The organism is Acidovorax sp. BoFeN1, from assembly GCF_003345135.1.
Lineage (GTDB): Bacteria > Pseudomonadota > Gammaproteobacteria > Burkholderiales > Burkholderiaceae_C > Acidovorax > Acidovorax defluvii.
Genome location: NZ_QOZT01000010.1, coordinates 1 through 57671, shown reverse-complemented (window position 1 = coordinate 57671; position 57671 = coordinate 1). Strand labels below are relative to the sequence as shown.

The 57671-nt window shown below is 64.7% G+C and carries 42 protein-coding genes, 1 tRNA gene, 6 pseudogenes and 2 riboswitches (1 of these 51 running past the window's edge); of the genes and pseudogenes, 30 read left to right on the top strand and 19 right to left on the bottom strand.

What is annotated here, in order from left to right:
- From gcvT to DTW89_RS04210, 4 genes are all read right to left on the bottom strand, one after another.
- On the bottom strand, positions 1 to 323 hold the 5' portion of the coding sequence (gene gcvT / locus DTW89_RS04225) for a glycine cleavage system aminomethyltransferase GcvT (protein ID WP_114655013.1). 814 nt of this gene lie to the left of the window's left edge; 323 of the gene's 1137 nt are visible here — the first part of the coding sequence; it begins with the start codon at positions 321 to 323; its stop codon lies off the left edge, out of view.
- A 44-nt stretch (positions 324 to 367) separates the two neighbouring features.
- Positions 368 to 490, bottom strand: a riboswitch (glycine riboswitch).
- Between the two features lie 13 nt (positions 491 to 503).
- Positions 504 to 603, bottom strand: a riboswitch (glycine riboswitch).
- A gap of 6 nt (positions 604 to 609) precedes the next feature.
- Positions 610 to 1887, bottom strand: coding sequence for a TRAP transporter large permease (locus tag DTW89_RS04220; RefSeq protein WP_114655012.1), 1278 nt, complete (start codon positions 1885 to 1887; stop codon positions 610 to 612).
- Positions 1884 to 2378, bottom strand: coding sequence for a TRAP transporter small permease (locus DTW89_RS04215; RefSeq protein WP_114655011.1), 495 nt, complete (start codon positions 2376 to 2378; stop codon positions 1884 to 1886). Before DTW89_RS04215 ends, DTW89_RS04220 begins: the two co-directional genes overlap by 4 nt.
- Before the next feature lie 99 nt (positions 2379 to 2477).
- Positions 2478 to 3449, bottom strand: a complete 972-nt coding sequence (locus DTW89_RS04210) for a TRAP transporter substrate-binding protein (protein ID WP_114655010.1) — start codon at positions 3447 to 3449, stop codon at positions 2478 to 2480.
- Positions 3450 to 3852: 403 nt separating this feature from the next.
- Here DTW89_RS04210 and DTW89_RS04205 point away from each other — a divergent pair, with 403 nt between their 5' ends.
- The gene (locus tag DTW89_RS04205; protein ID WP_094099137.1) at positions 3853 to 4311 is read left to right on the top strand and encodes an Lrp/AsnC family transcriptional regulator; all 459 of its coding nucleotides are present in this window, start codon (positions 3853 to 3855) and stop codon (positions 4309 to 4311) included.
- A gap of 201 nt (positions 4312 to 4512) precedes the next feature.
- Here the strand turns inward: DTW89_RS04205 and DTW89_RS04200 are convergent, their stop codons facing one another.
- The 4 genes from DTW89_RS04200 to DTW89_RS04185 all read right to left on the bottom strand — a co-directional run bounded on the left by DTW89_RS04200 (position 4513) and on the right by DTW89_RS04185 (position 9214).
- Positions 4513 to 5307 (bottom strand): ABC transporter ATP-binding protein, encoded by a 795-nt coding sequence (locus tag DTW89_RS04200; protein WP_114655009.1) that lies wholly within the window; start codon positions 5305 to 5307, stop codon positions 4513 to 4515.
- Positions 5308 to 5329: 22 nt separating this feature from the next.
- The gene (locus DTW89_RS04195; protein WP_114655008.1) at positions 5330 to 6220 is read right to left on the bottom strand and encodes an ABC transporter permease; all 891 of its coding nucleotides are present in this window, start codon (positions 6218 to 6220) and stop codon (positions 5330 to 5332) included.
- Positions 6221 to 6326: 106 nt separating this feature from the next.
- Positions 6327 to 7298 carry an ABC transporter substrate-binding protein gene (locus tag DTW89_RS04190; RefSeq protein ID WP_442858092.1) on the bottom strand — a complete coding sequence of 324 codons (972 nt, stop codon included), beginning with the start codon at positions 7296 to 7298 and terminating at the stop codon, positions 6327 to 6329.
- Between the two features lie 209 nt (positions 7299 to 7507).
- Entirely contained in the window at positions 7508 to 9214 is a 1707-nt protein-coding gene (locus DTW89_RS04185; RefSeq protein ID WP_114655007.1) for an electron transfer flavoprotein-ubiquinone oxidoreductase, read from the bottom strand.
- A gap of 142 nt (positions 9215 to 9356) precedes the next feature.
- Between DTW89_RS04185 and DTW89_RS04180 the strand changes: the two genes are divergently transcribed.
- From DTW89_RS04180 to DTW89_RS04170, 3 genes are read left to right on the top strand one after another with little or no spacing between them, the layout of a single operon-like run.
- Positions 9357 to 10139 carry an SDR family oxidoreductase gene (locus DTW89_RS04180; protein WP_114655006.1) on the top strand — a complete coding sequence of 261 codons (783 nt, stop codon included), beginning with the start codon at positions 9357 to 9359 and terminating at the stop codon, positions 10137 to 10139.
- Complete coding sequence (locus DTW89_RS04175; RefSeq protein ID WP_114655005.1) at positions 10129 to 11055, top strand: DMT family transporter; 927 nt, start codon at positions 10129 to 10131, stop codon at positions 11053 to 11055. Before DTW89_RS04180 ends, DTW89_RS04175 begins: the two co-directional genes overlap by 11 nt.
- Positions 11052 to 11474 (top strand): acyl-CoA thioesterase, encoded by a 423-nt coding sequence (locus DTW89_RS04170; RefSeq protein WP_114655004.1) that lies wholly within the window; start codon positions 11052 to 11054, stop codon positions 11472 to 11474. The genes DTW89_RS04175 and DTW89_RS04170 overlap by 4 nt, the downstream gene beginning before the upstream one ends.
- 63 nt (positions 11475 to 11537) lie before the next feature.
- Here the strand turns inward: DTW89_RS04170 and DTW89_RS04165 are convergent, their stop codons facing one another.
- The gene (locus tag DTW89_RS04165; RefSeq protein WP_114655003.1) at positions 11538 to 12122 is read right to left on the bottom strand and encodes a peroxidase-related enzyme; all 585 of its coding nucleotides are present in this window, start codon (positions 12120 to 12122) and stop codon (positions 11538 to 11540) included.
- Between DTW89_RS04165 and DTW89_RS19255 the strand changes: the two genes are divergently transcribed.
- The 3 genes from DTW89_RS19255 (at position 12121) to DTW89_RS04155 (ending at position 15040) form a co-directional block, all read left to right on the top strand.
- Positions 12121 to 12372, top strand: coding sequence for a hypothetical protein (locus DTW89_RS19255; protein WP_147277625.1), 252 nt, complete (start codon positions 12121 to 12123; stop codon positions 12370 to 12372). The two genes, DTW89_RS04165 and DTW89_RS19255, sit on opposite strands and share 2 nt — an antisense overlap.
- Positions 12369 to 14528 carry a catalase/peroxidase HPI gene (katG, locus tag DTW89_RS04160; RefSeq protein ID WP_114655002.1) on the top strand — a complete coding sequence of 720 codons (2160 nt, stop codon included), beginning with the start codon at positions 12369 to 12371 and terminating at the stop codon, positions 14526 to 14528. Before DTW89_RS19255 ends, katG begins: the two co-directional genes overlap by 4 nt.
- A 119-nt stretch (positions 14529 to 14647) precedes the next feature.
- Positions 14648 to 15040 (top strand): carboxymuconolactone decarboxylase family protein, encoded by a 393-nt coding sequence (locus DTW89_RS04155; RefSeq protein WP_114655001.1) that lies wholly within the window; start codon positions 14648 to 14650, stop codon positions 15038 to 15040.
- Between the two features lie 141 nt (positions 15041 to 15181).
- Here the strand turns inward: DTW89_RS04155 and DTW89_RS04150 are convergent, their stop codons facing one another.
- On the bottom strand, positions 15182 to 15727 hold the full coding sequence (locus DTW89_RS04150) for a PAS and helix-turn-helix domain-containing protein (protein WP_114655000.1): 546 nt from the start codon (positions 15725 to 15727) through the stop codon (positions 15182 to 15184).
- Between the two features lie 76 nt (positions 15728 to 15803).
- On the opposite strand from DTW89_RS04150, the gene DTW89_RS04145 reads away from it, so the two are divergent.
- The 6 genes and pseudogenes from DTW89_RS04145 to DTW89_RS04120 all read left to right on the top strand — a co-directional run bounded on the left by DTW89_RS04145 (position 15804) and on the right by DTW89_RS04120 (position 24534).
- Positions 15804 to 16511: a CoA transferase subunit A gene (locus DTW89_RS04145; protein ID WP_114655034.1), complete on the top strand. Its 708-nt coding sequence runs from the start codon at positions 15804 to 15806 to the stop codon at positions 16509 to 16511.
- Between the two features lie 2 nt (positions 16512 to 16513).
- Positions 16514 to 17152, top strand: a complete 639-nt coding sequence (locus DTW89_RS04140) for a 3-oxoacid CoA-transferase subunit B (protein ID WP_024814972.1) — start codon at positions 16514 to 16516, stop codon at positions 17150 to 17152.
- A gap of 109 nt (positions 17153 to 17261) precedes the next feature.
- Positions 17262 to 18561, top strand: a pseudogene (locus DTW89_RS19955) (HD-GYP domain-containing protein).
- A gap of 320 nt (positions 18562 to 18881) precedes the next feature.
- On the top strand, positions 18882 to 19739 hold the full coding sequence (gene imuA, locus DTW89_RS04130; RefSeq protein ID WP_114654999.1) for a translesion DNA synthesis-associated protein ImuA: 858 nt from the start codon (positions 18882 to 18884) through the stop codon (positions 19737 to 19739).
- Positions 19702 to 21212 (top strand): annotated as a pseudogene (locus DTW89_RS04125) (Y-family DNA polymerase). The gene imuA and the pseudogene DTW89_RS04125 overlap by 38 nt, the downstream one beginning before the upstream one ends.
- A gap of 31 nt (positions 21213 to 21243) precedes the next feature.
- Entirely contained in the window at positions 21244 to 24534 is a 3291-nt protein-coding gene (locus DTW89_RS04120; RefSeq protein WP_236637024.1) for an error-prone DNA polymerase, read from the top strand.
- Positions 24535 to 24889: 355 nt separating this feature from the next.
- Here the strand turns inward: DTW89_RS04120 and DTW89_RS04115 are convergent, their stop codons facing one another.
- Positions 24890 to 27073 (bottom strand): AsmA family protein, encoded by a 2184-nt coding sequence (locus tag DTW89_RS04115; RefSeq protein WP_114654997.1) that lies wholly within the window; start codon positions 27071 to 27073, stop codon positions 24890 to 24892.
- A gap of 136 nt (positions 27074 to 27209) precedes the next feature.
- On the opposite strand from DTW89_RS04115, the gene DTW89_RS04110 reads away from it, so the two are divergent.
- From DTW89_RS04110 to DTW89_RS04095, 4 genes are all read left to right on the top strand, one after another.
- A complete protein-coding gene (locus tag DTW89_RS04110; RefSeq protein WP_201740941.1) occupies positions 27210 to 28121 on the top strand; it encodes a pseudouridine synthase in 912 nt (303 codons plus the stop codon).
- Between the two features lie 147 nt (positions 28122 to 28268).
- Complete coding sequence (locus tag DTW89_RS04105; RefSeq protein ID WP_114654995.1) at positions 28269 to 30338, top strand: Cache 3/Cache 2 fusion domain-containing protein; 2070 nt, start codon at positions 28269 to 28271, stop codon at positions 30336 to 30338.
- Positions 30339 to 30467: 129 nt separating this feature from the next.
- Positions 30468 to 30541 (top strand) — tRNA-Gly (locus DTW89_RS04100).
- A gap of 238 nt (positions 30542 to 30779) precedes the next feature.
- Positions 30780 to 32636 (top strand): tyrosine-type recombinase/integrase, encoded by a 1857-nt coding sequence (locus tag DTW89_RS04095; protein ID WP_114654994.1) that lies wholly within the window; start codon positions 30780 to 30782, stop codon positions 32634 to 32636.
- A gap of 32 nt (positions 32637 to 32668) precedes the next feature.
- On the opposite strand, the gene DTW89_RS04090 is transcribed toward DTW89_RS04095, so the two are convergent.
- Positions 32669 to 33295, bottom strand: a complete 627-nt coding sequence (locus DTW89_RS04090; RefSeq protein ID WP_114655033.1) for a LysR substrate-binding domain-containing protein — start codon at positions 33293 to 33295, stop codon at positions 32669 to 32671.
- Between the two features lie 179 nt (positions 33296 to 33474).
- The gene (locus DTW89_RS04085) at positions 33475 to 34383 is read right to left on the bottom strand and encodes a LysR family transcriptional regulator (RefSeq protein WP_114654993.1); all 909 of its coding nucleotides are present in this window, start codon (positions 34381 to 34383) and stop codon (positions 33475 to 33477) included.
- A 139-nt stretch (positions 34384 to 34522) separates the two neighbouring features.
- On the opposite strand from DTW89_RS04085, the pseudogene DTW89_RS04080 reads away from it, so the two are divergent.
- Positions 34523 to 34952: pseudogene (locus DTW89_RS04080) on the top strand (IS66 family transposase); the annotation flags it as partial.
- 121 nt (positions 34953 to 35073) lie between these two features.
- Here the strand turns inward: DTW89_RS04080 and DTW89_RS04075 are convergent.
- A pseudogene (locus tag DTW89_RS04075) lies at positions 35074 to 35367 on the bottom strand (IS110 family transposase); the annotation flags it as partial.
- Between the two features lie 274 nt (positions 35368 to 35641).
- On the opposite strand from DTW89_RS04075, the gene DTW89_RS04070 reads away from it, so the two are divergent.
- The 11 genes and pseudogenes from DTW89_RS04070 (at position 35642) to DTW89_RS04020 (ending at position 48732) form a co-directional block, all read left to right on the top strand.
- The gene (locus tag DTW89_RS04070; RefSeq protein ID WP_072756228.1) at positions 35642 to 35923 is read left to right on the top strand and encodes a helix-turn-helix domain-containing protein; all 282 of its coding nucleotides are present in this window, start codon (positions 35642 to 35644) and stop codon (positions 35921 to 35923) included.
- Between the two features lie 32 nt (positions 35924 to 35955).
- Entirely contained in the window at positions 35956 to 36525 is a 570-nt protein-coding gene (locus DTW89_RS04065; RefSeq protein WP_114654992.1) for an Hsp20/alpha crystallin family protein, read from the top strand.
- Positions 36526 to 36618: 93 nt separating this feature from the next.
- Positions 36619 to 39467 (top strand): annotated as a pseudogene (gene clpK / locus DTW89_RS04060) (heat shock survival AAA family ATPase ClpK).
- Between the two features lie 17 nt (positions 39468 to 39484).
- Positions 39485 to 40915, top strand: coding sequence for a cardiolipin synthase (gene cls / locus DTW89_RS04055; protein ID WP_114654991.1), 1431 nt, complete (start codon positions 39485 to 39487; stop codon positions 40913 to 40915).
- Between the two features lie 27 nt (positions 40916 to 40942).
- Positions 40943 to 42823 carry an ATP-dependent zinc metalloprotease FtsH gene (gene ftsH / locus DTW89_RS04050; RefSeq protein ID WP_114654990.1) on the top strand — a complete coding sequence of 627 codons (1881 nt, stop codon included), beginning with the start codon at positions 40943 to 40945 and terminating at the stop codon, positions 42821 to 42823.
- A complete protein-coding gene (gene trx-GI, locus DTW89_RS04045; protein WP_114654989.1) occupies positions 42820 to 43260 on the top strand; it encodes a heat resistance system thioredoxin Trx-GI in 441 nt (146 codons plus the stop codon). Before ftsH ends, trx-GI begins: the two co-directional genes overlap by 4 nt.
- A gap of 3 nt (positions 43261 to 43263) precedes the next feature.
- A complete protein-coding gene (kefB-GI, locus tag DTW89_RS04040) occupies positions 43264 to 44979 on the top strand; it encodes a heat resistance system K+/H+ antiporter KefB-GI (protein WP_114654988.1) in 1716 nt (571 codons plus the stop codon).
- Positions 44976 to 45473, top strand: a complete 498-nt coding sequence (gene psiE-GI, locus DTW89_RS04035; RefSeq protein ID WP_114654987.1) for a heat resistance protein PsiE-GI — start codon at positions 44976 to 44978, stop codon at positions 45471 to 45473. Before kefB-GI ends, psiE-GI begins: the two co-directional genes overlap by 4 nt.
- Positions 45451 to 46415: pseudogene (locus DTW89_RS04030) on the top strand (zinc metalloprotease HtpX). The gene psiE-GI and the pseudogene DTW89_RS04030 overlap by 23 nt, the downstream one beginning before the upstream one ends.
- Positions 46416 to 46439: 24 nt before the next feature.
- Entirely contained in the window at positions 46440 to 47591 is a 1152-nt protein-coding gene (locus DTW89_RS04025; protein ID WP_114654985.1) for a S1C family serine protease, read from the top strand.
- Positions 47592 to 47823: 232 nt separating this feature from the next.
- Positions 47824 to 48732: a LysR family transcriptional regulator gene (locus DTW89_RS04020; RefSeq protein ID WP_114655032.1), complete on the top strand. Its 909-nt coding sequence runs from the start codon at positions 47824 to 47826 to the stop codon at positions 48730 to 48732.
- 459 nt (positions 48733 to 49191) lie between these two features.
- On the opposite strand, the gene DTW89_RS04015 is transcribed toward DTW89_RS04020, so the two are convergent.
- Positions 49192 to 50682, bottom strand: coding sequence for an NAD-dependent succinate-semialdehyde dehydrogenase (locus DTW89_RS04015; protein WP_114655031.1), 1491 nt, complete (start codon positions 50680 to 50682; stop codon positions 49192 to 49194).
- Between the two features lie 209 nt (positions 50683 to 50891).
- Between DTW89_RS04015 and alaS the strand changes: the two genes are divergently transcribed.
- Positions 50892 to 53516 (top strand): alanine--tRNA ligase, encoded by a 2625-nt coding sequence (gene alaS / locus DTW89_RS04010; RefSeq protein ID WP_114654984.1) that lies wholly within the window; start codon positions 50892 to 50894, stop codon positions 53514 to 53516.
- A gap of 173 nt (positions 53517 to 53689) precedes the next feature.
- On the opposite strand, the gene DTW89_RS04005 is transcribed toward alaS, so the two are convergent.
- From DTW89_RS04005 to DTW89_RS03990, 4 genes are all read right to left on the bottom strand, one after another.
- Entirely contained in the window at positions 53690 to 54742 is a 1053-nt protein-coding gene (locus DTW89_RS04005) for a GGDEF domain-containing protein (RefSeq protein WP_114654983.1), read from the bottom strand.
- Positions 54743 to 54799: 57 nt separating this feature from the next.
- On the bottom strand, positions 54800 to 55606 hold the full coding sequence (trmB, locus tag DTW89_RS04000) for a tRNA (guanosine(46)-N7)-methyltransferase TrmB (protein ID WP_114654982.1): 807 nt from the start codon (positions 55604 to 55606) through the stop codon (positions 54800 to 54802).
- Positions 55564 to 56571, bottom strand: coding sequence for a tRNA glutamyl-Q(34) synthetase GluQRS (gene gluQRS / locus DTW89_RS03995; protein ID WP_114654981.1), 1008 nt, complete (start codon positions 56569 to 56571; stop codon positions 55564 to 55566). The genes trmB and gluQRS overlap by 43 nt, the downstream gene beginning before the upstream one ends.
- Positions 56568 to 57671, bottom strand: a 1104-nt coding sequence (locus tag DTW89_RS03990) for an NAD(P)/FAD-dependent oxidoreductase (RefSeq protein WP_114654980.1), incomplete at its 5' end; no start/stop codon positions are given. The genes gluQRS and DTW89_RS03990, both read right to left, overlap by 4 nt.

The window sequence follows — 57671 nt, the reverse complement described above, 5'->3', positions numbered from 1 at the left end:
AACATCAGGTCGTCGATGATGCCGCCCTCGTCGTTGAGCAGCAAGCCGTAGCGCTGCTTGCCCACGGGCAGGTCGATCACGTCCACGGGCATCAGGCTCTCGAACGCGGCGGCGGCATCGGGGCCGACCAGGCGCAACTGGCCCATGTGCGACACATCGAACAGACCTGCGGCCTGGCGGGTGTGCAGGTGCTCGGCCATCAGGCCGGCCGGGTACTGCACCGGCATGGAATAGCCGGCGAACGGCACCATGCGCGCGCCCAGTTCGATGTGCAGCGCGTTGAGGGGCGTGGTAAGCAGGGGGGCAGCGGCAGGTGCGGACATGAAAGCTCCAGGGCAAATAAAGGCCGTGGCACCGGTGCCACGGGATTTGCCCTGCTGTCCGCTTTACCTGAGAGATTCACCGCAGCGCCCTGGCTGGCCGCGCGGCTTGCTCCTTCGGTGGATGGCCTGTGCGTTGCGCGCGGCCACCTCTCTCCAGCAAGGGAACGCCCGCATCACTGCGGGCGGTTGCCAGTCCTTTTGCCTGAGCGTTCGGCGGGTGCCTGCGCCTTCGGCGGTGCTGCTCGCGGATAAGCGGAGCACTCTCTCCTGACGGGGCCGATTGTACTTACTTCGCGTACACCAGATCGCGCAGCGTGAGCGAAATGGAGGGCACGTAGGTGATGACCAGCAGGCACACCAGAATCACGCCGACAAACGGCAGCAGGTGCGTGACGACCCGGTCCAGCGAGATCTTTGCCACCGTGCATGCGGCAAACAGGTTCACGCCAAAAGGCGGGGTGATCATGCCGAGCGCAAGGTTCACCACCATGATCAGGCCGAAGTGCACCGGGTCCACGCCAAAGTGCATCGCCACGGGCGCCAGGATGGGCGCCAGCACAATGATGGCCGCGCTGGTCTCGATGAACATGCCGATGATGAACAGCGCCGCGTTCACACCCAGCAAAAAGAGCGCGGGGGATTGCAGCACGGCTTCCAGCCAGCGGCCAATGGCATCGGGCACACCGGCACGCGTGATGAGAAACGCAAACAACCCGGCGTTGGCGATGATGAACATGATCACCGCCGACGAGATGGCCGACTTGCGCAGAATGGCGAACAGGTCCTTGATCTTGATTTCGCGGTAAATCACCACGCCGATGATCAACGCGTAAAAAACAGCCACGGCCGATGCCTCGGTAGGCGTGAAAACGCCGCCGTAGATGCCGCCCAAAATGATCACGGGCATGAACAATGCCCAGCCGGCCTGCAGCGTGGCTCGGCCAAAGGGCATGCGACCATCGCCATCGTTCTTGCCCCAGCCTTTGTATTTGCACCAGGCCCAAACAAACAGCATCAGTGCGCCGCTGATCAGGAGGCCCGGGCCAAAGCCGGCAATGAACAGCTCGCCAATCGACACCTCGGCGCTCACGCCATACAAGATGAGCGGGATGGAGGGCGGAATGATCACGCCCAGCTCGGCACTGGTGGCCTGCAGCGCCGCGGCATAGCTGGTGGGGTAGCCATGCTTGATGAGCGCGGGGATCAGGATGGCGCCGATGGCGAACGTGGTGGCCACCGACGAGCCCGACACGGCTGCAAAGATCATGCAGGTGAGCACGCAGGTCATGGGCAGGCCACCCTGCACGCCGCCCACGATGCTTTTGGCAAACTCGACCAGCCGGCGCGAAATGCCGCCGGTTTCCATCAGGTTGCCCGCCAGGATGAAGAACGGAATGGCGGCCAGCGGAAACTTGTTGATCGAGGCGAACATCTCTTTCACCGCGATCAGCATGTTGGCGTTGGCCACCTGAATGCCCAGGATGGAGGCCAGCCCGATCGACACGGCCACGGAGACGGTGAGTGCAAAGCACAGCACCATGGTGGTGATCATCACTGGCGTCATTGCGCGGTCTCCAGTTCCATGCGCTGGGGATCGATCAGGTTGCCGATGATTCCCACCACGCAGAACAATCCGCCCACCGGCATGGCCAGATAAGCCCAGAACATCGACACCGACTCCAGCCCGGCCATGCTCTGCACACCGCCGCGCTGCGCATAGTCCCAGCCCCACCAGATGATCACACCGATCAGTGCCAGCGCGGCCAGTGACACCACCCAGTCAAGCACGCGGCGAATGCGCGGCGGGCTCCAGCGGTACAGCACGTCCACGCTCACCATGGCGCCCTGTCGAAAGGCGGCCGGGATGGCCAGAAACACCATCCAGATCAGGCTGAAACGGATCAGCACCTCGGTCCATTCGGCGGGTTGCTCGAACACGAAGCGCATGAGGATCTGGAACATGCCCAGCGCAGCGGCCAGCGCCAGCATGGCGCAGGCGCCCAGCATGGCCGCCCAGGTGCAACCGCGCTCAAAGATAAGAAACATGTTTTTCATGGGCGGCACGGGCCAGAAAGCGCAGTGTATGAGTAAAAACGCCCGTTGGCGCTTTGCCAACGGGCGTTGGTAGCTATCAAAAAGAAAGCGATCGGCGGCTTATTTGACGTTGCGGATCTTGTCGAGCGTGGCCTTGCCAAACTGCTTTTCAAACTCGGCATTCACTGGGGCCAGGGCCGCCACGAACTTGGCCTTGTCCACGTTGTCGATCACGGTCATGCCCTTGGAGCGCAGGTCGGCCACGCCCTTGGCATCGTCCTCGTCCACGCGCGCGCGGTTGGCCTTGGTGCCTTCTTTGGCGGCATCAAGGAAAGCCTGCTTGTCGGCAGCGCTGAGCTTGTCGAACGAGGCCTTGTTCATCACGAAAATGCAGGGCGAATACACATGGCCCGTGAGCGTGAGGTGCTTTTGCACCTGGTCGAACTTGGCCGAGATGATGACGGGCAGCGGGTTCTCCTGGCCGTCCACGGTGCCTTGCTGCAGGGCGGTAAACACCTCGGGGAAAGCCATGGGCGTGGTGATGATGCCAAAGCCCTTGTAGGCGGCGATGTGCACGGGGTTCTCCATGGTGCGCATCTTCAGGCCCTTGAGGTCGCCGGGCTCCTTCACGTCGCGCTTGCTGTTGGTCATGTGGCGAAAGCCGTTCTCGGCCCAGGCCAGCGCCTTGAAGCCCTTGCTGTCGAACTTGGTCAGCATCTCCTGGCCGATGGGGCCGTCGAGCACGGCGCGCGCATGGGCCTTGTCGCGGAACAGGAAGGGAACGTCGAGAATTTTGGTCTCGGGCACAAAGTTGGGGATGGGGCCGCTGGAGCTGAAGGCCAGCTCCTGCGTGCCCAGCTGCACGGCTTCAACCGACTCGCGCTCGCCACCCAGTGCGCCGTTGTAGAAGGTTTGCACCTTGTAGCGGCCGCCCGTGCGCTTTTCGACTTCCTTGGCAAAGGTGTCGATGGCAATCCCCTGGTGGGAGTTCTGCGCCGTCGAGATGCTGATGCGCATGGTGGTCTGCGCGGCGGCAGAGGCCATGAAGCCGATGGCAAGGCCGAGGCCGACGACGAGTCTGGTCAATTGCATGGTGTCTCCTGAAGGGGGATGGTTGCGTGCGGCCTGCGGTGCAGGCTACGGCGCGGGCCTGCGCCGCGCACTGCAAAAATTATGGCGCTGCAGCATGGCGCCGGGCATCGGGGTTTGTGCTGGTAAGCATGCTTATCAGCGGCGTGCCAGGCACATCGCAGCGCACCGAGGTCGCATGCGGGACAGGGCAGCAATAGGAGGCGTCGAAGGGAGAGGCTTGCCAAGCGCCCCGGGCGGGCGGTAACCCGCCGGGGCCTTGTCAGTTTGTGCACCCGGGTACGAGTGCCTTGATGCAGCAAAGTATGCAGCGCGGGAGGCCGATAAATCTTCTGAATTTGCGTTGATTTTCGCTATTCAAAGAAAAATAATCTGCCAAAGCGCAATTCTTGAAATAATGCGGCCCATGGACCGTCTTGACAGAAAAATTCTCTCCGTTTTGCAGGCCAACGCCCGCGCCAGCCTGCAGGAGATCGGCCAGGCCGTGGGCCTGAGCCCCTCGCCGTGCTGGGGGCGCATCAAGAAGATGGAAGAGGCCGGCGTGATCGAGGGCTACACCGTGCGCCTCAATTCGCGCGCGCTCGATCTGGCGGACACGGTGCTGGTGATGGTCACGCTCGACAGCCATTCCGACAACACGCTGGAAAAATTTGGCGAAACCCTGGCCAGCATTCCCGAGGTGATTGAGGCGCACCTGGTGTCGGGCGACTACGACTATCTGTTGCGCGTGGTGGTCAAAGACACGCGCGACTACGAGCGCCTGCTGCGCGAGAAGCTCTACAAGATCAAGGGCATCCGCCACAGCCGCTCCAGCTTTGTGCTGCGCACGCTGAAGAAGGCCGATCTGCCGCTGTTCGTGGATTGATACCGGATTGCATCCAAAAATACAAAGCCGTTCACGCTGAGCTTGTCGAAGCGCCGCGCGAGGCTTCGACAAGCCCGAACGGTTCTGATGGATCGAACGCGAATCCATATGTTCTACAAGAAAAAAATAGCTGCTAGCGCTTACCCAGTAAGCGCTAGCAGCTATCAATTTGAGAATTGTGAGGCACAACCCGCGCCCGCCTCAGCCCAGCAGCAGGGCGTCGTCCGACAGCTTTTCGCCGCGCACTTTTTCAAACATGTGCAGCAGGTCGGGCACATCCAGGCGTTTGCGCTCTTCGCCCGACACATCGAGCACCACCTGGCCCTGGTGCAGCATCACGGTGCGCTCGCCCACGTCCAGCGCCTGGCGCATGCTGTGCGTGACCATCATGGTGGTCAGCTGGTTTTCGGCCACGATGCGTTCGGTCAGCCGCAGCACGAAGTCGGCGGTGCGCGGGTCGAGTGCGGCGGTGTGCTCGTCGAGCAGCAGGATGCGCGACGGCTGCAGCGCCGCCATGAGCAGGCTCACCGCCTGGCGCTGGCCGCCCGAGAGCAGGCCGATGCGGTCGGTCAGGCGGTTTTCGAGGCCCAGGCCCAGCGTGGCCAGGCGCTCGCGAAAGCCTTCGCGCATGGATGCCTTGACGGCGCGGCCCAGGTTGCGGAAAGTGCCGCGGCGCTGCGCCAATGCCATGTTCTCTTCGATGGTGAGGTCTTCGCAGGTTCCCGCCATCGGGTCCTGGAAGACGCGGGCCACGCGCTCGGCACGGGCCCACACGGGCATGCGCGTGACGTCCACGCCATCGATGGCGATGCGGCCGCTGTCCACCGTCTGGTCGCCCGAGATGGCATTCAGAAACGTGGACTTGCCGGCTCCGTTGGAGCCGATGACGGTGACGAACTGCCCGGCCGGAATGTCCAGCGACATGCCGCGCAGGGCGCGGGTTTCGATCGGCGTGCCGGGGTTGAAGGTGATTTCGAGGTGTTGGGCGCTCAGCATGGGGCTCTTTCGGTGCGCGGGTTCAGGACGGCTTGCGCTTGGCGAACTTGCGCTTGAGCTGCGGAATCACCAGCGCCACGGCTACCAGCACGGCGGTGACCAGGTTCAGGTCTTGCGCCTTGAGGCCGATGAAGTCGCTGTTGAGCGCCAGGGCGATGAAGAAGCGGTAGGCGATGGCGCCGATGATGACCGCCAGCGTGGCATACACCAGGCGGCGCGAGGGCAGGATGCTTTCGCCCACGATCACGGCCGCCAGGCCGATCACGATGGTGCCGATGCCCATGGAAATGTCCGAGCCGCCCTGCGTCTGCGCAAACAGCGCACCGGCCAGGCCCACCAGCCCGTTGGAAATGGCCATGCCCAGCAGCAGCATGGCGCCGGTGTTCACGCCCTGTGCGCGGGCCATGCGGGCGTTGGAGCCCGTGGCACGGATGGCCAGGCCCCGCTCGGTGGCAAAGAACCAGTCGAGCAGCAGTTTGGCGGCCAGCACGATGAAGACCAGGATCAGCGGACGCGCAATGTAGTCCTGCATGCCTTCGGGCTGCAGCAGCACGAACAGCGTGGGGTCGTTGATGAGGGGTACGTTGGGCCCGCCCATGATGCGCAGGTTGATCGAATACAGCGCAATCATCATCAAAATGCTGGCCAGCAGGTCCATGATCTTGAGCTTGACGTTGAGCCAGCCGGTGATCAGCCCGGCCACCGCCCCCGCCGCCGTGGCGGCCAGCGTGGCCAGCCAGGCATTGGTGCCGGTGGAGATCAGGATGGCGCAGACGGCGCCGCCCAGCGGAAAGCTGCCGTCCACCGTGAGGTCGGGAAAGCGCAGCAGCCGAAACGAGATGAATACGCCCAGCGCCACCAGGCTGAAGATCAGGCCGATTTCAACGGCGCCGAGCAGGGAAAAGAAGGACATGGGGCAGCGGGGCTAGGGATTGAAAAACAAAGCAGGAGCCACGCGGTGCATGGCTCCTGCCGGAGGGGGCCGGGCCTGACGACCCGGCCCTGCACAGGTTGCGCGCTTATTGCACGACCTGCGCGGCCGACTTGACCAGCGCGTCAGACAGCTTCACGCCCTGCTTTTCAGCAGCGCCGGGGTTCACGAACAGCTCCATCTTGGTGCTGATTTCGGGCTTGATGTCGCCGGGCTTTTCGCCCTTGAGAATGCGCGCCACCATGCGACCGGTCTGCTCACCCAGGTCGCGGTAGTTGATGCCGAAGGCAGCGATGGCGCCGCGCTTGACGCTGTCGGTGTCCGATGCCACCAGCGGGATCTTGGCGTCCTGTCCCACCTTCACCAGCGCCTCGTAGGCCGAGACCACGTTGTTGTCGGTGCTGGTGTAGATCACATCGACCTTGCCGATCAGGCTGCGCGCGGCGCTGCTCACGTCCACCGAGCGGGGCGCTGCGGCCTCGACAAGCGTCATCCCCAGCTTGGGCAGCAGCGTCTGCAATTGTTTGACTACGACGACCGAGTTGGCCTCGCCGGGGTTGTAGACCACGCCCACGCGCTTGGCACCGGGCACCACTTGCTTGACCAGGTCCATCTGCTTGTCGAGCGCCAGCAGGTCGGACACGCCGGTCACGTTGGTGTGCGAAGGCTCCCAGTTTTTCACGAGCTTGGCGGCCACGGGGTCGGTTACGGCCGAAAAGACGACGGGGACGGTTTTCGTCGCGGCAATCACGGCCTGGGCCGATGGCGTGGCAATGGCCACGATGGCATCGGGTTTGTCGCCAATGAACTTGCGCGCGATTTGCGCCGCGGTGCCGGTATTGCCCTGGGCGCTCTGGTATTGCCACTGGAGGTTCTTGCCCGCTTCAAAGCCGGCTTCCTTGAGGGCGGCCTGCACGCCATCGCGCACGGAATCGAGGGCAGGGTGTTCGACGATCGCGGTCACTGCCACGGATTTTTGCTGCGCGCTGGCGGGTGCCACGGCGGCAACGGCCAGGGCCAGGGCACCCAGGGACATCCAGGGCATTTTCTTCATGTTCATCTGCGCGGTCTTTCTGGTTTTGGGATGGATCGGGTCGGCCTGCACACGCAGGCGCGGGGCCCACGGGCAAGTTTACTGCGGCGCAACATTGCCACGCCGGGTCAAGCAAGCCTCCCCGTGGCGGGGTCGGGCTTTCAGCGCGGTGCGGTTGAAATATCAACAAAAAAGGCCTGCAGCGCAGGCCCTTCATGCGCAAGCTGCTATGGTTTTTACATGCCCGAATAGTTGGGGCCGCCGCCGCCTTCGGGTGTGACCCAGACAATGTTTTGCGTCGGGTCCTTGATGTCGCAGGTCTTGCAGTGCACGCAGTTTTGCGCGTTGATCTGCAGGCGCTGGGCATCGCCGCCCTTGGCCGTGTCGGGCACGAACTCGTACACGCCGGCCGGGCAGTAGCGGGACTCGGGACCGGCATATTTGGCCAGGTTGATGTTCACCGGCACGCTGGCGTCTTTCAGCGTGAGGTGCGCTGGCTGGTTTTCGGCGTGGTTGGTGTTGCTCACGAACACGCTGGAGAGGCGGTCGAAGGTGATCTTGCCATCGGGCTTGGGATAAACGATGGGCTTGCACTCGGCGGCGGGCTTCAGATAGGCGTGGTCGGGCTTGTCGCGGTGCAGCGTCCATGGGATATGGCCCTTGAGCGCGAACTGCTCGATACCGTTCATTACCGTGGCCACGGTCAGGCCCTTCTTGAACCAGGCCTTGAAGTTGCGTGCCTTGTTCAGCTCTGTGTGGAGCCAGCTGGCCTCGAACGCCTTGGGGTAGGCCGTGAGTTCGTCGTGCTGGCGCCCACCGGTGATGGCCTCATAGGCTGCCTCGGCGGCCAGCATGCCGGTCTTGATGGCGGCGTGGCTGCCCTTGATGCGGCTGACGTTGAGGTAACCCGCGTCGCAGCCCACGAGTGCACCGCCCGGGAACACCGTTTTGGGCAGGCTCATCAGGCCACCGGCCGTGATGGCGCGCGCGCCATAGCTGATGCGCTTGGCCGGCTTGATGCCCTTGGATTCGTCGCCTTCGAGGTAGTAGCGGATGTTGGCGTGCGTCTTCCAGCGCTGGAATTCCTCGAACGGGCTGAGGTAGGGGTTGGCGTAGTCCAGGCCGGTAATGAAGCCCAGCGTGACCTTGTTGTCTTCCATGTGGTACAGGAAGGCGCCGCCGTAGGTGTTGTTGTCCATGGGCCAGCCGGCGGTGTGCAGCACGAAGCCGGGCTGGTGGCGGGCGGGGTCAATTTCCCACAGCTCCTTGATGCCCAGGCCGTAGGTCTGTGGGTCGCTTTCGGCATCGAGCTTGAAGCGGGCGATGACCTGCTTGCCCAGATGGCCGCGTGCGCCTTCGGCAAAGATGGTGTATTTGGCATGCAGTTCCATGCCGAGCTGGAAGTCGCCCGTGGGTTCGCCCTCCTTGCTTACGCCCATGTTGCCGGTGGCCACGCCCTTGACGCTGCCGTTGTCGTTGTAGAGCACTTCGGCGGCGGCAAAGCCGGGGAAGATCTCCACGCCCAGGTTCTCGGCCTGCTGCGCCAGCCAGCGCGTGACGTTGCCCAGGCTGACGATGTAGTTGCCGTGGTTCTGAAAGCAGCCTGGCAGCAGGAAGTTGGGCGTGCGAAACGACGATTTCTCGCCCAGGAACACCATGGCGTCGTCGGTGACGGGCTGGTTCAGCGGGGCGCCGAGTTCCTTCCAGTTGGGAATCAGCTCGGTCAGCGCCTTGGGGTCCATGATGGCGCCCGAGAGGATGTGCGCGCCGGGCTCGGAGCCTTTTTCAAGCACCACCACCGACACATCCTGGCCCTTTTCGGCGGCCAGTTGCTTGAGCCGGATGGCGGTGGACAGGCCTGCGGGGCCGCCGCCCACCACAACCACGTCGTATTCCATGGCTTCGCGGGGACCGTATTGGGCGAGGATTTCTTGGTTTGTCATAGCGTCTCGTCGGGCGTTTGATAATGGGGTGATTTTCCTCAGGCAGGGCCGCAAAGCACTGTCTGGCTGGCGACTGATTGTATTCATGGGAATACACACAATCGAACGATCGTTCTATTTTTGATCCATGGAGAGACTTTAAATGGCTTACAGCATCGATTTGTCCGGCCGCGTGGCCCTGGTGACGGGCGCATCCAGCGGCCTGGGCGCGCAGTTTGCGCGCACCCTGGCCCGCGCAGGCGCTGGCGTGGTGCTGGCCAGCCGCCGGCTGGAAAAGCTCAAGGAGTTGCGTGCCCGCATCGAGGGCGAAGGGGGCGACGCCCATGTCGTTGAACTCGATGTGACCGACCTCGATTCCATCAAGGCCGCCGTGGCCCACGCCGAGACAGAGATGGGGTCCATCGACATTCTGGTCAACAACTCGGGCGTAAGCACCACGCAGCGCATCCAGGATGTCACGCTTGAGGACTACGACTTCATCTTCGACACCAACGTCAAAGGCGCTTTCTTTGTGGCGCAAGAGGTGGGCAAGCGCATGCTGGCGCGCTCGCGCGGCGCGGCGCCGGGCAGCTTCACGGGCGGGCGCATCATCAACATTGCCTCCATGGCCGGGCTCAAGGTGCTGCCGCAGATTGGCGCCTACTGCATGAGCAAGGCCGCCGTGGTGCAGATGACCCGCGCCATGGCGCTGGAGTGGGGGCGTTTCGGCATCAACGTGAATGCCCTCTGCCCAGGTTACATCGACACCGAAATCAACCACAGCCACTGGCAGACCGAGCAGGGCCAAAAACTCATCGCCAGGCTGCCGCGTAAGCGCGTGGGGCAGCCGCAGGACCTGGACGCCCTCATCGTGATGCTGGCCAGCGACCAGAGCCACTTTGTGAATGGCGCCGTGATCGCTGCCGACGACGGCTTTGCGGTCTGAGGCGCCGGCGGGCGCTGGCACCAGCGCCGGCATTCTGGCCGGGCTGGCGGCTGGCGCGCTGTGGGGGCTGTCGTTTGTAGCGCCCCGCATGGCCAGTGGCTTTGCGGCCATGGATGTGACGGCAGGGCGGTTCATCACCTACGGGCTGGTAGCGTTGGGCATGATGGCCTGGGGCCTGCACACCCGCCGCCTGCCCACGCCGCGCCAGTTTTTCGCCGCGCTGATGCTGAGCCTGCTGGGCTTTACCGGCTATTACCTGCTGCTGGTGCTGGCCATTCGAGACATGGGCGTGGCGATGCCGGCGCTCATCATCGGCACCATCCCCGTGTGGGTGATGCTGCTGGGCAAGCCCCAGGGGCTGCGCTGGTCGGCCTTGCTGCCCGGACTGGGGCTGACGGTGGCAGGGCTGCTGCTGATGGCTGATGTTCCTGCCGGGGCGGATGAAGGCGCAAGCCAGGGACTGCATTTTTGGCGCGGCCTGGCATCGGCGGGCGGGGCGCTGGTGAGCTGGACGGCCTTTGCATTGCTGAATGCGGCCTGGCTCAAGCGCCACCCCGAGGTGCGCGCCACCGAATGGGCCAACTGGCTGGGCGTGGCCACCGGGCTGGGAGGGCTGGTGCTGTGGCTGCTGGCGGGCACACCGGCCGCCGCGCTGGCCGCCACGCCGGGCATCGGCTTTTTTCTGCTGCTGTGCCTGGCCATCGGCTTCGGCTCGAGCTGGCTGGCCACCATCTTGTGGAACCTGGCCAGCCAGCGGCTTTCGGCCAGCCTGTGCGGGCAGCTCATCGTGAGCGAGACCCTGTTTGCGCTGGTCTATTCTTTTGCCTGGGACGGCCACTGGCCGGCGCCCGCGCAGTGGGCGGCCAGTGTGCTGTTCACCCTGGGCATCCTGGCATCCATCAAGGCACACCGATGAAGATCGAAATCCCCGAGGTCAAGAAGCTGGTTTACGAAATGCGCTTTCCCGTGCGCTGGGGCGACATGGATGCCATGGGCCATGTCAACAACACGGTGTACTTTCGCTACCTGGAAACGGCGCGCATCGAATGGATGGTGTCGGTGGGCTGCAACCCCGATCCGAAAGGGCAGGGGCCAGTCATCGTGAATGCCTTTTGCAACTTCTACCGGCAGCTCGAATTTCCGGCAGATGTGCTGCTCAAGCTGTATGTGAGTGACCCGGCGCGCACCACGTTCGAGACCTGGGGCACGATGGAACGCGTGGACCAGCCCGGCGTGATTTGCGCTGCCGGGGGCGCCACCACGATCTGGGTGGATTTCCCGGCGCAGAAAGCGGCCCCGCTGCCCGACTGGATGCGGGCGTTGGTCACCGGGTGATTTTTGAGTAAAAATGGCCTGTAGCGCTTATGGGTAAAGCGCTACCAGCTATCAAAATAGTAGTTATTCGGTGGGCTTTTTGGCTTTGGGCAACCGGCCCATCAGGTAGAACTCGGGGTTGGGCTGCATGCCGGCAAAGCTGGCCATGCGGTTGGACAGGCCAAAAAACGCCGTGATGGCGGCAATGTCCCAGATGTCCTCGTCATCCAGCCCGTGGGCGTGCAGGGCTGCAAAGTCGGCGTCTTCCACTTCGTGTGCGCGCTGGCACACCTTCATTGCAAAGTCGAGCATGGCACGCTGGCGCGGCGTGATGTCGGCCTTGCGGTGGTTCACAGCCACCTGGTCGGCCACGAAGGGTTTCTTTTCGTAGATGCGCAGGATGGCGCCATGGGCCACCACGCAATACAGGCACTGGTTGGCGGCGCTGGTTGCGGTGACGATCATCTCGCGATCACCCTTGGTCAGGCTGCCTTCTTCCTTGAGCATCAATGCGTCGTGGTATGCAAAAAACGCCCGCCACTCGGCCGGGCGCCGCGCAAACGCCAGGAACACATTGGGAATGAAACCTGCTTTTTCTTGCACTTCCACGATGCGTGCGCGGATGTCTTCGGGCAGGGTGCTGAGGTCGGGAAAAGGGTAGCGGCTCATGGGGGTCTCCTGTGTTGTTGGTGTCGATTTCATTCACCGTACCACGGCGCCGGCGCAGGCAACGGTGCTGGAAGCTGTCGGTGCTGCGGCCCCCTGCTGGCGTGGGTGGCGTGAAGTGGGATTTTTGGGTTCCGTGGGGTTTATGAAAATCATAAAAACTATCGGTAGTTTTGTTTTAATTGATTTCTTATTTGGTGCGTCCCTTACTATCATTTTGCTTGCATTCATCCACACAAGGAGCGCTACATGACCGAAGAATCCAAATGCCCATTCCACGCCGCTGGTGCCAGCAGCAGCCGCACCAGCCGTGACTGGTGGCCGAATCAGTTGCGCGTGGATTTGCTGAACCAGCATTCCGAGCGCTCCAACCCCCTGGGCGAGAAATTCAACTACGCCGAAGAGTTCAAGAAACTCGACTATTCCGCGCTCAAGGCCGATCTGAAGGCGCTGCTGACCGATTCGCAGGACTGGTGGCCCGCTGACTGGGGCACCTACGCCGGCCTGTTCATCCGCATGGCATGGCACAGCGCGGGCACCTACCGCACGGTGGATGGCCGTGGCGGCGCCGGCCGTGGCCAGCAGCGTTTTGCCCCGCTCAACAGCTGGCCCGACAACGTGAGCCTGGACAAGGCGCGCCGCCTGCTGTGGCCGGTCAAGCAAAAGTATGGGCAAAAAATCTCGTGGGCCGACCTGATGATCCTGGCCGGCAATGTGGCGCTGGAAAACTCCGGCTTTCGCACCTTTGGCTTTGCCGCCGGCCGCGAAGATGTGTGGGAGCCCGATCAGGACGTGAACTGGGGCGACGAGAAGGCTTGGCTGGCCCACCGCAACCCTGAGACCCTGGCCAAGAACCCCCTGGCCGCCACCGAGATGGGCCTGATCTACGTCAACCCCGAAGGCCCCAACGCCAGCGGCGACCCGCTGTCTGCCGCAGCCGCCATCCGCGCCACCTTTGGCAACATGGCCATGGACGACGAGGAAATCGTGGCGCTGATCGCCGGTGGCCACACCCTGGGCAAGACCCATGGCGCCGCTTCTGCCAGCCATGTAGGCGCAGCGCCCGAGGCCGCACCCATCGAGCAGATGGGCCTGGGCTGGAGCAGCAGCCACGGCAGCGGCAGCGGCGCCGATGCCATCACCTCCGGCCTGGAGGTGGTGTGGACCCAGACCCCCACCCAGTGGAGCAACAACTTTTTCGAGAACCTGTTCAAGTTCGAATGGGTGCAGACGCGCAGCCCGGCCGGGGCGATCCAGTTCGAGGCCAAGGACGCGCCCGAGATCATTCCCGACCCGTTTGATCCCGCCAAGAAGCGCAAGCCCACGATGCTGGTCACCGACCTGACGCTGCGCTTTGACCCGGAGTTCGAGAAGATCTCGCGCCGTTTCCTGAACGACCCGCAGGCGTTCAACGAAGCCTTTGCGCGCGCCTGGTTCAAGCTGACCCACCGCGACATGGGCCCCAAGGCGCGTTACATGGGCCCCGAAGTTCCGAAGGAAGAATTGGTCTGGCAAGATCCGCTGCCCGCGCCGCTGCACAAGCCCACGGCCGCAGACATTGCCGAGCTGAAGGCGCAGATCGCGGCCTCGGGCCTGTCGGTCGGCGAGCTGGTGTCGGTGGCCTGGGCTTCGGCCTCTACGTTCCGCGGCGGCGACAAGCGCGGCGGTGCCAACGGTGCGCGCCTGGCGCTGGCCCCGCAAAAGGACTGGGCGGTGAACCGCACTGCCGTGGATGTGCTGCCCAAACTGCAAGCCATTCAACAGGCGTCCGGCAAGGCGTCGCTGGCCGATGTGATCGTGCTTGCCGGTGTGGTGGGCGTGGAGCAGGCGGCCCGGGCTGCGGGCGTGGCGGTGAATGTGCCTTTTGCCCCCGGCCGCGTCGATGCACGCCAGGACCAGACCGATGTCGCGTCCTTTGCCGTGATGGAGCCGGTGGCCGATGGCTTCCGCAATTACCGACGCGTTGCCGGCAGCACAGCGACGGAAGAGCTTTTGCTCGACAAGGCCCAGCAACTCACCCTCACGGCGCCAGAGCTGACGGCCCTGGTGGGTGGCTTGCGGGTGCTGGGTGCCAATTACGACGGTAGCCAGCATGGCGTCTTCACCGACACGGTGGGCGTGCTCAGCAACGACTTCTTCGTCAACCTGCTGGACATGGGCACCGTCTGGAAGGCAGTGGACGAAACGACACAGGTGTTTGAAGGCCGCGACCGCAAGACTGGCGCGGTCAAATACACCGCCACCCGCAACGACCTGGTGTTTGGCTCCAACTCGGTGCTGCGCGCCCTGGCCGAGGTCTATGCCAGCGCCGATGCCCGCGAAAAGTTCGTTCGCGACTTCGTGGCGGCCTGGACCAAGGTGATGAACCTGGACCGGTTCGAGCTGACTGAAGCGCCTGCCAACGCCTGAGCGCCTTGATCACGCCACCTGTTTTGCCCGCGGTGGGCCGGGCAGGTGGCGTTCTGCTTTCCTGGTGGACGAGGCGGCTAACATGGCAGCCCTTTTTCAGGCCGCAACGGAGAGCCCGCATGACCACACCCCCATCCACCAAAGACTTTGACAAAGGCCTGGCCACGCGCAAGCAGGTCATGGGCGAGGACTTTGTGGCCAATGCCTTTGGCAATGCCACGGCGTTCACGCAGCCGATTCAGGAATTCATCACGCGCAACGCCTGGGGCGATGTGTGGCAGCGCCCGGGACTCGACATGAAGACGCGCAGCCTGATCACGGTGGCCTTCCTCACGGCCCTGGGCAAGCAGCATGAGCTCACGGGCCATGTGCGCGGTGCGCTCAACAACGGCGCGACGGCGCAGGAGATTCAGGAGGTGCTGCTGCATGCGAGCATCTACTGCGGTCTGCCGGCAGCGGTGGAGGCTTTTCGCACTGCCGCCGAAGTGATCGACGCTCCTGCAAAGGGCTGACCGTGCAGTCTTGCGCTCGGACTGCCTCCTGTCGCCCGTAAAAATGGCATGCACCAAGCCAGCGCCACCGTGGAACTGGCTTTGCCAGGCTACCGGTGGCGTCCCCCTCAGGGGGAAGGCGTGAAGCGACTCAGGGGGAGCCTATGCCCCCGCCACCAGCTTGTGCACCAGATCGGCGGCGGTGGAGGCGTTGTACTTGCGCATCAGGCGGGCGCGGTAGATTTCCACGGTGCGGTGGCTGATCTCCAGGGCTTTGCCGATTTCCTTGGAGGTCAGGCCTTCCAGCAGTTTGGCCGCCACTTCGCGCTCGCGCCCCGTGAGCTCGGCCTTGACGGTGCGCTGCGAGCTGAGGTCTTCAAAGCTCCAGATACCCGATTCGTGGGGTGCTTGGCGGTTGAGGGCCCGGCCGGACACATGGCACCAGAACACTTCGCCGTTGGCCCGTTTCATGATGCGGTTGTCGGCGTAGTGGCCCTTGGCGTTCAGAATGGGCTCCATGTGTGCACCCAGGCGTTCGTACTCGTCGGCACTGGGGTAGAGAATCTGAAAGGATTGCCCGATCAGCACCTCGCGCGAGGCCCCAAACATTTCGCAGACTTGCCGGTTGCAGTCCATCATGGTGCGGTTGCGTGAAAGCACCAAACCCACTGGAGCAAATTCAAAGGCCAGTCTGTAATCAACGTCCATAGTGCAAATCTTTACGGGGTACTACTTACAAGTCTACGTAGTATCGTAGCGTATCCAATCTATCAAGGAGAGCGTGGTGAAAAAGTTATTTCCTTCTGCAGCCAAGGCCCTTGAGGGCGTGGTTGCCGATGGCCAGTTGCTGGCCGTGGGTGGCTTCGGCCTGTGCGGTATTCCCGAGGCATTGATCGATGCACTGCGCGATACCGGGGTGAAAAACCTCACGGTGATTTCCAACAACGCGGGCGTGGACGGGTTTGGCCTGGGCAAGCTGCTCGAAACGCGCCAGATCAAGAAAATGATCTCGTCCTATGTGGGCGAGAACAAGGAGTTCGAGCGCCAGTACTTGGCCGGGGAACTCGAACTCGAATTCACGCCCCAGGGCACGCTGGCCGAGAAGCTGCGCGCGGGTGGCGCCGGCATTCCGGCCTTTTTCACCAAAACGGGTGTGGGCACCATCGTGGCTGAGGGCAAGGAGCTGCGCGAGTTCGACGGCGAAACCTATGTGATGGAGCGTTCGCTGGTGCCTGATGTCTCGCTGGTCAAGGCCTGGCGCGCCGACCAGTCGGGCAACCTGCAGTTTCGCTTGACGGCACGCAATTTCAACCCTGCCGTGGCCATGGCCGGAAAGCTGTGCGTCGTGGAGGTGGAAGAGGTGGTGGAGACGGGCTCAATCGATCCCGACCAGATCCATCTGCCCGGCATCTATGTGCACCGCATCGTGCACAACGCCCACCCTGAAAAGCGCATCGAGAAAAGAACTGTCACAGAGAAAGCAGGAGCCTGACCATGCCTTGGACCCAAGACCAGATGGCCGCCCGTGCGGCCCAAGAACTCGAAGACGGTTTCTATGTGAACCTGGGCATCGGCATTCCCACGCTGGTGGCCAACTTCACCGGCGACAAGGAAGTGTGGCTGCAGTCCGAGAACGGCATGCTGGGCATTGGCCCGTTTCCCACAGAAGACAAGGTGGACGCCGACCTCATCAACGCCGGCAAGCAGACCGTGACCACCATTCCCGGCTCGTCCATTTTTGGCAGCCACGACAGCTTTGCCATGATCCGTGGCGGCAAGATCAACCTGTCCATTTTGGGTGCCATGCAGGTCAGCGAGCAGGGCGACCTGGCCAACTGGATGATCCCCGGCAAGATGGTCAAGGGCATGGGCGGCGCCATGGACCTGGTCGCTGGCGTCAAGCGCGTGATCGTGCTCATGGAGCATGTGGCGCGCAAGAAAGACGGCACCGAGGACATGAAGATCCTGCCCCAGTGCACGCTGCCGCTCACGGGTGTGGGCGTGGTGGACCGCATCATCACCGACCTGGCCGTGATGGACGTGACGCCGCTGGGCCTCAAGGTGGTGGAGCTGGCGCCTGGCGTGACGTTTGACACGCTGCAGTCCAAAACGGGTGTCACGCTGCTGCAGTGAGGACAGAGCTTGACTTCACTCAAGAAGGGCCCGCGCAAGCGGGCCTTTTGCCAACGAAGTCCGACCGCTATGGTCTTATATTCAAGGCAGTCCCATTTGAAGTTTCCGCATGACTGATCCATTTTTGGCAGCCACTGCTCCTGACAGCCCGCACTACCTGCGTGCGCTCACCGACATGGCCGACCGGCGTGCGGTGGTAACCCAGGACGCCATCTATACCGACAACGGCATCAAGCTGGTGGAAAAAGGGGCCCGCATCGACAGCCGCCTTTACGACCGGCTGGTGCAGCACAAGCTGCGCGAACCCATCGATCGGCACCTCACGGTCGAGAATGCGGTGGATGTGTCGGCGCTGATTGCAGCCGGGCAGGATCTGGCCGAACAGGGCGTCTTGCCCCAGATGCTGGCGCAGGCCCTGGGTTCTGCAGGCAAGCTGCTGGCGCCTTTGCGCTCCGTTTCTCTGCCCGATCCTGTTGCCTTCAAGCTCACCGTCATGCGTGACCAGCGGCCCGGCCTTTTCGAGCACAGCCTGCAGATGATGATGGTGGCCGTTTTTCTGGGGCTGAAAAGTGGCCTGAGCGAACGTGATTGCGTGCCGCTGGCCGCTGCCGCGCTGCTGCATGACGCCGGTGTGCTGCACATGGATCCCTCCTGGATGGACCCCCTCAACAAGGTCACGGGTGTGCAGCGCAAGCATTTGGTGGCCCATCCCATCACCTCGATGCTGATGCATCAAGGATGCCGGCGTTTATCCCCGATCGGTGGAGATTGCCGTGCTAGAGCACCACGAGCGCATGGATGGCAGCGGTTATCCGCGCGGCTTGCCTGGGGCGGAAATTTCGCCCATGGGGCGCATCCTGCTGCTGGCCGAGGTGGTGACGGCCTTCTACGAAAAATACACCGACATGCCCGCCCAGCGGTTGTCTCTGGTGCTGCGCCTGAACCACCGCAAGTTCCCGGCCGCACTGGTGGCCCATGTACTGCCCCTGCTGCAGGAAGACGTGGCGCGCGATTCCGCCCTGATGCCCCTGGGCGCCGACGCGCCGGTGCAAATCGATACCCTGGCGGGCGCCTTTGAGCAATGGGAGCAGCTCAAGGCGGCATTGCCCCCCGCCGCCAGGCAAGTGCCGGGCAGTGTGTTCGCCTTTGCCGATATCCGGCTGCAGGCACTGCAAAAGGCGCTGATCGAAGCCGGATCCCACCCTCGGCAGCAAGGCGATCTGCTCGAACAACTGCAAGGCGACGCCTTGGGGTTGGCCGAAGTCGCTCTGGTAGGGCGCGAAGCGCTGTGGCAGCTGCAAAGCATCGTCAACGCCTGCTACCGCCGCTGGCCCCAGCTGATGGACCGCGCCAGCCCTGCGGATGCGGCAGTGGCCGACTGGTGTGATTGGGCGATGCGCAAGTTGTAGCCGTCAGCCTTTCGGAAACACGGTTGCCATGGTTCGCCCAGAACCGTGGGCGGCCGTCACGACAAACCAACTGGGGGCGGCAGGGTTGCCCTGTGCCAATGCGCTGGGGCGCCGGGGCATGGTCATGGATGGCCGCCTTGCGGCGGGACCATGGCGCGCGTTCACCTGCTGCTGTCTTGCGGGCGCCATGGTGGCGCTTGCTTCGTTGGGCGCAGGCAAGAAGGGCCGACCGCCCAAAACCCTGTGGCAAGTTTTGGCCCAGCATTCGAAATACTGGTTATATTTACAGTGTTTTCGTTTTCTGAAGCCCCTGTACCACCATGCCTGCACCACGCCCCCATCTGCGGGTTGCGTTCGACCTGCCGTCTGCCGTGCCCGGTGTCTGGCATGCGGACGCATTGGGTGCGGGCCCGCAGCCAGCGCAGCCTTCGGGGTATGCGCAGCTCGATGCACAACTGCCAGGCGGTGGCTGGCCCGTGGGAGCCTTGAGCGAGGTATTGCAACCCATGGCGGGCCTGCACGAATGGCAGCTGGTGTTGCCCGCACTGGCGCAGGCAGCGGCCCGGCGCGTGGGGTGCGTGGTGGTGGTGGCGCCACCGTGTGAACCTTTTGTCCCGGCACTCAAGGCGCAGGGGCTTTTGGCAGAGCGCTTGTGCGTGGTGCGTGCCGACAACGCCAAGGCTGCGCTCTGGGCGGCCGAGCAGGCGCTGCGCTGTCGTGAAGTGCTGGCTGTCATGGCCTGGTTGCCCCAGGCGCAATCTGCCGCCTTGCGCAGGTTGCAGCTGGCAGCGGCACAACAGCAGCAGCTGCTGTGGGTGTTTCGCCCGGCCAGTGCAGCACCGCAGGCATCGCCCGCCTTGCTGCGGCTTCAGGTGCAGGGGCTGGCCCTGCCGGGGGATACCGTCATATCGCCCGGCATGCAGGTGCAGATCCTCAAGCGCCGGGGCCCGCCCCTGGTGCAGGGGCTGGATCTGCCGGGCTGCCACCCCCGTCTGGCACAGGTGCTGGCGGCGCAGGCCGAGCGGCGGCGCGCTGCGCAGGTGGTGGCCCGTGCAACGGTGGTGCGCCACAGCCCCGCACAAGCATTGCCGCTGCGCCTGGCACCAAGGACTCTGAGGGCCATGCCAGAGAGGAAAGACCATGCACTGGATCGCGCTGCCGTTGCCCTGGTGCGATGAGCCCGCGGCAATTCCGGGCGCTGCCATGCAAGCGGCGGCGGCGGGCTGGTGGGCCTTGCGCTTTACGCCGCGCGTGGCGCTGGTGGATGGCGAAGCGGTGTTGCTGGAGGTGTCCACCACCGAGCGGCTCTGGGGCGGGCGCGATGCCTTGCTGGCGCAGGTGCTGCAGGCCTGGGCCGATGCATCGGTCGGGCTGCCGGATCACCCAGCCACCCGGGAGGCGGGGGTACCACCGCCTGGCACGCAGGCGGTGTGGGGCTGCGGGCCGACAGCCCTGGTAGCGCAGGCCTGGCTGCGCATGGCGCAGGCCGGGCGTGCGCCATCAGGGCACAACGTGGAGGGCTTGCCTTTGCACACGTTGACCGCCCTGCGCCCGCATGTGGCCAGCCTGGAGCGCATGGGTTGCCGAACTTGGGGGGCCTGCGGGCGCTGCCGCGTGCCGGGGTGGCCCGGCGTTTTGGTGCCAAGGTACTGAGGGTGCTGGATCAGGCCCTGGGCGATGCCCCCGAAGCCCATGCCTGGCTGGAGCTGCCCGAGCAGTTTGCGCTGACCGCCGAGCTGCCCGCACTGGCCGAGTCGGCCGATGCGCTGCTCTGGAGTGCCAGCCGCTGCCTCGCGGCCCTGCAGGGCTGGCTGCAGGCGCGCCAGCAGGGTGCACTGGCGCTGGATCTGGCCTGGCGCCACGACCTGCGGCGCATCGATGGCGTGGTCATTGCCCCCACGCAGGCCCTGCCGGTGCGCACCGCCCAGGCCACCCAAGACATGGCGCACCTGCGGCGCCTGTTGTCTGAAAACCTGGCGCGCACGGCGCTGGCGGCGCCGGTCAACCAGATCACGCTGCGCCTGCTCGAATCCGCCCCGCTGCCGCACCGAAGTGCCAGTTTGCTGCCGTCCGGGGATGGCGTGGGCGGTGGCCGTGACGACCCGGGTGGAGCACCCGGCGAGGCCTTGCACCAGTTGCTTGAACGCCTGTCGGCCCGCTTGGGGGCCGACCATGTGGTGGCCCCCGTGCTGCAGGCCGACCACCGGCCCGAGCGCATGCAGCAGTGGTGCCCTGCGGCCGAGGTGCTGGGCCATGGCTGTGCGCCCCCCGGCATCCAGACCCCCGACACAAAAGCCCCCGATGCCACCCTGTGGCCCACCTGGCTGCTGCGCCCACCCCGGCGGCTGGCGGTGCAGGGCAACCGCCCCTGCCACCACGGCGTGCTGCGCCTGCTGGCGGGGCCGCACCGGTTCGAGGCGGGCTGGTGGTCGGCCGAGGACGAGGGCGCTGGCGACCCGGGCAATGCCTGCGCTGGCCTGGCGCTGCGCGACTATTTTGTGGCGCACAACGATGTGGCGGGGTTGGTGTGGGTGTTTCGTGAGCGGTTGGCACCGCAGCCAGGCGGTGCGGTGCAAAAGGACGCGACGCAAAAGGACGCGATGACGGCCGCGCAGCCGCACCGCTGGTTCCTGCACGGCATTTTTGGGTGAGACCATGGCGTCTTCCTCCATGCCGTCCGCAATGTCCGCTCCATCCGGGGGCGCCATGCCATCGCCTGCGCCCTTGCCGGGCTATGCCGAGCTGCATTGCCTGTCCAACTTCAGTTTTCAGCGCGGTGCCTCCCATCCCAAGGAACTGGTGGCCCGTGCCGCCCAACTGGGTTACCAGGCCCTGGCGCTGACCGATGAGGGCTCGGTGGCGGGTGTGGTGCGTGCCTGGGAGGCGGCCAAGGAATGCGGCTTGCACCTCATCGTGGGCAGCGAGTTTGTGTGGGGCGACCTGCGACTGGTGGCCCTGGCGCGGGATGCGCAGGGGTGGGGCAATCTGTGCGAATTCATCACCGCGGCCCGCGCGGCGGCGCCCAAGGGGCAATACCACGTAGGCCCGGGCAGCCCCTTCAGCCTTTTGCAGGGGTGCGAGCTGCTGCTGGCCCCGTGCCGCGAGCGCATGGATGCTTCTGATTTTGTAGCTGTCAGCGCTTGCCTATCAAGCGCTAGAGCCCAATTTGGCTTGAATTTTGACGGCCACCTCTGGCTGGCGGTAGAGCTGCATCTGGCCCCCGACGACAGCCTGTGGCTGGCCACGCTGCAGCGTGCGGGCGCGGCGCTGGGCCTGCCGCTGGTGGCGGCGGGCGACGTGCACATGCACGCCCGCTCGCGCAAGCCGCTGCAGGACGTGATCACGGCCGTGCAGCGTGGGTGCAGCGTGGCCGAATGCGGCTTTGCCCTGCAGCCCAACGCCGAGCGCCACCTGCGCCAGCGCGTGCGCCTGGCAGGCATCTACCCGCCCGAGCTGCTGGCCGCCACGCTCACGGTGGCAGCGCGCTGCACTTTCAGCCTGGGCGAGATCCGCTACCAGTACCCACTGGAGACCGTGCCCTCCGGCATGACGCCGGCCCAGGCCTTGGCCTGGCTGGCACAAGAGGGGGCCATGGGCCGCTATCCGCAAGGGGTGCCCGACTGGATTGCCGCACAGATCCGCAAGGAGCTTGCGCTGATTGCGCACTGCCAGTACGAGATGTACTTCCTCACAGTGCACGACATCGTGCGCTTTGCGCGCAGCCAGGGCATCCTGTGCCAGGGGCGGGGCTCGGCCGCCAACTCGGTCGTCTGCTATGTGCTGGGCATCACGGCGGTGGCCCCCGAAGATTCGCACCTGCTGTTCGAGCGCTTCATCAGCAAGGAGCGCAGCGAGCCGCCCGACATCGACGTCGATTTTGAGCACGACCGGCGCGAGGAGGTCATCCAGTACATCTACGCCAAATACGGCCGCGAGCGCGCCGCCATTACCGCCGTGGTCGCCACCTACCGCACGCGCAGCGCCCTGCGCGATGTGGGCAAGGCGCTGCGCGTGGCGCCCGCCTTGGTGGATGCCTTTGCCAAAGACCACCACTGGTTTGACGAAGGCATTGCTGCCGACCGTCTGCAAGAACTGGCGAAAGGCCTGGGTGTGCCGCTGCACCGGCACACGGCGGCGCTGTGGCTGGAGCTGGCCACACAGCTCAAGGGCTTTCCGCGCCACCTGAGCCAGCATGTGGGTGGCTTCGTGCTCACCCAGGGCAAACTCACGCGCCTGGTGCCGGTGGAGCCCGCCAGCATGGAGGGCCGATCCGTCATCCAGTGGGACAAGGACGACCTGGACACCATGGGGCTGCTCAAGGTCGATGTGCTGGCGCTGGGCATGCTCAGCGCGCTGCGCCGCTGCCTCCAGCTGCGTGCCGTGCTGCGCGGCGAGCCATGGGGGCTGGCCGATATCCCCCGCGAAGATGCGGCCACCTACGACATGATCTGTGCCGCCGACACCGTGGGCGTGTTCCAGATCGAAAGCCGCGCGCAGATGAGCATGCTGCCGCGCCTGCAGCCGCGCGTGTTCTACGACCTGGTGGTCCAGGTGGCCATCGTGCGCCCCGGCCCCATCCAGGGCGGCATGGTGCACCCCTACCTGCAGGCGCGCGAGCGGCGGCGGCACGGCCAGCCGCTGGAGCTGGAAAAACCCGAACTCGAAGCCGCCCTGGCGCGCACGCTGGGGGTGCCGATCTTTCAGGAACAGGTGATGCAGATCGCCATGATCGCGGCGGGCTTTGGCCCCGGCATGGCCGACGACCTGCGCCGGTCCATGGCCGCCTGGAAGCGCAAGGGCGGCGTGCACCGGTTCGAGCGCCCGCTGATCGGCGGCATGGAGGCACGCGGCTACCGCACCGAATTCGCACAGGCCATTTTTCAGCAGATGCTGGGCTTTGGCGAATACGGCTTTCCTGAAAGCCACGCCCACAGCTTTGCACTGCTGTCTTATGCCAGCAGCTGGCTCAAGTGCCACGAACCTGCGTGTTTTCTGGCGGCGCTGCTCAATTCACTGACCATGGGTTTTTACAGCGCCTCGCAACTGGTGCAAGACGCGCGCCGTCACGGCGTGCGCGTGCTGCCCATTGATGTGCTGGCCAGCCACTGGGATTGCACCCTCGAAGGCCCGTTGGCCGCCGTGCCGGGCGTGGCACTGCCCCAGCCCGCTGTGCGCCTGGGGCTGCGGCTGGTCAGTGGCCTGGCCACCGCTGCGGGCCAGCGGCTGGTGCAGATCCGGCAAGCGCTGCACGACGCGGCCGTGGCGGGCAAACCAGGCGCTGCACCCGCACCCGAGCTAGCGCCCGAATTCGTGCCTGCCACATGTTTCACCAGCACCGAAGACCTGGCCTTGCGTGCGCAACTGAGCCAGCAAGACCTGCAGGCCTTGGCCGCAGCCGATGCGCTGGCCAGCCTCTCGGGCCACCGCCGTCAACAAATGTGGGATGCCGCTGCGCAGCACACCGCACCTGCCTTGTGGCGCGATGTGCCCGTGCACGAAGTGCCGCTGGCGCTGCCCGCTGCGCACGAGGGCGAGGAAATCGTCTTCGACTATGCAGCCACCGGTCTCACCCTGCGTCGCCACCCGCTGGCCCTGCTGCGCCCGCGCCTGGCCCGCTGGCGCCTGCAGACCGCACTGCAGCTGCACAGCGCACCCAACGGCCGCAAGGTGCGCGCCTGCGGCATCGTCACCATGCGCCAGCGCCCCGGCACGGCCAAGGGCACGATGTTTGTCACGCTCGAAGACGAGACCGGCCCCGTCAACGTGATCGTGTGGCCCGCACTGGTGGAGCATTGGCGTCAGCCACTACTGGGTGCGCGCCTGCTGGCGGTGGAGGGCGTGTGGCAGTGCAGCCCCCATGGGCCCGACGGCCAGGCCGTGGTGCGCCACCTGGTGGCCCAGCGCTTCAAAGACCTCACGCCCCTGCTGGGGCGCATGGCGCAGGCGTTGCAGGGCAGCCGGGATTTTCATTGAACCCGGAAGCGGCAGCTGGATGCGCCCGCCGGCGCCCAGAGCGCGGCAATGCCGGGTGCATAGCGCTTCACCCATCAGGTGAAGGCCATCGAAATCAACAACGATAAATTTCGTGCGGCTGGGCAAAGGGTACGAAGCGGTCAACTGCCGTTTGCAGGTTGAACGCAGGCCATGGAGCCTCATGAGGGTTTGAAGCATCGCTGCAAGTGTTTGCCATCCTGGCTGCCGTCAGTGGCATACCGCCTTTTTCAAGGTTTTAATGAAAATGGCCTGTAGCGCTTATGAGTAAAGCGCTAACAGCTATCAAAATATGAGTAATCTGGGCGCCGGCATAGCGCCGTGTTGCGGGCGATTTTCAGCGCGGCGCAGGGCGCGCAGGCGCTGCAGGCTTGCCCGCACTGCCCGCCTTGACCGGTTGTGTGGCCTGCGCCAGCAGGGGGGCGCACTGCGTATCGTCGTCGGCGCCCGGCACTGTCACGGGCAGCAGCGCCAGCGCTGCCGGGGCCACCACTGCCGCCGCGATCGCCGCGCCTGCGCGCAGCAGCAGCGGGCCGGGTTCCACACCTACATCGGGATTGGCAAAGCTGCCGCGCACATACAGCGGGGTGCGCAGCGAGAAGAACTTCCACTGCAGCGATTCGGGTTTGATGTGCAGGTTAAGGCGCTCATGGGCCATGTCGATGGTGCCGCTGGCGTCCACAATGGCCTCGTTGGTGCTGAGCTTGCCGGTGCGCACCGTGGCCACACCTTCGCGCACGGCCAGGTCGGCCACGGCGCAGCGCAGCTGCACCTCCTTGTCGTCGCCAAACAGCTTGCCCACAACGATGCTGCCCACGTTGAGCGCTGCGCGGTTGAGCAGTTCGCGGCTCAGGGTGCCGTCGCGCACATACAGGCGGGCCTCACCGCTGCTGGTGCCCAGCCATTGCGCCACAGAGTTGCCCTTGCCGCTGAGTGCCATCGCGCCATCGAGCCGGCCCAGGCTCTTTTGGGTGAGCTCGACCTCGGGAAACAGCGAGGCCAGTCGCAGGTTTTGCACCCGCGTGTCCAGGCGCACGGTCAGCGGTTTGTTGCGGCTGTCCAGCACCACCGTCGATTCGATCTGGCCCTTGGCCACGCCGAAGTGCAGCGGGTCCAGGCGCAGCACGGCATCGCTGAGCAGGGCGTGCACGCTGAGGTCTTCCAGCGGCAGGCTGCCGGGCCGGATCACGCGCTGTCCCGAGAATTTCAGGTCCATGTCCATGGCGTTCCAGCGGTCGGTGGCAAACGGGGCATCGGGCAGCAGTTTGCCGCTGCGGCCCGCGCTGGAGGACGGCGTGGTGGCCGTGCCGAGCACGGGCCCCAGGTCCGCCAGGCGCAACTGCCGGGAGGTGACGCTGCCCGACAGCTTGCCGCGCGGCGCTCCCGACGCAAAGCGCAGATGGCCATGCAGATCGCTCTGGCCCACGGTGCCGGTGAAATCGCGGTAGTCCCACACCGCCCGGCCCGGCTGCAGGCTGCCCTGCAAACGGCCCCGGGTCTGGAAGGCGGGCGTGTTGGGCAACACCAGGCCGGTCAGCGCATACAGGTCGGCCATGCTGGCGCCTTTGAGCATCACCTGTAGGTCCATGCCCGACAGCGCGCCGGGGTTGGCCAGAATGCCTTCGACGGCGGTCTCCAGGCTGCCGGCTCTGACGGTGAATTGCAGCGGGTAGTTCACCTCCTTATTGCGCAGCGAGAGCACGGGGCCTGCCTTGCCCTCGCCCTCGATGCGGGCCTTGCCCAGGGTGCCTTTCAGTTCAAAGCGCACGCCGTAGACCGCGGTGTTGGCGGGGATCACGGGGGCCGTGGTGGTCGAAGCGGGCGTTGCCGGCTCTGCCGCACCGGAGGCGGGGGTTGCTTCGTTGATGGTGGCGATATGCGCGCTCAGGTCCAGCTTTCTGCCGGCATCCGCGTAGGCAAGCTGCCCCTTGTGCACCACCAGCCGATCCATGTTGACCGTCCAGCGCGGCGAAATGTCGTCGGGGCTGCGCCGGGGTTCAAACGTCCAGTTGTTGCGGCCGTCGCTGAGGCGGGCCAGGGCGACATCGGGGCCGGTGAGTTCGAGCGTGTCGATGGCCACTTCGCGCGCCAGCAGGGGCCAGAGCTTGAGCGATGCGCGTGCCATCTCGGCGCGCGCCATGGGCCGGGGCCCGGCGGTCTTGCCAGGGCGGGCAAAACCGGGCGGGTCCTGCATGACCAGCTGTGTGCCTTGCAGCGTGACGCCCGGAATCCAGCGGTGCCAGCCCTCGTCCTGCGTCTGCGGCCACTGCCACGAAGCCGAGAGATCGCCTTCCACTGCAAAGGGTCGCCCGGTGGCCTCGCTCAGGGTTTCGTTCAGCCAGGGCTTGAAACGGTTCCAGTCCAGCTGGGTGAGCACAACGGCGCCGATCAAAAGCAACCCGAGCAGGCTGCCTGCCAGGCCCGCTATCAGACGCGGTCCTTTGCGGCGAGGCGATGGTGGCACGGGCTCTAAAGGTGCGGCTGCCGGCACGGTGTGTTTATCCATCAGGGGTTCTGTCATGGGGAAGCAATGCTAGCCCGCTGCGCCCGCTTTTTGGCCGATCCGGCAGGGCGAAGCGCGTATTGGCGCAGTTGTCCTACAGCCCGTGCGCACCAGCGCGGGCCGTGCAGCCAACGCGTCCTAAAATCTGCACGCCATGCACAACCCCCGCCATGCCTTTGTCTTGCCCCTGCGCGACGGCGTGGGCCCCAGTTGCGTGGTGCTGCCTTCGCAAGGGCAGGGCAGCATGCTGGATTTTCTGGCCCAGCGCCTGCCGGGCGTGCAGCGCAGCGAATGGCTGCAGCGCATGCAAGCGGGCGACGTGGTGGATGAGCGGGGCGTGGCCGTGCTGCCGCACCGGCCTTTCGAGGGCGGCATTCGCCTGTATTACTACCGCCAGCTGCAGTCTGAGCCCGAGCTGCCTTTTGCGGAGACAGTGCTGTACCAGGACGAGCACCTGCTGGTGGCCGACAAGCCGCATTTCATGCCTGTGACGCCTTCGGGGCGCTATCTGCAGCAAACGTTGCTGGTGCGCCTCAAGCGCCGCCTGGATTTGCCCGAGCTGTCGCCCCTGCACCGCATTGACCGCGATACCGCCGGACTGGTGCTTTTCTCGGTGCAGCAGCGCACGCGCGGTGCTTACCAGGCGCTATTTCGCGACCGCCAGATCACCAAGCATTACGACGCCGTTGCGCCGTGGCACGGCGATGTGCACTTTCCGCGAGACCACCGCAGCCGCCTGGAGGAAAGCCCACAGTTTTTTCGCATGCACGAAGTGCCCGGCGATCCCAACAGCCACACCCGGATGCAGGTGTTGCAGGTGGCGGGCGACTGGGCCCTGTACCGGCTGTCGCCCATCACCGGCAAACGCCACCAACTGCGTGTGCACATGGCCGCTCTGGGCTTGCCGCTGCGCAACGACCCGTTCTATCCGGTCGTCAACGATGCCCCCGAAGGCGATTATTCGCGTCCCCTGCAGCTGCTGGCGCGGTCGCTGGAGTTTGTGGACCCCTTGACGAGGGGGCCCCGGGTGTTTGAGAGCCAACAGCGGTTGATTTTGCAGGACTAAGGGTTTACCATTAGATGCAATTTATGTGTATCTATTACACAGATTGTTGATATTGCGACAGAGCCTGTTAGCTGCGGCTCGTGTAGGAATACCTGCAAATTGAACTGAAAACAAGCTGTGGGCACATGACCGCGAGCGGAAAAATCAATGAACCCCACGTCGACTAGCGCCCCCACATCTGGGCCCAAGCCTGCGGCCCATCGCTCCGTCGCCTTCAAGCTGTCGCTTGCTGCGCTGGTCAGCTTGCTGGTGGTGTTGCTGGTCACCATGGGCATCGTCAGCGGCCTGCTCTGGAAAGATTTTGGCCGCATGTCGCGCGAAGAGGCGAGCCGATACGCCGCCCAGGTGCGCGCGCTGGTGCAAACCTTTGACGAGACCGCGCAAGACCAAGCCCACCATGACTTTGCCATTTTCAAAGCCAATTTCCCGGGCAAGTTTGAAGTGGCCGAAGTGCCCGGGGCAGATGGCAAGGCCGAGGCCGTGCTGTCGTATGAGGGTGCGGCTCTCAACGGTGACTTCAATGTGGTGGACCAGTTTCTCAAAATCAGCGGGGGTGCCACGGCCACCATCTTTGCGCGCACGGGCGACGACTTCATCCGCGTGACCACCTCCGTCAAAAAGCAGGACGGTGAGCGCGCCTTCAAGACGATGCTGGACCGCAACCACCCGGCCTATAGCCTGATGAACGAGGGCAAGACGTATATCGGCCGTGCCAGCCTGTTTGGCCGCGAATACATGTCCGTGTACGAGCCCATTCGTGAAGGCAACCGCACCATCGGCATTTTGTACATCGGCTCCGACATCGGCGCCATTCTGGGCAAGCTCGAAACCGTGATGGCAGGGCAAAAGCTCTTCACCTCGGGTGCCGTGTATGCCGTCAACCTTTCGTCGGGCCCTGCGCGTGGCAGTGTCTTTGGCCTGCCCGGCGCCGGCAAATCCCTGAAAGTGGATGAAAAGGACGACGACGCAAAGGCCTGGTTGGCTTCGTTGGCAGCGATTGATCAGGCCGGCGATCTGGAGTCGGCGTGGTCACCACGGCGCAGCACGGAGGGCGACCGCGCCACGCGCTTTGTGGCCGTGGAACGTTACAAGCCCTGGTCCTGGGCCATCGTTGCCGAGGCACCCTTGGCTGAAATGATGGGCGAGGCGCGCTATGTGCTCACCTGGCTGTGGCTGGGGCTTGCCGTGGCGCTGGTGCTGCTGGCCGTGGTGCTGGTGGCGGCCACGCGCCGGCTGGTGGGGGTGCCGGTGCAGCAACTGAGTACGGCACTCGGTTATCTGGCGCATGGTGATCTCACGCACGCGGTGTCGGTTCGCTCCCGCGATGAAATCGGCTCTCTGGCACTGGCGATGGAAGGGTTTCGCGTGCGTCTGGTGGAAAGCCTGGGCACGGTGCGCACCAGTGCCGACAGCGTGTCGGCCGCCAGCACCGAAATCGCGCAGGGCAACCAGGACCTTTCTGGCCGCACCGAAAGCCAGGCCAGCGCGCTGGAGGAAACGGCAGCCAGCATGGAACAACTGGGGGCCACCATCCGCCACAACGCCGACAGCGCCAGCCAGGCCAACCAGCTTGCCGTGGGCGCAAGCCGGGTGGCAGCGCAGGGCGGTGAAGTCGTGTCGCAGGTGGTGCGCACCATGCACGACATCAACGCCAGCAGCCAGAAAATCGCCGACATCATTGGCGTGATTGACGGCATCGCATTTCAGACCAACATTCTGGCGCTCAACGCGGCAGTCGAGGCAGCCCGTGCGGGCGAGCAGGGCCGGGGCTTTGCCGTGGTGGCCACCGAAGTGCGCAATCTGGCGCAGCGCACCGCTGCCGAAGCCAAGGCCATCAAGGAGCTGATAGGGGCCAGCAGCAGCATGGTGCAGCAAGGATCGGTGCTGGCCGATCAGGCGGGTACCACGATGCAGGAGGTGGTCGGTTCCATTCAGCGCGTGGCCGACATGGTGTCCGAGATCAGCGCCGCCAGCAACGAACAGACTGCGGGCGTGGGCCAGGTGGGCGAGGCCGTCACGCAACTCGACCAGAGCACGCAACAAAACGCCGCGCTGGTCGAAGAAATGGCGGCGGCTGCCAGTAGCCTGAGCGGACAGGCCGAGCAGATGGTGATGGCGATTGCGCGCTTCAACCTGGGCAACACAGGCGATTCGGGCCAGCGCACATTGCAATCGCCGGCCTCTGGCCGGGCAGGCCAGAAACGGCTGGGCGCCTGAGCCAAAAGCCAGCGGTGCGTGCCGCCGCACTGTGGTCTGTTGCACTTTTATGCAGCCCCCGCGCCGCCCCATCGTGTGGCGGCGCGCACCCAGGTTGCGCCGGTGGAGGCGCCTATAATGCGAGGCTATGCGGGTGTAGTTCAATGGTAGAACTTTTGCTTCCCAAGCAAATAGCGTGGGTTCGATTCCCATCACCCGCTCCACTGCATCGTTCCAGGGAATTCTGAGGAAGTCCAAGAGGCATCGTAAGTCGTTGATTCTGGTTGAGTTTTCGACACCTCGATGTTCCAGTGGGCTCCACGGAAATCCACCTGAAGCCACGACGTTTATGTCCATTTTTGTGTCCATTTTTGCGGGCACGACGGCTTCCGGATTGTTGCTAGGGCGCTGAGGTCGATGGGTTAAGCATCTGGTTCCTGACTCATGTTCAGGAGCTAGAGCATGGCACTCTCAGACTTGGTGGTCCGCCAAGCCAAAGCCACCGGCAAGGCCTACACACTTCCAGACATCGATGGTCTCTCCCTGGCCGTGACGGCCACGGGCAGCAAGAGCTGGCACTTCCGTTACTACTGGATGAAGGAGCCCAAGCGCATGTCGCTGGGCACCTATCCCGAGGTGTCCCTTCGTGAGGCACGCGCCCTGCGTGACGAGGCGCGCGCCTTGGTGGCCAAGGACATCAACCCGCGCCTTCACCGCAAGCAAAAGCGCGCCGCGGTCAAACTCGCCGGTGAAAACACCTTCGAGGCGATCTACAAGAAGTGGCTTGCCCACCGCGAACTCGGCCTCAAGAAGGGCCGGCAGACCACCCTCTCGATCCTCCCTCGCGTCTTCGCCAAGGATGTGCTGCCCTTGCTGGGCAAGCGCTCGATCTACGACATCAAACGCCCTGACCTGCTGGAAGTGATCGCCAGGATCGAGCGGCGCAAGGCGCTCTCCGTCGCCGAGAAAGTCAGGACGTGGTTCAACCAGATGTTCCGCTACGCGCTGGTGGTCGTGCCGGGCCTGGAGCAGAACCCGGCTTCCGACCTCGACGTGGTGGCGCTGCCGCTGCCCCCGGTGAACCACAACCCGTTCCTGCGCATGGCCGAGTTGCCGAAGCTGTTGCAGCGCCTGCGCAAGTATCGTGGCCGGCTGCAGACCCAGCTCGGTCTGCGGCTGCTGCTATTCACCGGCGTGCGCACGGGCGAGCTGCGCCTGGCGACGCCGGATCAGTTCGACCTCGATCGGGGCCTCTGGATCATCCCGCCCGAGGTCGTGAAGCAGCTCCAGGTGGGCATGCGCAGGAAGCGCCAGTTGCCCAAGGACATTCCACCCTACATCGTGCCGCTGTCGGTGCAGGCCATCGAGATCGTCCGGCACCTGCTCGAACAGCTCAAACCGGCCCAGCACTATCTGTTCCGCCACGACAGCGAGTTGAAGAAGCGCATGAGCGAGAACACGCTCAACGGCGCGCTCAAGCGCATGGGCTATCGCGACCTGCTGACCGGGCACGGCATCCGGGGCACGATGTCCACCGCGCTCAACGAGATCGGCTACCCGAAGGTGTGGGTGGACGCGCAACTCTCGCACGTCGATCCCAACAAGGTCAGTGCCACCTACAACCACGCCGAGTACGTCGAGCAGCGGCGGCGGATGATGCAGGATTGGGCCGACCGGCTCGATCTCTTCGAGCAGAACATGGTCGAGGCAGCGAGCATGCCGCTCACCATTCATTTGGAGGGCGTGCCCGTCCTCTCGGATGAGGAAGCCGCGAGTGCGCCACCCAAACCAGCGGCCGCGTCGGCGCCGCTCCTGATCGTGACCAGGCCGGGAGACGCGATGCCACTGGTGTCAGCCGAGACGCATCGGCTGCCCGCAGTGCCGTTGCCGCGTTCCGTCATGGAGGAACCGCTGTCCGACATACAGCGCCAGCGGATGGAGCTGGTCGATGTCTTCGAGGCACCACACAACCTGCCAGTCGCCGAGTACGCGAAGATGGCGGGCAAGTCCCGCCGGTGGATCAGCTACGAGATCAAGGCCGGCAACCTGCTGGCGCTGAACCTGGGCAACCGTGGTCAGCGCGTGCCGGATTGGCATCTCGATCCGGTCAAGCACGCGCTGATCCAGGCGGTCCTCAAGCTGACCAGGGGCGCCGACCCTTGGCAGATCTACAACGCGCTCCTGCAGCCGCGCGCGAAGCTGCGCGGCGGCTCGGCCCTGGAAAGCGTCAGTGCCACAAATCTCGACAAGATCATCATGGCGGTGAGCACGACGGTGAAGGAAAGCGAGTGGTCCCCGCAGCAGGTGGCGTTTGCGTAGCGCGCCAGCGCCCAGCAGTGCGCGCCCCTGTCTCAGGACACGGAGCGCGCGCGGCGGGCGAATCTTTCCTGGGGCTCGGTCAAGGACGAGGACGGGCGAAGCAGGTAGGCCATCACGATGATGGGTGCGCCAGCCAATGGCCGCGCGGCGATGCCGCGACGCAGGTAGCAGGTCAGTCTCGCGGCGGGTGCGACGGCAATGCCGTAGCCCGCGGAGACGAGCGTCATCGCCATGTCGAAGGTGCTGACGGTCTGCTCATGGCCCTGCGGTGCATCCTCGACCAGGCCATGCGCCACCGCGCGCCACGGCTCGTCGGCCGTTGACTGCGCGCAGATCAACGGCTGCTTGAGCAGCTCTTGGCGAGGCACTTCACGGTAGGACAGCAGGTGCGAGCGCTTGGCGACGGCGACTGCCAGCGTGTCATGCCACAACGGCTCGCACACCCAGCCTGGCCACTCCCAGGCGGCTGTGGACAGGGCCAAGTCAAAGTTATCGTGCGGCAGTTCCTGCGCCTGCGCTGTGGCACTGCATCCGATCAAGGCGGTGGCGGTCTCTGGCTCTTCGGCGCGCTGCAACGCCAGCAAGTCGGCAAGCGGTGAAGGCTCCCACTCGCCGAGCACAGCCACCCGGATTTCAGTGGAGGCATCGCTCGCATCCAGCAAGGGCTCATGCGTTCTGCGTCACTGCTGTGACCTCGACAGCTTGAAGGTGCCTTGCTTGATGCCGGGTGGATAGGCCCGATTCGCCATCCATGCCCGTGACGCAAAAGGTCGGCCGCCGATGCAATGCGGGTCAAGGTCCAGACCGAAAGGGAATCGTACCGTCCAAAATCCCCGCGTCACATCGGGCGTTGATCGGTGCCTTGCGGGCGTCCGACACACTCCACGCGGTCGATGAACTGCCGCAGCGGCTCCATGATTTCGCCTTCGGGTCGCAATAGATAGGTCGTCAGCGAAGCGGTCTCGTCGGCCAGCGGCCGCACGACGACATCGGCCTGATGGCAACCCGCCAGATGCGCCGCGCTCGAAAAGCCCACGCCGTAGCCGGCGGCCACGAGGGCCAGCATCAGGGAATGGGTCTTGACGTACTCGGCTACCGTCGGCTGCGCATCCACCGTGCGGAGCAGCCGTTCGCGCTGCCGGCTGCAACCTTCGCAGACCTGGGGATCGCACAGCACCAGCGGATAGCTCGCCACTTCCTCCAGCGGCACTTCCTTGAAAGCCAGCAGCGGATGCCTGGCGGGCAAAGCCACCACCAGCGGGTCTCGCCACACCGGCATGGCGACGATGCCGGCGTCCATTTCACCAGCCAATGCAAAACCTGCGTCATACAAGTCGTTGCGCAGTCCAGTCACCAACTGCGCCAGTGGCGTTTCAAATATCCGAATGCCGACCTGTGGTGCCTCCTCGCGGCAAAGCGCAAGCAACGCCGACAAGCGGGCCTGCCCCATGTCACCAGATAGTGCGATGCGCAGCGTGTTCCGCTGGTTCGCTGCGGCGCGTGCCTTGGTCTGCGCTTGCTCGAAGGCCAGCAGTACGCGCCGGGCTTCTTCGAGGAAGACCTGTCCCGCCGGTGTGAGACGAACACTGCGTGGCAAGCGGTTGAGCAGCGGCACCCCTAAATCCGCCTCCATCTGGCGGATCGTGCGCGACAGTGGAGACTGTTCGATGTGCAGCCGTCGAGCAGCCCGGCCGAAGTGCAGTTCCTCGGCTACGGCGATGAAGCAGCGAAGATTGCGTAAGTTCATGCTTTCTCCCTACCGATGTGATCAGTCCATATCATCGTAGGGAGCCGAATAGTGCGGAGGATTCACCTCTGTATCGAGATGAGAGCCATCCTGGGGGGTGATGCTCGGATGCTTTTCGCCCATGTCAGCGCCTACGGCGAAGCTCTCGTTCGAGATCGCCCAGCTGCGACGCCTGAAGTTCGGCAAGAAGAGCGAGCAGCTCGATGCCGAACAACGCGCGCTGTTCGACGAGGCTCTGGACGCCGACCTTGCCGCGGCTGAGGCGCAGCTCCAGGAACTGCTGGGCAAGAAGAAGCCGCCGGCTACGCCTGGCGCGATGCCTAAGCGCACCGCCTTGCCGGCGGACCTGCCGCGCGTGGACTGCCACCACGAGCCCGAGAACACCCGCTGCGCGTGCGGCTGTGCGCTCAAGCGCATCAGCGAGAAGCTGGACTACACGCCGGGCGTGTTCACTGTCGAGTGCCACATCCGCGGCAAGTGGACCTGCGCATAGGTGCCGAACGCTGACCCAGGCGCCGGTCCCGGCGGAGATCATCGCCAAGGGCATCCCCACCTCCGGGCTGCTCGCGTAGGTGCTGGTCGCAAAGGACTCCGACCATCTGCCGCTTACATGGTCGTCCCTAGGCAAGCAGGAATAAGCTGCGTGAGTGAATCGGGAGGTTTGCGTAGCTGATGGCTGGCCAGCAGCGTCTGCGCCGGCGGCTTCACCGGCACGAAGCGCATGTGCGGGCGGGTTGCCGCCTCGCAGATCGCTGCGGCATCGGCCGCACCGTTCTTGCGTCCCTTGCCGGCCATGCGGTAGGGCGTGACGAAGTGGCCTGCAATCAGCCGCGCATCCAGCCCATAGCCGCGCAGCTTGCGTGCCCAGTGATGCGCACCGCCGCAGGCCTCCAGGGCCACCAGGCAGCCGGGAGGCAGCTCCGCGCACCAGGCCGCAAACTTGTCAGCGGCCAGCGCCTTGGCAACCACCACGCGCGCATCCACCGCATGCACCTAGATAACCCGCTTGACCAGATCCACCCCGACTCGGGCAATCTCGTTCATGGACTTCCCCTTTCACATGGCTGCAGATTGATGACTTGGGGAGCACCATCGCGGTGGCAGCCAACATTTGTTTCCTGGCTGCTTACGATTGAGTCACATCAATCGGCCAGCAGATCGCTGGATGTTGACTCTTGACTTTCGGCATGTTATGCGCAATATCTTGCAAGAATTTCCTCGAGCGAGGCCGCGTTACGACGGAACTTGTGGGGGTGGTATGACAGCGCGCCAGCAGGCGATCTTCACACTCGACGAGTTGGCTGCCTACTTGAAAGTCGGCAAGCGGACGCTTTACCGGCTCGCCGCGCACGGGGAAATTCCGGCCTTCAAGGTCGGCGGGACGTGGCGGTTTCGTCAAAGTGAAATCGATCGATGGATCAATGATCAGATCCAAGCAGGCAGAAAGAAGGAGGTGATACGCACAGATGAGCAGCCGAAGTCAGCGAAACATCCCGTGTTGCCTGGGCGCGCTATCCATAGCCGCAGGCAAACGGATTGAGTGAGTCTTCAATTGATTTCTGGAGGTATGACATGGACATTGATTTCAAGAAATTGGCTCCCTGGAACTGGTTCAAAAAGGAGCAGGAAGAACAACAGAGCACTGCCTCGCTGCCGGTGCAGCGCAATGACCTGCCGGTGGCGGGTGGGCCCGTCAGTCCCATCCTGCAATTGCATCGCGAGATCGACCGCCTCTTTGACGATGCGTTTCGAGGCTTCGGCTTCCCGGCGCTGGCCATGCCGCGATGGCCGTCGGACTGGCCGGGCATGCTGAAGCCGGCACTTGACATCCAGGAAACCGACAAGCAGTACAAGATTTCCTTGGAGGTTCCCGGCGTCGAGGAAAAGGATATCCAGATCACGCTCGACAACGACGTGCTGATGGTACGGGGCGAGAAGCGCCAGGAGCAGGAAAAGAAGGAAGGTGGCTTCCATCGCATCGAACGCTCCTACGGCAGTTTCCAGCGTGCCCTGAACCTGCCTGACAACGCCGACCAGGAATCGATCAATGCCGCATTCAAGAACGGCGTGCTCACGATCACGATGGAAAAGCGCGAGGCCAGTACGCCCAAGCAGGGGCGCTCGATCCCGATCAACGGCTGACGCGGGGCAGCGCGTTTTTCTCAAAAACCACAAAGAGATGAGGCACCGTGATCGGCGGTGCCTCGTCAGATCAATCTTTACAGGAGCATCAGCATGGCCAGAAAACAATGCCAAGTCTGCGGCCAGCCCGCCACGGTGCGGGTGGAAGCCAATCTCAATGGTCGCCACAGCACCATGCTGTTGTGTGACGATCACTATCGCCAACTGGTGCGCCAGCAAAAGCGCACCGTCTCACCGCTGGAAGCCTTGTTCGGCTCGCGCAGCGGGCTGTTCGAAGACTTCCTTGGCAGCGACTTCTTCCGCATCGGTGACGACGCACCGTCCATGGCGGCCGATACCGACGAGGTCGTCGATGCCTCGTTCGGCGAACCCGCCCCGGCCGGTACGGGCACCGCGCGCCGTCGCGGCAGTGGGCTCGCCAGCCGTATCAGCGAACAGTCCGAGGCCCTATTGCAGGAGGCCGCCCGACACGCTGCAGAGTTCGGGCGCGCCGAAGTCGATACCGAACACCTGCTGCTGGCGCTATCCGACAGCGACGTGGTCAAGACCATCGTGGGGCAGTTCAAGATCAAGGTCGATGACCTCAAGCGCCAGATCGAATCCGAAGCCAAGCGCGGCGATAAGCCGTTCGAGGGCGAGATCGGCGTGTCGCCCCGGGTCAAGGACGCGCTCAGCCGTGCTTTCGTGGCCTCCAACGAACTCGGCCACTCTTATGTCGGGCCGGAGCATTTCCTGATCGGGCTCGCCGAGGAAGGCGAAGGTTTGGCGGCCAACCTGCTGCGCCGTTACGGCCTCACGCCGCAAGCGCTGCGCCAGCAGGTAAGCAAGGTGGTCGGCAAAGGGGCCGAGGATGGCCGCGCCGAGACGCCGACCAACATGCCGGAACTCGACAAGTATTCGCGCGACCTCACCAAGATGGCGCGCGAGGGCAAGCTCGATCCGGTCATCGGCCGCGCGCAGGAGATCGAGACGACCATCGAAGTGCTGGCCCGGCGCAAGAAGAACAACCCGGTGCTGATCGGCGAGCCCGGCGTCGGCAAGACCGCCATCGTCGAAGGGCTGGCGCAGCGCATGGTCGCCGGCGAAGTGCCCGAGACGCTGCGCGACAAGCGTCTGGTCGAACTCAACATCAACGCCATGGTGGCAGGCGCCAAGTACCGCGGCGAGTTCGAGGAGCGCGTGCAGAAGGTGCTCAAGGAAGTGACCGAGCACCAGGGCGAGCTGATTCTCTTCATCGACGAGGTGCACACCATCGTCGGTGCAGGCCAGGGTGGCGGCGAAGGCGGGCTGGACGTGGCCAACGTGTTCAAGCCGATGATGGCGCGCGGCGAACTGAACCTGATCGGCGCCACCACGCTCAACGAGTATCAGAAGTACATCGAGAAGGACGCCGCGCTGGAGCGTCGCTTCCAGCCGGTGATGGTGCCCGAGCCGACGGTAGCGCAGACCATGATGATCCTGCGCGGCCTGCGCGACACCTTCGAGGCGCACCACAAGGTCAGCATCACCGAGGATGCGATCATCGCCGCCGCCGAGTTGTCGGACCGCTACATCACCGCGCGCTTTTTGCCTGACAAGGCCATCGACCTGCTCGACCAGGCGGCCGCACGCGTGAAGCTGTCGGCCACGGCCCGCCCGGTGGCGGTGCAGGAGCTGGAGTCCGAACTGCACCAGCTGCGGCGTGAGCAGGACTATGTGGCCTCGCGCAAGCAGTACGACAAGGCCGCCGAGCTGGCAAGCACATCGAGGCCAAAGAGGCCGAACTCAAGAAGCTTGTCGAGGAATGGGAACGCGAGCGCGCCTCGGGCAGTGCCGAAGTCAAAGCCGAGCATGTCGCGCAGATCGTCTCGCGCCTGACCGGCATTCCGGTCAACGAGCTGACGGTGGAAGAACGCGAGAAGCTGCTGCATCTGGAGCAGCGGCTGCACGAGCGCCTCGTGGGCCAGGACGAAGCGGTGCGCGCGGTGGCCGATGCCGTGCGGTTGTCGCGCGCGGGCCTGCGCGAAGGCAGCAAGCCGGTGGCGACTTTTCTGTTCCTCGGGCCGACCGGCGTGGGCAAGACCGAGCTCGCCAAGGCGCTGGCCGAGTCCATCTATGGCGATGAAGGTGCTCTGCTGCGCATCGACATGTCCGAGTACGGGGAACGCCATACCGTGGCACGCCTGGTGGGGGCGCCTCCGGGTTACGTCGGCTACGACGAGGGTGGCCAGCTCACCGAGAAGGTGCGGCGCAAACCCTACAGCGTGTTGCTGCTGGACGAGATCGAGAAGGCTCACCCCGACGTCTACAACATCCTGCTGCAGGTGTTCGACGACGGGCGGCTCACCGACGGCAAGGGCCGGGTGGTGGATTTCACCAATACCATCATCATCGCCACCTCGAACTTGGGCTCGGACATCATCCAGCGTCGGCTGAAGGCCCGTGGCGCCGCCGGCGAGGAATACGAGAAGACCAAGGGCGAGGTGATGGACGTGCTGCGCGGACACTTCCGCCCCGAGTTCCTCAACCGCATCGACGAGATCATCGTCTTCCATGCGCTGGGCAAGGAGGAGATCCGCCATATCGTCGGCCTGCAGCTCGATCGTGTGGCCCGCAACGCCGCCAGCCAGGGCGTGACGCTGACCTTCGATCAGACCTTGATCGATCACTTCGCGGAGGAAGGCTACAAGCCCGAGTTCGGCGCGCGTGAGCTCAAGCGGCTGATCCGCAGCGAGCTGGAAACTGCTCTGGCGCGCGAGATGCTGGGTGGCGGTATCGGCAAGGCCGATCACGCCAGCGCCCGCTGGGACGACAAGGCCGAACGGGTGGTCTTCGAGCGCCAGGAGCCACCCGCGAAGCCGGCCGAGCCTGAGAAGCCCGATGCCGCGAACGCGGCCGAGACGCCGCCTAGCGACGCGAGCAAGCCTGCGCGCAAGAAGAAGTCAGCGGGCGGCGAATCTTGAGTCATGGGGAGGCTGTCGTGTCCGACCCCAACGGGCTGACATGGGCAGCCACCCTCGTGTCGCTGGCGGTCGCTATCCCCACAGCGGGGCACGCGGTCATCTACAAGCGTGACCCTCGATCGGCCACGCTGTGGGTACTGCTGATCGCCTTGTTGCCGCTGGGCGGTTCGCTGCTGTATGGGCTGTTCGGCATCAACCGTTACCAGCGGCGGGCGCGGCGGCTCTTCCCGGGGGCAGATCCTGCTGTTCGGCAGGACCTCTCGCCCACGATGCCCGAGGCTGTATCGCCGCCGCTTGCCGGTCTGGCCCACCTGGTGGGACGCGCCACCGGCCAGTCGCTGACCGGCGGCAACCGCATCGAGCCGCTTGTCGATGGCGAGCAGGCCTACCCGGCCATGCTCGCCGCCATCGAGTCGGCGCGGCACAGCGTCGCGCTGGCCTCGTACATCTTCGACAGCCAAGGCATCGGGGCGCAGTTCGTCGATGCGCTGCGCCGGGCTCATGAGCGCGGCGTGCAAGTGCGGGTGCTGATCGACGACGTGTATGCCCGCTGGACGCCCCGCAGCGCCTACCGCGCCTTGCAGCGCGCCGGCGTTCCGGCGGCGACGTTCAACCCGACGTTGATTCCCGCGCGCCTGCATGCCGCGCATCTGCGCAATCACCGCAAGCTGCTGGTGATCGATGGCGAGACGGGTTTCACCGGCGGCATGAACATCTTCAGCCCGTATTGGCGGCCCGATGCGCCGGAGCAGGCCTGTCACGATTTGCACTTTCGTCTGCGCGGGCCGGTGGTTGCGCATCTGATGCGGTGCTTCACCGATGATTGGTGCGATACCACGGGCGAGCGGCTCAGCAAGGGTTTCTGGGGCGAACCGCCCGCAACGGCTGATGAGCAAGGAACCTCTTGGGCGCGCGGCATCGAGGCCGGTCCCGATGAGGCCCTGGACAGGATGCGCTGGACCTTCATGGGCGCTTTGAGCGCGGCGAAGCATTCGGTGCGCATCTGGACACCTTACTTCGTGCCCGATCAGACGATGATGGCGGCGCTGAGCACGGCCGCGTTGCGCGGCGTGCGCGTCGAGGTGCTGACGCCCGCAAACGGCGACCATCCCACGGTGCAATGGGCCGCGCGCGCCCACTACTGGCAGGTGCTGGAGCACGGTGTACGCATCTTCGAACGGCCTGGCCCGTTCGACCACAGCAAGCTGATGCTGATAGACGGCCAGTGGTGCTGCCTGGGTTCGGCCAATTGGGATGCGCGCAGCCTGCGCCTCAACTTCGAGTTCAATGTGGAGGTGTACGACACCGCGCTGTCTACGCGGCTGGAATCCCTTTTTGATGCCGCCCGTGATGCATCGAACGAGATATCGGCCATGGCGTTGCGCGCCCGCCCGCTGGCCATCCGCTTGCGCGACGGGGTGGCCCGTCTGTTCACCCCCATTCTCTAGCGGCACGACTTGCGAGGAACATTGCCCATGGAAAAGAAAGATCAATGGAACATTGGCTACTGGATCGTCGCCGGCCTGTTGCTGCTGACGCTGCAGAACTACTGGCAGGCGGCCAAGACCGTCGAGCCCGTGCCCTACAGCGAATTCGAGAAGGCGCTGGCCGAGGGGCGCGTCGCCGAAGTGCTGGTGTCGGACCGCACGGTCACCGGGCGCCTGAAATCGCCGGACAGCCGGGGCAAGACCACCATCGTGGCCACTCGCGTCGAACCCGACCTGGCCGAGCGGCTGTCCAAGTACGACGTGCCTTACGCGCGGGTGGTGGAAAGCACCTGGCTACGTGATGTGCTCTCCTGGATTCTGCCGGCGGTGGCCTTCTTCGGCGTCTGGTTCTTCCTGTTCCGCCGCTTCGCCGAGAAGCAGGGCATGGGCGGCTTCCTGAGCATCGGCAAGAGCCGTGCCAAGGTATTCATGGAGAAGAACACTGGCGTGACCTTTGCCGATGTCGCTGGTGTCGATGAGGCCAAGGCCGAGCTGGTCGAAATCGTCGACTTCCTGAAGAACCCGCAGGATTACGGCCGCCTCGGCGCGCGCATCCCGAAAGGTGTGTTGCTGGTTGGCCCGCCCGGCACGGGCAAGACCCTGCTGGCCAAGGCCGTGGCGGGCGAGGCCGGGGTACCGTTCTTCTCTATCTCCGGCTCGGAGTTCGTCGAGATGTTTGTCGGCGTGGGCGCGGCGCGCGTGCGCGACCTGTTCGAGCAGGCGCGCGGGCAGGCGCCGGCCATCATCTTCATCGATGAACTCGACGCGCTGGGCCGTGCACGCGGCGTCGGCGGGCCCATCGGCGGCCACGACGAGCGTGAGCAGACGCTCAACCAGCTGCTCACCGAGATGGACGGCTTCGACAGCTCGGTGGGGCTGATCATCCTCGCCGCCACCAACCGCCCCGAAATCCTCGACCAGGCGCTGCTGCGCGCCGGCCGCTTCGACCGCCAGGTGCTGGTGGACCGGCCCGACAAGAAGGGACGGCTGGACATCCTGAAAGTCCACGTCAAGAAGGTGACGCTGGCTCAGGATATCGATCTCGAACAGGTGGCTGCGCTGACCACGGGCTTTTCGGGTGCAGACCTCGCGAACCTGGTCAACGAGGCCGCGCTGGCCGCGACCCGGCGCAAAGCGTCCGCCGTGGAGTTGCAGGATTTCACCGCCGCCATCGAGCGCATCGTGGCGGGCCTGGAGAAGAAGAACCGAGTACTCAATCCCAAGGAGCGGGAAACCGTGGCCTATCACGAGATGGGCCATGCGCTGGTGGCGCTGGCGCTGCCCGGCACCGACCCCGTGCACAAGATCTCAATCATCCCGCGCGGCATCGGCGCGCTGGGCTACACGCTGCAGCGCCCCACCGAAGACCGCTTCCTGATGACGCGCGCCGACCTGGAACACAAGATTGCCGTGTTGCTGGGCGGGCGTGCCGCCGAAAAGCTGGTGTTCGGTGAGGTGTCCACTGGGGCCGCCGATGATCTCGCGCGAGCCACCGATATTGCCCGCGACATGATCACCCGCTTCGGCATGGACGAGGGGCTGGGCTACATCGCTTTCGAGGCGCATCGGCCTCGGTTTCTCGATACACCGGAACTGGCCCACGGCGGCTGCCGGGTGGCCGAATCGACCCAGGCGCGCATCGATCAGGCCATCCGCGACATCGTGATGGGCGTGTTCGAGCGCGCCTACCGGATCCTCGACACCAACCGCGCGGTGCTGGAGCGTTGTGCGCGCGAACTGCTGGCGCGGGAAACGCTCGACGAGAACGACATCCGCCAACTGACGCAGGGCTTGCAGTCCGAATCCCGCGCGTCGGAGCCCCTCCAGCCCGAAACCTCACTCCCTACACCCCAAGGGGCCACACCATGAGCGAACACCTTCACCTCGTTTGTCCGCACTGCCAGTCCATCAACCGCGTGCCGGCCGCCAAGCTCGCGGAACATCCCAACTGCGGCCGCTGCCAGCAGCCCTTGTTCACGGGCGAACCCATCGAGTTGACCACGGCGACGTTCTCGCGCCACGTGGAGCGCAGCGATTTGCCGCTGTTGGTCGATTTCTGGGCACCTTGGTGCGGGCCGTGCAAGATGATGGCCCCGCAGTTCCAGCAAGCGGCGCGCCAGCTCGAACCCAGGGTCAGGCTGGCCAAGGTGAATACCGAGGCTGAGCCCCACCTGGCCGCGCAGTTCGGTATCCGCAGCATTCCGACACTCGCCCTGTTCCAGGGGGGACGTGAGATCGCCCGTCAGGCCGGCGCCATGGGCGTGCAGGACATCGTGCGCTGGGTATCGGCACAGCTTGGGCGCTGACCGATGCAGGGCCTGCTGGGCGTTACGCTGAGTCTGCTGGCGGCGTGCAGTCTGGCGGCTGTGGTGACGGCTGCGCTCAGAGTGCCCGCCTTGCTGGGTTACCTCGCCGTCGGCGCCTTACTGGGCCCCTCAGTCACCGGCGTGATCGCGCCGGGAGAAGCGCTTGATTTTCTGTCCGAGCTGGGAGTGGCGCTACTGCTGTTCATGGTCGGACTGGAATTCTCCCTCGGGCACTTTTGGCTCACTCGCAAGACCGTACTGGTGGCTGGCAGTTTGCAGATGGCCGTTGTGGCCGCACCTCTGACCCTGATGCTGATGGGGTTGGGGCAGCCAGCTCAGAGCGCTGCGCTGCTCGGCGCTGCGGCGGCCATGTCTTCCACGGCGCTGGTCAGCCGGCAGTTGGCCGACCAGGGTGAACTCACCACACGCCATGGCCGCAGCGCCATCGCCGTGCTGGTCTTTCAGGATCTGGCCAGCGTGCCCCTGTTGGCCTTGCTGGCGATCTGGGCGCGCGGCGAGTCGCCGAAGGTCGAGAGCATGCTGCTCGAAGTGTTGGGCGTGCTGGTGTTGTTCGCAGCAGCGGCGGTTGCTTCGCGCCGTCTGTTGCATGGCCTGCTGGGCTGGGTGGCTCGCCAAGGTCATGAGGAAGCGTTCGTGCTCGTCTCCTTGTGCGTGGTGGTGGCTGCCGCCGCCGCTGCGCACGCGGTCGGCGTATCCGCCGCCCTAGGGGCCTTCCTCGCCGGGATGGTGCTGGGCGAGAGCGACTTCCGGCACCACATGGAAAGCCACCTCAGGCCGTTTCGCGATGTGTTGTCGGGCGTGTTCTTCGTGACCATCGGCCTGCAACTGGACGGAGCACAGATTCTTTCGGCACCGCTGACGGTGTTGGCGTGGCTGGCAGTGCTGGTACCGGTCAAGATCGGGCTCAACACCCTGGCCTTGCGGGCGACGCGCCTGTCCGCCCTCGATGCCTGGCGCACGGGCATAGCGTTGGGGCATGGCGGCGAGTTCGCCCTGCTGTTGTTGGGCATGGTCTTGCAGCAGCATCTGATTCCCGCGACCGTCGTACAACCCATGCTGGTCGCGCTGGTGCTCAGCATGGCCTTGGCACCGCTACTGATCCGCCATCACGATGTACTTGCCCGGTTCTTGAGCCGCACCGGCGGCGTCATTCAGCCACCCCAGGCTGAAGAAGTCGAGATCGCCGCGCAGACGGCGCGATATCGAGACCATGTCATCGTTTGCGGCGCGGGCGAGCTTGGCCTGACAGTCAGCGAGATTCTTCGCCACGCCGGCGTGGCGCATCTGCTGCTGGAGGCGGACGCGCAGAAGGTCGAGGCCGCGCGTGCCGCCGGCGCGCCGGTGTTCCATGGCGATGCCAGTCGGCCCGATACCTTGCTGGCTGCCGGCTTGACGCATGCGCACATGGTGGTGCTGACGTTCGCCCATGCCCAGCAAGCGTTGCGCATCGCCCAGGCGATTGCCGAGCGCCGTCCGGCGCTGACCTTGTGGGTTTCATGCAGAAGTACGACCGCGGCCGATGCATTTCGCGCCATGCCCAACGTGCGCGTGTACCATCAATCCTTTGCCGCAGCTATTGGGCTGGCGGAACAGGTGATGTCGACGCTTGGCATGTCGACCGAGCTGATTGAAGGACACATCAGCGCAATGCGCCGCCGTCTCGACAGCAGCCGTTTTCCAGGGAGTTCATCGTCATGAAATCAACACGCCTTAACCCATTTCAGGTCTTCCGTGACCAATGGGCCATCATGAGTTTTTACGAGCGCTTCGAGCAGGTCGTCGCGCTCGTGCTGTCGGCGGTGATTGCCGTCATCATCGTGGTGTCGCTGTTCCAGCTCATCTCCATCGTCTTCACGCTGCTGGTTCTCGATGCCTTCAATCCCCTGGATCACAAGGTATTCCAGAGTGTGTTCGGCATGATCATGACGCTCTTGATCGCGATGGAGTTCAAGCATTCCATTGTTCGCGTGGCGCTGCGTCGGGACAGCAACATCCAGGTCAAGACCGTGATCCTCATCGGTCTGATCGCGCTGGCGCGCAAGTTCGTGATCCTTGACCCCGAGGCGAGCCCCGCAAAGATAGCCGCGCTGGCAGGCGCCACGCTGGCGCTTGGTGCCACTTACTGGCTGCTGCGCGAGCGCGACGACCGCGCCGCCGAGACATCTGAGCATGACCCGTCATCATCCCAGTGACCCGCGCGCGGCGTTGTTGCAACACCGCTGGCTCAACCGCCTGCAGACCGGACTGTTGGTCCTGACCCTGGTCGGGATCGCAGCCGCAGCAGGGAGACTGCCGTTTGGGGAAAGCGACCTGTGGCTCGCGCTGTTTGCCGTTGCAGGCACGCTGCTGCTGGAACCGGCAGCCGCATCCGCCTTGACCTTGCGCCTATACCGCGCCCGGGCGCTGCACCCACACGAAGCCCCGGAAATTTGGGCCCTGTTGCACGAGCTGTCCGTCCGTGCCGGTTTGCCCGCAACGCCGGTGCCGCACTACGTGCCCAGTGCCGTCGTCAACGCCTTCGCCACCGGATCGAAGCAGGAGGCATCGATCGCCCTCACCGATGGCCTGCTGCGCAGCCTGAGCCCACGCGAGCTGGCGGGTGTGCTCGCGCACGAGATCGCGCACATCGCCAGTGAGGATCTGCGCGTCATGGGGCTGGCGGATTCCGTCAGTCGCTTCACGAGCCTACTGGCCCTCATGGGACAAGTCGCGATCCTGCTGAGCCTGCCCGCGCTGCTGGTTGGCGCGGCGGAGGTCTATTGGCCTGGTTTATTGTTATTGGCCGCATCGCCTCAGCTGGCCCTGCTCGCACAGCTCGGCTTGTCTCGCGTGCGTGAGTTCGACGCTGACCGCCTCGCTGCGGAACTGACGGGCGACCCGCAGGGGCTGGCGTCCGCGCTGGCGAAAATCGAGCGGGTCAGCCGCTCCTGGCGTGCCTGGTTGTGGCCGGGATGGGGTGATCCCGAGCCCTCCTGCTTGCGCACGCATCCGGCCACGCAAGAACGCATCTCACGCCTACTGACGTTGGCGCCTGGGCCAGCATCAGCGTTGCCACTCCACGCGCCCATTTCTTGCCGGAATCCGCTGTGACGCCGCGCCCGCCGCGCTGGCACCCGAGCGGGCTGTGGCGCTGATTGCCTATCAACAGGAGACTTCTCATGGCCTACCCCGACCCGTACCCACGCCCCGCACCGGACCCCTTCATCCGGCGCTGGCTCTTCATCACCGCCTGTATTGCCACGCTCATGCTGCTGTGGCAGTTCCTGCCCGCCATCGAGGCCTGGTTCAGTCCGCGCGAGGCGGCAGATCGCACCGTGACCGCGCGTGGCGATCTGGCGGCGGACGAGAAAGCCACCATCGAACTGTTCGAAGAATCGCGCGCTTCGGTGGTCTACATCACCACTGCGCAGCTGGTGCGCGACGTCTGGACTCGCAATGTCTTTTCCATGCCGCGCGGCACCGGTTCGGGCTTTGTCTGGGACGATGCCGGCCACGTCGTCACCAACTTCCACGTCATCCAGGGTGCTTCTGAAGCCACGGTCAAACTCGCCGATGGCCGCGACTACCAGGCCGCACTGGTGGGGACGAGCCCCGCGCACGACATCGCTGTGCTCAAGATCGGCGTCGGTTTCAAGCGCCCGCCGGCCGTGCCGGTCGGCACCAGTGCCGACCTCAAGGTGGGTCAGAAGGTGTTCGCTATCGGCAACCCCTTCGGCCTGGACTGGACGCTCACCACCGGCATCGTCTCCGCGCTCGACCGCTCGTTACCCGGAGAAGCGGGCGGCCCGGCCATCGATCACCTGATCCAGACCGACGCCGCCATCAACCCTGGCAACTCCGGTGGGCCGCTGCTCGATTCGGCAGGAAGGCTCATCGGCATCAACACGGCGATCTATAGCCCCTCCGGCGCCTCGGCCGGGATTGGTTTCGCCGTGCCGGTGGACACCGTCATGCGCGTAGTCCCGCAACTCATCAAGACCGGTAAGTACATCCGTCCGGCGCTGGGCATTGAGGTGGACGAACAGCTCAATCAGCGCCTGCTGGCGCTGACTGGAAGCAAGGGCGTGTTCGTGTTGCGTGTTACCCCTGGTTCGGCAGCGCACAAGGCCGGCCTCGCGGGTGTCGAAGTCACGCCGCAAGGCATCGTGCCGGGCGACCGCATCATCGATGTTGATGGCCAGGCGACGGACGATGTGGCCAAGCTGCTCGCGCGGCTAGACGACAGGAAGGTCGGCGATGTGGTGGTCTTGTCAGTGGAGCGGGCCGGCAAATCGCGCGAGGTGCGTGTGGAGCTGCAACCCGGGAATTGATTGAACTGAACCTGTGGATCAGGCGGTAGTGCAGCGTCGCGGCGATTGAGGTTCTCAGGTCTTCGGCCAGGTAGCGTTCCGCCTCAACCTCCGTAATTTTCGGATGCGATCTGCCTATCCGAATAGGCAAGCATGCAACGCCGGAACCTCTTGCCAATCATCGAAGGAGAAAGCGAGGCGCAATCCGCATGAGGTGGACGCAGGCCAGGAACGAGGCAAACAGGAGGCCGCATTGGAACTCAGACTACTGCGCTACTTCGTTGCGGTCGCGGAAGAACTGCATTTCGCGCGAGCGGCCGAGCGCCTTGGCGTAGAACAATCGCCTGTGTCGCGCGCAATGCGAAATCTCGAAGCCACGCTCGGCGTGCAGTTGTTCGACCGCAGCGCGCACCAGACGCGACTGACCTGGGCCGGTCAAGTGTTCCTCGGTGAGTGCCGGCGCGTGCTGGCCACCGTGGAGCAGGCGGTGAGTGCCGCAAAGGCGGCGGCGCAGGGCTATCAGGGTTATCTGCGCATCGCCATCTGCGACAGCTTGGCGCAGCCCCACATTGCCACCTTGATGGCGCGCAGCCGCGAGGAAGAGCCCGAACTGGAGATTCGCGTCTTCGAGCTGCCTTTCGCGCAGCAGCTCAAGGGCCTGCACAACGATCTGCTGGACATCGGTTTTGCGCTGTCGGACGCGGTGAGCGAAGGCCTTGTCGCCGAGCCCGTGTGGACCGATCCTCTGTCGGTGATCGTGCCCGTGCGCCACCCCTTGTTGGCGCACGCGGAAGTGCCATTGGATGAAGCCTTGAAGTTTCCGTTGGTACTGTGCCATCCGGACGCGGGATCGGGCTGCCACCACCAGATCCAGGCGGTGCTTCAAGGTGCGTCCAAGCCGCTCAAGCTGGTAGATCAGGTGACGAGCCTAGGCGTGATGCTGACTCTGGTCGGTGCCGGTTATGGCCTAGGTTTCGCCATTGCCTCGCAGGTGCAGACCCTGAACCGCCCCGACATAACCGTTCGCCCCTTGGCCGGCACGCCGCCCATGCTGTCCACCTACCTGCTGCGCCGCAGCGCCGAAGCCTCTGAGCCCATGAAGCGGTTTCTGCAGCGCGCCCGCGAGGAGTTCCTGCCAAAGGGAGATGAACCGGCCTCGTGACGTTGAGCGCTCGGGTACATTGGCTACTGCTGGCTGTCCATGGCTCGCACTGGACTTGCTCGGAGCGCGCGTTGACCAAGCGTGGTTTTTCAGTCCATAATTATGTCCATCTCGGTTCGCCGAGTGCGGAAAACTCGTTATCAATCAACGAGTTGGGAACACGATGATGTTCCCATCACCCGCTCCAGTCACCGCTTCAGCCTCTGGCTGAACGCATTCAGCCTCTTTCCTCTTGTTGTTCTGGTTTGCCCCGCGTGCGTTGCGCGGGAGGCGGCATGTTTGCGCTCCTTTGCGCCATTGCAGCCGGGCTGTTGTTCGGGGGCGGGCGGAGCGCAAGGCACCAACGCCCCGTTTCACGCAGGGGTGGTGCTCTCCATGGTTTTAGGTATTTTTGGCCTCTAGCGCTTTACCATAAAGCGTTAGTAGCTATTAAAATAATAGCAGTTGACGTACGATTGTTCATTGCTTTTCCTGGATATCCCCTAGGCACAGATACTTGATCTCGACGTAGTCGTCCATGCCGTGGTGCGAGCCCTCGCGGCCCAGGCCCGACTGTTTGACGCCGCCAAAGGGCACATGCTCGGTGGCCAGAATGCCCACGTTGATGCCCACCATGCCGTATTCGAGCGCCTCGCCCACGCGGAAGATGCGGCCCACGTCGCGGCTGTAGAAGTAGCTCGCCAGCCCGAACTCGGTGTTGTTGGCCGCAGCAATGGCCTCCTGCTCGGTCTTGAAGCGGAACACCGGGGCAAACGGGCCGAAGGTTTCTTCGCGTGCGCACAGCATGTCGGGCGTGGCGTTGGCTACCACCGTGGGCTCAAAGAACTGGCCCGAGCCCATGCTTTGCAGGCGTTTGCCGCCCGCCACCACCACACCGCCCTTGGCCACCGCGTCATCCACATGGCGCTGCACCTTCTCCAGTGCGGCCTCCTCGATCAGCGGGCCCTGGTTCACGCCGTCCTCAAAGCCGTTGCCCACCTTGGCGGTTTTGACCTTGGCGGCAAATTTGGCCACGAATTCGTCGTACACGCCTTCCTGCACATAAAAGCGGTTGGAGCACACGCAGGTCTGCCCGGCGTTGCGGTACTTGCTGGCAAAGGCGCCTTCCACGGCGCTGTCGATGTCGGCATCGTCAAACACGATGAAGGGAGCGTTGCCGCCGAGTTCGAGCGACATTTTCTTGACCGTGGGGGCCGACTGCGCCATCAGGATGCGGCCCACCTCGGTGCTGCCGGTGAAGCTGATGTGGCGCACCACGTCGCTGGCGCACAGCACCTTGCCGATGGCAATGGAGTTGGCGGCATCGGCCGAGAGGATGTTGAGCACGCCCGCCGGAATGCCCGCGCGCACCGCCAGTTCGGCGGCGGCCAGGGCAGTGAGCGGCGTCAGCTCTGCGGGCTTGATGACCACCGGGCAACCGGCGGCCAGCGCCGGGGCGACCTTGCGGGTGATCATGGCCAGCGGGAAATTCCAGGGCGTGATCGCTGCGCACACGCCGATGGGCTGCTTCAGGACCAAAAGGCGCCGGTTGTTGTCGAACTGGGGCAGCGTCTCGCCATTGACGCGCTTGGCTTCTTCCGCAAACCATTCCACAAAGCTGGCGCCGTAGGCCACTTCGCCCTTGGCCTCTGGCAGCGGCTTGCCCTGCTCGGCGGTCATGATGCGGCCCAGATCGTCCTGGTTGGCCATGAGCAGGTCGTACCACTTGCGCAGGATGATGCTGCGCTCCTTGGCGGTTTTGGTGCGCCAGGCCGGCCAGGCGGCGTTGGCGGCGGCAATGGCCGCCTCGGCGTCTGCTGGTCCCAGGTTGGCGACGTCGGCCAGCTTGGTGCCGGTGGCGGGGTCGTGCACATCAAAGCGGCTGGCACCGGCCACCCATTGCCCGTTGATGAGCGCGTCGGTCTTGAGCAGGGTCGGGTCTTTGAGCTGTGTAAGAGGCGAAGAGGACATGGCCGTGGGCATCCGGGTGAGTTGAGGGGTGAACGGGGTGGCTGGTGCAGAAATGCTGGCAAGCAGGCACAAACGAGGCAAAAGAATAGCCTGTTCACAGCCCAGTGGCTGCGCCGATGGTGACAAGGTTGCAAACTTATAATCGCCGGTTGGCCCACGCGTGCCAACCCTGTGCGGCATCGCCCCGTGCACAACCCAACGTACACACCATGAGCACTCCAACTTTTACTGTTGCCGACATCCGCAAGTCCTTTCTGGACTTCTTCGCCTCCAAAGGCCACACCATCGTGGCCTCCAGCCCGCTGGTGCCGGGCAACGACCCGACGCTGATGTTCACCAACTCGGGCATGGTGCAATTCAAGGACGTGTTTCTGGGCACCGACAAGCGCCCTTACAACCGCGCCGTTTCGGTGCAGGCCTGCCTGCGTGCCGGTGGCAAGCACAACGACCTGGAAAACGTGGGCTACACCGCGCGCCACCACACCTTCTTCGAGATGCTGGGCAACTGGAGCTTTGGTGACTATTTCAAGCGCGAGTCGCTGAAATGGGCGTGGGAGCTGCTGACCGAGGTCTACAAGCTGCCCCCCGAGCGCCTGCTGGCCACCGTGTACCAGGAAGACGACGAGGCCTACGACATCTGGACCAAGGAAATCGGCCTGCCGCCCGAGCGCGTGATCCGCATTGGCGACAACAAGGGCGGCCGTTACAAGAGCGACAACTTCTGGATGATGGCCGACACCGGCCCTTGCGGCCCGTGCAGCGAAATCTTCTACGACCACGGCGACCACATTGCCGGCGGCCCCCCAGGCAGCCCTGATGAAGACGGCGACCGTTTCATCGAGATCTGGAACAACGTGTTCATGCAGTTCAACATGGACGAAACCGGCGCCGTCACGCCGCTGCCCGCACCGTGCGTGGACACCGGCATGGGCCTGGAGCGCCTGGCCGCCATCCTGCAGCATGTGCACAGCAACTACGAAATCGACATCTTCGACCAGCTCATCAAGGCCGCAGCCCGCGAAACCGGCGTTGCCGACCTGGACAACAAGAGCCTGCGCGTGATTGCCGACCACATCCGCGCTACCGCGTTTTTGGTGAGCGATGGCGTGATCCCCAGCAACGAAGGCCGTGGCTACGTGCAACGGCGCATCGTGCGCCGCGCCATCCGCCACGGTTACAAGCTGGGCAAGAAGACGCCGTTCTTCCACAAGCTGGTGGCCGACCTGGTGCGCCTGATGGGCGATGCCTACCCATCGCTGCGCGAGCAGGAGCAGCGCATCACCGACGTGCTCAAGACCGAAGAAGAGCGCTTCTTTGAAACGCTGGCCAACGGCATGGAAATTCTGGACGCAACCCTGGACGGCGGTGCCAAGGTGTTGCCCGGTGAGGTGGCCTTCAAGCTGCACGATACCTACGGCTTCCCGCTGGACCTGACCAACGATGTGTGCCGCGAGCGCGACGTCGAGGTGGACGAGGCGGGCTTCAAAACCGCCATGGAAAAGCAGAAGGCACAAGCCCGCGCTGCAGGCAAGTTCAAGATGGACAAGGCGCTGGAGTACACCGGCGTGGCCAACCAGTTCACGGGCTACGAAAACCTTGCCGAGACTGCAAAAATCGTAGCAATTTACGTTGACGGGACAAGCGCCGCAGCCCTTAAAGCAGGTCAAACCGGTGTGGTGGTGCTCGACACGACCCCGTTTTATGCCGAGAGCGGCGGCCAGGTGGGTGACGAGGGAGTCATCACCAGCGGCTCGGCCCGCTTTGCGGTGGGCGACACCCTCAAGATCAAGGCCGATGTGTTTGGCCACCACGGCACTTTGGAAGAAGGCACGCTGAACGTGGGCGACACGGTGCAGGCGCAGGTGAACACGGCTGTGCGCGCCGCCACCATGCGCAACCACTCGGTCACCCACCTCATGCACAAGGCCCTGCGCGAAGTGCTGGGCAGCCACGTGCAGCAAAAGGGTAGCCTGGTCAACGCCGACCGCACGCGCTTTGACTTTGCGCACAACGCTCCCGTCACCGATGCCGAGATCCGCGAGATTGAACGCCGCGTGAACGAGGAAATTCTGGCCAACACCGCCACCGATGCGCGTGTGATGGACATTGAATCCGCCCAGAAGACCGGCGCCATGATGCTGTTTGGCGAAAAGTACGGCGAAACCGTGCGCGTGCTCGACATCGGCACCAGCCGCGAGCTGTGCGGCGGCACGCACGTGCACCGCACGGGCGACATCGGCCTGTTCAAGGTGGTGGGCGAGGGCGGTGTGGCCGCCGGTGTGCGCCGCATCGAGGCGGTGACCGGCGCCAACGCGCTGGCCTACCTGCAGACGCTGGAAGACACCGTCAACCAGGCCGCTGGCTCCCTCAAGTCGCCCGTGGCCGAGCTGAACGCCCGCATTGCCCAGGCGCTGGAGAACGCCCGCACGCTGGAGAAGGAAGTCGCTGCGCTCAAGGGCAAGCTGGCGTCCGCCCAGGGCGATGAGTTGTTGACGCAGGCGGTGGATGTCAAAGGCATGAAGGTGCTGGCCGTGGTGCTGCCCGGTGCGGACGCCAAGACCCTGCGCGACACCATGGACAAGCTCAAGGACAAGCTCAAGACCGCCGCCATCGTGCTGGCTGCCGTGGATGGCGACAAGGTGCAGATCGCCGCAGGCGTCACAGCCGACAGCGTGGGCAAGCTCAAGGCGGGCGAACTGGTGAACTTTGTCGCCCAGCAAGTCGGCGGCAAAGGCGGCGGCAAGCCGGACATGGCCATGGCCGGTGGAACCGATGCGTCCAAGCTGCCTGCGGCCCTGGCCTCGGTGGTCGGCTGGGTGACCCAGCAGGTGTAACGGTCAGCGGCCATGCCCGCTGATCGTCAAAAAAAGGGGGGTGGTGGCACTTTGCCCAGCGCTATTTGCCTGCCGCCCAATGCGATGCGGTGGACCTGGGTGCCATCGAGCGGCTGCTGGTCTAGAAAGCCATCCGCCGGATCGATGCGCGTGCGCAGGTCTTCACCAGGTTCTCAAAACAGCTCCACATCCTCGTTGGCCACCTTGGTTTTCAGCTGGCCGCTGGCGATGAGCTCATCGTAAAAGCAGACCTGGTTGCGGCCGTTTTCCTTGGCGTAATAGAGCGCCTGGTCGGCCTGACCCAGGATCTCTACCGGCGCGCCCCTGGATGTGCTGACAAAGCCCAGGCTCACGGTCACCTGGCCCACCTGGGGAAACGGGTATTCCTGCACGGCAAGGCGAAAGCGGTTGAACACCTTGTGGGCCGTGGCCAGGCTGGTGGCGCGCAGCAGCACCACAAACTCTTCGCCGCCAAAGCGGAAGATGCGGTCGTGGCTGCGAAAGGAGCTGCGCAGGATGTTGGCAATCAGGATCAGCACCTCGTCGCCATACAGATGGCCAAAGCGGTCGTTGACTTGCTTGAAATGGTCCACGTCCACCACGGCCAGCCATTGCTCGACAGGGGGTTCGCAGCACGATGCTTCTTCGTCAACCGCCAGGCCCGTTGTGGCCGGGCGCACGCGGCGGGCCAGGCTATCGGCGGTGCTGCGGGAAAACTGCTCGTCAAAGGTCTTGCGGTTGAGCAACCCCGTGAGGGCGTCGCGTTCGCTGTAGTCCAGCAGGCTTTGGTAGTTCTGGTAAACGTGAAAAATGCCCTGGATCACATCGAGCTTGTGGGCGGAAAAGGGGCGCGACTGCGTGATCTCGAGGCAGGTGCTGACCTTGTCGTGCATCCACACGGGCAACCACAGCGTGTAGCGCCCCTTGTCCATGCTGGCCGTGGCCCGGATTTCGCGTTTTTCGATGCACTGGCACAGGGCCGGGTAACTGTTCAGGGGCTCGCGTTGCGGGTCGCTGGCGGCTTCCGAGTCGGTGGAGACCAGGTCCCCATCCTGCACCCAGGTGCGCGGGCGCACGTGGGTGGCGCCGTCGTCGGTGAACACTTCGAGGGCTCGCACTTCGGTGGTGGCACTGAGCTTTTGCAGGGTTGAGAGCACGGACACCTCAAGGCGCAAATGGTCTCGGTGGCCGGTCATTTCGACCAGGTTTTGCAAGATGGGCTTCATGAAGGAGCTGCGGCGCTGGTAGAGGTGAGCGGGAGTGAGCGAAAGCCTGTCGGGAGCTCAGTTGCGTCGCACGAAAACTACGTCCCAGACGCCGTGCCCCAGTCGCAGGCCACGGTTTTCAAATTTGGTCAGGGGACGGTAATCGGGTTGCGGAGCAAAGCCTTCGGCGGTGTTGGCGAGCATGGGTTCTGCGCCCAGCACCTGCAGCATCTGATCGGCATAGGGTTGCCAGTCGGTGGCGCAGTGCAAATAGCCGCCGGGCTTGAGGCGCTCGGCCAGCTTGGCAACAAGGGGCGCCTGGATGAGGCGGCGCTTGTTGTGCTTCTTCTTGTGCCACGGGTCGGGAAAGAAGATGTGAATGCCGTCCAGGCAAGCGGACGGCAGCATGTTGTCGATCACCTCGACAGCGTCATGCTGCAGGATGCGGATATTGGTCAGGCCTTGCTCGCCAATGCGCTTGAGCAGCGCGCCCACGCCGGGCTCATGCACCTCGCAGCACAGGAAATTGTCGTCGGGGCGCACCCTGGCGATGTGGGCTGTGGCCTCGCCCATGCCAAAGCCGATTTCGAGTACCAGCGGCGCGCTGCGGCCAAAGGCGGCGGCCGCGTCGAGCGGGGCGGCTGCATAGGGCAGCACAAAGCGGGGGCCCAGGTCTTCAAAGGCTTTGGCCTGGCCCGTGGTGGTGCGCCCTGCACGGCGCACAAAGCTCTTGATGGTTTTGGGGTAGGCCACGCCAGGAGGCGGTGTGCCGTCGGGGGAGCGGGCGGCAGCGGGTGAGGCGGCTGCAGCGTGCTCGGGGGCTGGAGAAATGATCGGTTCGGTCACGGTGGGCCATTGTAGGTTCGCGCCCAGGCGTTGACCCATATCTCCAGGGCCTCAGGTAGCGTATTTTTGTGAATCTCTTCGACCGATGGAAGGCCGAGTACCCGGGCGGCGTCGCCCAGTGCCTGCAAGGGGGCGTGAAGATCGAGCGCTGTGGCGCCGTTTTGTTTGGAGAGCTTTTCGCCATTGGCGCCACAGACCAGCGGGGTGTGCAGGTAGCTGGGGGTCGCCACACCCAGTGCCTGCTGCAGCAGGATCTGGCGGGGTGTGTTGTCGGCCAGGTCTTCGCCGCGCACCACGTGGGTGATGTGCTGGGCCGCATCGTCCACCACCACGGCCAGCTGGTAGGCCCACAGGCCGTCTGCGCGGCGCAGCACAAAGTCGCCCACCGCGCTGGCCACATGCTGCGCCTGGGGGCCGAGGCGGCGGTCTACCCAACGCACTGTGCCATCTGCTATTGAAAATGTAGCTGCTTGCGCTTTATCTATAAGCGCTAGAGGGTGTTTTGGCTTGAAGTCCGTGGTGTTGAACCGCCAGGATCGTGCGGGCCGCCCGCGCAGGCCGTGGCGGCAGGTGCCGGGGTAGGGCAAGGTGGCATGGCGTGTGCGGTCATGGCCTTGCGCCGCGTGGGCGTCTTCGATGTCTTTGCGCGAGCAGGCGCAGGGGTAGGCATGGCCCTGCGCAATGAGCTGGTCCAGTGCCTGCTGGTAAAGGGCGCCGCGTGCGGATTGCCACACCGGCGGTGCGTCGGGCAGCAAGCCGCAGGTGGCCAGCTGCTGCAAGATGACATCGGCCGCGCCAGGAACGCAGCGCGGTGTGTCCACGTCTTCGATGCGCACCAGCCAGCGCCCGCCGCGCCCGCTGTGGCCAACTTCCCAGGCCCGCGCATCCAGCCAGCTGGCCAGCGCCGCCACCAGCGAGCCTGCATGCAGCGGGCCGGTGGGCGAGGGGGCGAAGCGGCCCTGGTAGGTGGTGGCCTCCCGTTGGGCCCCTTCGCCGCGCGTCATGCCACGGCGAGTGCCATCTCCAGGCCGGACACAAAGGCGTCTTCCAGGCGGTGGCCCAGGCACCAGTCGCCGCAGGCGCCCAAGGCCAGGCTGGCGTCCCACAGATGGCTTTGCCCCAGGGGCTGCGTGGTCTGGGCATAGCGCCAGCGGCGCGTGTCGGCATGGGCGGGTTGCGCCCGAATGCCGGTGACCTCGGAAAACGCCTTCAGCAGCTTGGATTGCACGCGATCCGCGTCGTCTTCAAGGTGTTCTGCCGACCAGGCCGGGCTGGCTTGCACCGTCCAGCGTTCGACGGTGGTGCGGCCGGGTTTGGACGACTCGCGTGCCAGCCACGAAATGCGGTGGTGGGTGCTGCGTGCCGCGTTCCACTGGGGGCCAAGGGTGGTCAGGTCCGGGCGCACGGCCTGCGGGTAGGCAAGCATGAGTGTCCAGCAGGGCGCAGTGGTCACGCGCGACAGGGCGGCGTTCAGCGGGGTGTCCAGCCCCGACACCGCCAGCAGTGCCTGGGCGGGCGTGGCGGGCTGGGCCAGCAGCACCGCGTCGAAACCGGCATAGACATGCTGTGCACCGCCCTGGCCTTCGGTGCGCACTTGCCAGTGGGTGCCATTGAGGGGGTCGCGTTCAATGCTGCTCACGCGGGTGTCGGTGATGAGCTGGCCTGCCTGCAGCAAGGGGGCGGCCCAGGTGGTGACAAGGGCGTTCATGCCCGGGCTGGCCACCCAGTGGGGTTCGCGCGTGGGTAGGCCCGCGGCCGCCACGCGGCCAGCCGCGTCGAGCACGCGCACGGCGTTGGCGCTCCAGGGCCGGCACACGCCGGGAACGGTGTCGATGGCCTGGGCAAAGCGCGGGTCGCGTACGGTGAAATATTGCGCACCCGCATCAAAGCTGCCAAAGGGGGAGTCGATGGTGGTGGTTCGACCACCGGCCTTGGACGATTTTTCAAAAACGGTGACCTGATGGCCTGCCTGCACCAGCGTGCGCGCGCACACCACGCCGGCCATGCCTGCACCAATGATGGCGAAATGGCGTGGTGTCTTGCCGGTCTTTGCTGCCTTGCCGGACTGGCGCTGGGCGGGTGCTGCTGCCGGGGTGCCGGGGCG

What these genes read in the sequence shown, in the direction of transcription:
- DTW89_RS04220 (WP_114655012.1), bottom strand. Translation starts at nt 1,887, where the DNA reads ATGACGCCAGTGATGATCACCACCATGGTGCTGTGCTTTGCACTCACC.
- DTW89_RS04215 (WP_114655011.1), bottom strand. Translation starts at nt 2,378, where the DNA reads ATGAAAAACATGTTTCTTATCTTTGAGCGCGGTTGCACCTGGGCGGCC.
- DTW89_RS04210 (WP_114655010.1), bottom strand. Translation starts at nt 3,449, where the DNA reads ATGCAATTGACCAGACTCGTCGTCGGCCTCGGCCTTGCCATCGGCTTC.
- DTW89_RS04205 (WP_094099137.1), top strand. Translation starts at nt 3,853, where the DNA reads ATGGACCGTCTTGACAGAAAAATTCTCTCCGTTTTGCAGGCCAACGCC.
- DTW89_RS04200 (WP_114655009.1), bottom strand. Translation starts at nt 5,307, where the DNA reads ATGCTGAGCGCCCAACACCTCGAAATCACCTTCAACCCCGGCACGCCG.
- DTW89_RS04195 (WP_114655008.1), bottom strand. Translation starts at nt 6,220, where the DNA reads ATGTCCTTCTTTTCCCTGCTCGGCGCCGTTGAAATCGGCCTGATCTTC.
- DTW89_RS04190 (WP_442858092.1), bottom strand. Translation starts at nt 7,298, where the DNA reads ATGAACATGAAGAAAATGCCCTGGATGTCCCTGGGTGCCCTGGCCCTG.
- DTW89_RS04185 (WP_114655007.1), bottom strand. Translation starts at nt 9,214, where the DNA reads ATGACAAACCAAGAAATCCTCGCCCAATACGGTCCCCGCGAAGCCATG.
- DTW89_RS04180 (WP_114655006.1), top strand. Translation starts at nt 9,357, where the DNA reads ATGGCTTACAGCATCGATTTGTCCGGCCGCGTGGCCCTGGTGACGGGC.
- DTW89_RS04170 (WP_114655004.1), top strand. Translation starts at nt 11,052, where the DNA reads ATGAAGATCGAAATCCCCGAGGTCAAGAAGCTGGTTTACGAAATGCGC.
- DTW89_RS19255 (WP_147277625.1), top strand. Translation starts at nt 12,121, where the DNA reads ATGGGGGTCTCCTGTGTTGTTGGTGTCGATTTCATTCACCGTACCACG.
- DTW89_RS04165 (WP_114655003.1), bottom strand. Translation starts at nt 12,122, where the DNA reads ATGAGCCGCTACCCTTTTCCCGACCTCAGCACCCTGCCCGAAGACATC.
- katG (WP_114655002.1), top strand. Translation starts at nt 12,369, where the DNA reads ATGACCGAAGAATCCAAATGCCCATTCCACGCCGCTGGTGCCAGCAGC.
- DTW89_RS04155 (WP_114655001.1), top strand. Translation starts at nt 14,648, where the DNA reads ATGACCACACCCCCATCCACCAAAGACTTTGACAAAGGCCTGGCCACG.
- DTW89_RS04150 (WP_114655000.1), bottom strand. Translation starts at nt 15,727, where the DNA reads ATGGACGTTGATTACAGACTGGCCTTTGAATTTGCTCCAGTGGGTTTG.
- DTW89_RS04140 (WP_024814972.1), top strand. Translation starts at nt 16,514, where the DNA reads ATGCCTTGGACCCAAGACCAGATGGCCGCCCGTGCGGCCCAAGAACTC.
- imuA (WP_114654999.1), top strand. Translation starts at nt 18,882, where the DNA reads ATGCCTGCACCACGCCCCCATCTGCGGGTTGCGTTCGACCTGCCGTCT.
- DTW89_RS04120 (WP_236637024.1), top strand. Translation starts at nt 21,244, where the DNA reads ATGTCCGCTCCATCCGGGGGCGCCATGCCATCGCCTGCGCCCTTGCCG.
- DTW89_RS04115 (WP_114654997.1), bottom strand. Translation starts at nt 27,073, where the DNA reads ATGACAGAACCCCTGATGGATAAACACACCGTGCCGGCAGCCGCACCT.
- DTW89_RS04110 (WP_201740941.1), top strand. Translation starts at nt 27,210, where the DNA reads ATGCACAACCCCCGCCATGCCTTTGTCTTGCCCCTGCGCGACGGCGTG.
- DTW89_RS04105 (WP_114654995.1), top strand. Translation starts at nt 28,269, where the DNA reads ATGAACCCCACGTCGACTAGCGCCCCCACATCTGGGCCCAAGCCTGCG.
- DTW89_RS04095 (WP_114654994.1), top strand. Translation starts at nt 30,780, where the DNA reads ATGGCACTCTCAGACTTGGTGGTCCGCCAAGCCAAAGCCACCGGCAAG.
- DTW89_RS04085 (WP_114654993.1), bottom strand. Translation starts at nt 34,383, where the DNA reads ATGAACTTACGCAATCTTCGCTGCTTCATCGCCGTAGCCGAGGAACTG.
- DTW89_RS04070 (WP_072756228.1), top strand. Translation starts at nt 35,642, where the DNA reads ATGACAGCGCGCCAGCAGGCGATCTTCACACTCGACGAGTTGGCTGCC.
- DTW89_RS04065 (WP_114654992.1), top strand. Translation starts at nt 35,956, where the DNA reads ATGGACATTGATTTCAAGAAATTGGCTCCCTGGAACTGGTTCAAAAAG.
- ftsH (WP_114654990.1), top strand. Translation starts at nt 40,943, where the DNA reads ATGGAAAAGAAAGATCAATGGAACATTGGCTACTGGATCGTCGCCGGC.
- trx-GI (WP_114654989.1), top strand. Translation starts at nt 42,820, where the DNA reads ATGAGCGAACACCTTCACCTCGTTTGTCCGCACTGCCAGTCCATCAAC.
- kefB-GI (WP_114654988.1), top strand. Translation starts at nt 43,264, where the DNA reads ATGCAGGGCCTGCTGGGCGTTACGCTGAGTCTGCTGGCGGCGTGCAGT.
- psiE-GI (WP_114654987.1), top strand. Translation starts at nt 44,976, where the DNA reads ATGAAATCAACACGCCTTAACCCATTTCAGGTCTTCCGTGACCAATGG.
- DTW89_RS04025 (WP_114654985.1), top strand. Translation starts at nt 46,440, where the DNA reads ATGGCCTACCCCGACCCGTACCCACGCCCCGCACCGGACCCCTTCATC.
- DTW89_RS04015 (WP_114655031.1), bottom strand. Translation starts at nt 50,682, where the DNA reads ATGTCCTCTTCGCCTCTTACACAGCTCAAAGACCCGACCCTGCTCAAG.
- alaS (WP_114654984.1), top strand. Translation starts at nt 50,892, where the DNA reads ATGAGCACTCCAACTTTTACTGTTGCCGACATCCGCAAGTCCTTTCTG.
- DTW89_RS04005 (WP_114654983.1), bottom strand. Translation starts at nt 54,742, where the DNA reads ATGAAGCCCATCTTGCAAAACCTGGTCGAAATGACCGGCCACCGAGAC.
- trmB (WP_114654982.1), bottom strand. Translation starts at nt 55,606, where the DNA reads ATGGGTCAACGCCTGGGCGCGAACCTACAATGGCCCACCGTGACCGAA.
- gluQRS (WP_114654981.1), bottom strand. Translation starts at nt 56,571, where the DNA reads ATGACGCGCGGCGAAGGGGCCCAACGGGAGGCCACCACCTACCAGGGC.